The sequence below is a fragment of the Bacillus sp. GbtcB14 genome, from assembly GCF_019091205.1.
Lineage (GTDB): Bacteria > Bacillota > Bacilli > Bacillales > Bacillaceae_G > Bacillus_A > Bacillus_A cereus_AG.
In genome coordinates, this window is the sequence record NZ_JAGXJT010000001.1 from 479,805 (window position 1) to 537,475 (window position 57,671).

The window sequence follows — 57,671 nt, forward strand, 5'->3', positions numbered from 1 at the left end:
TAGCATGGAGTCGTGGGAATATTGATTCTATTTCGTCCTTATTCGGTTATACAGTATCCATGTCAAAAGCAAAACCTCGAATTCCGAATTCATCGCAATGGTTGCGGATAAGCTGAGACTTGAACATAAGGCTAGCTGAGAGTAAAAGTAATAAGGGATTTAAGTTTTAGTAAAGCTTAATCATCCTTTAAATTTATACTCGATATTAAATGTAAAACCAATGAATTTTTTATTTAATGACCAATGAATTTTAGAATTCGTTGGTCTTTTTATTTTGTTGAGAAAAAGAGATCATTTGATATCATGGAAGATAAATCCTGTTTTTAGTAATATTACATATAAGTGAGTTTTTTTATAAGATAATTAAATAGGTATAGATAGGGAGAAGGGGAATGTAAAATAAAATATTAACTTGGCTAGGAATAGTAGCAGCTATGGGAGTTCTTGCTGTTGCAGTTACATTTGGAATGTTAGAACTTGCCGATAATCCAGTAGATAAAGAAGTGAATGCTCAAATAGATAAAAAAGAAGATCCAATGATAGTAGGTAGAGAGGTAGATGGAGTCTTTGTTGATGTGTATGTTACTGAAAATTCTACTGAAAGCGAAGTCATTACAGTGATGCATCACATGACTCATCAAAAAGTAGTGGCAGAACGAAAATCAGAACCCATTCCAATGATTCAAAAAATGCTGGAAAATTAAAAAATCATAAATAAGAGTGGCTTTGCGAAAAAAATGAGCTTTTAGAGATTGCTGATAGATGGGCGAAAAAAGATTTTAGTCAAATTGTAGAAGATCATAATTATTTCTCGGATGCCCAAGAAGGTAGCGCTTGTAAAGCCACTAGAGCGATGGATGCGGTAGAAGAGCAACATTATATTTTAACTACATTCGGGGAGGAAAAAGCGAAAGAACTATACGATTCAGGAGATGCGCCACATGTGCAATAAAATGAACCTTTAATTAGTAGGGGCTCCCATTCCGCACCTAACGCCTTCTTCAAATGGTGTGCCGGGATTCTTACTGCCTGTAAATAGTGAGATAAACTATAGATTATGAAGAAGCTTCCTTTTAGGGAGTTTTTTTATTTCCTTCGATTTAAGGGTTTTGAGGGGATATATGTAAATTTATGCAGAAAATGCAGTGAAAAGAAGGGTATGTACAGGGAATACGTGGGTTTGACATCATAATCTCTATAACGTATCATTGATTGGGAAAAGTTAGAGATATAGGAGAATGGATGAATGACTTTAAAGAAAATAGTGAATCGAGCTTACCCAATCATTGTTATGACGGTGTTTTTATCTATATTTTCAATGATAGTAAGTAAATTTTTTATCCCGAAAACAATTTTGATGAGTGGTGAATTTCCTTATCCGACTGAGGAGTATACTCCCAAAAAAGTCGGTGCTGTTATAGTGGCGACGTTGCTTTTATTTGCGCTCTTCTTTATGTATTATAAATGGGTTATTAATAAAATGAAAAAAACGTACACAAATATTATGATTGCTTTAGGCATTATAATCATTTTGACGATGGAAATAATGATTACTTCCATAGCATTTAACCCTGTTGTAGGAGATTATGCCATCCTTAAAGAAGGAATGGTCTCTGTGTTTAAGGGAGATAAACAATTTTTAGAAATGGGACAGCTTCTATTTTATCCATATAATACACATATTGTATTATTAGGAGGATATTTTGCTAAATTGGTAGGAAGTGTAGATCTAGCAATAAAAATATTACCAATAGTATGCATAACAGGTAGTATCATTTTAAATGTATTGATTGTAAAGAAAATTACAAACTTTAAAGCTGCTCACATATCGATTGTGTTATCTGTGCTAAACATTTTTATATATTGGCAGGCGCCAGTTTTCTATACGCATACGTTAGTAATATTTTTTATTTCAGCAACGATGTATACATATTTATGTTTGAAAACAGCGGAAACAAAAAGAATGAAGATTATTTTATGGATTTTATTAGGAGTTTTCGCAGCTTGTACTTATATTATAAGACCGACGGCATTGGCGGTAGCGTTAGCAATTTTAATTGAAAATATTTTTAAGTTTCGTAAGGAGTACTCCGTAAAGGTATTAAGTAGTGTTTTATTTTGTTTAATCCTTATTGTAAGTTTTAAAGGTATAACGACAAAGTTAAATCTGAGCACCGATAATGAAATTGAAAAAATTCCATATACCCATTGGGTACAAATGGGTTTGAATAAAGATACGTATGGTGTTTGGAATCAGGCGGATACAGATTATATTAATGATGAAAACATAAAAAATACAAAGGATTTGGATGAACATAATAAAAAAGTTATAGTACAGCGCTTTAATGAATTTGGCGTAATGGGTTATGTACGACATTTAAATGAAAAAATAACTAGAGAATGGGTATCGAGCCAGTTCTCCATGTACCGTATTGGAGAATGGTTTGAGCAGAAGAACGACACGATAACTAATTACGTATCGAACTATAGTACAACGAATTATAAAATCGTTACTGTATATTCGTATGTTATCAAATTATTTGTTTATGTAGCTGTATTGGCGGCTGTTATACTTTATAAAAAGAAAGATGAAAATGAATCGGAAGTTATACGGATTGCGATGATTAGTACGTTAGGGGTGTTTACTTTCTTATTACTATGGGAAACAGCTCCTCATTATACTTATGAAGCATTTGCATTTATGAATATTCCAGCTTCTTTAGGGTTATATAAATTGTTTATGATTTTTAACAAGGAAAAGAAAAATGCATAATTTGAGTAATTAAAACGAGTAGTAAGAACCCCCTCTTTTATTAAAAGAGGGGGTTTCATTTAATTGACTATAAATATTTGAAAAAAAGATTAAATGGAATCATAGTATATCCGTTAAGGGATTTTAGCAGGGGAGTCATCCATGATATAATAGAAAATAATAAAAAGCCCTGCAAAACAGGACTGTATTATTCTTCGTCTTTATTTTGTTTTTCTAATTCAACTAACTTTTGAATTAAAATGTGCTGCGGCATATGCATAAGTTGTTCGAGCGGAACACCTAATGCTTTTGATAGGCGGACTGCAGTGTCTGGAGAAATTTGTAATGGTCTCATAGAGGTACCTCCTTTTTCGTATAGTATAGCATAAGATTGGGGGAGTGAGGATGACTCTTATATTTGCACATCGTGGTGCAGCGGGAACGTACCCAGAAAATACAATGATTTCATTTGAAGCAGCTGAATCTTTTAGAGCAGATGGAATTGAACTTGATGTTCAATTAACGAAAGACGGAAAAGTTGTCGTCATTCATGATGAAACAGTGAATAGGACAACAAATGGAAAAGGTGCGATTCGAAATTATGTATATGAGGATTTATGTAAATTAGATGCGAGCTATACATTCAGTGATAAAGTAGGATTTTGTAAAATACCTCTTTTGGAAGAGGTGTTAGAATGGATTGAAAAAACAGAGTTGCTACTTAATATTGAACTTAAAAATAATAAAATCCCATACAGAGGTTTGGAAGAAGAAGTTATAACGCTTGTACGGAAATGTAATCTAGAAGATCGCGTTATATTTTCTTCATTTAATCACTACAGTATGAAAAGATGTCATATGATGGCTCCTGATATTCAAACAGCGATTTTATATCGCGAAGGTTTGCATAGTCCGTGGGCGTATGCGAAAAAAATGGGCGCTACAGCAGTGCACCCTAATTATCGTTATCTTCAAGATGCCGTTGCCGAACTAACGATGGAGAGTGGTGTAGAGGTTCGGCCCTATACAATTAATGAAGAAACACTTATGCGTAAATATTTCGATATGAATATTTCGGCGATTATTACTGATTACCCTGAAACGGCAAGAATGTTAATGCCAATAAAAAAATGAGACCGCGTGTAACGGTCTCATTTTTTTATTTATAAATAGTGGGGCTTTCCTATCTTCTAAAGCGAGCTTGTACTTTATTTCGTTTGCGGTCTCGGTGTAAGACGAAGCCGCCAAAGATATAAAACCCGAGCCCGAAGCAAAGGGCACCAATTAAAAATTGTAACGAGAGTATAGAGAGTGGGGGAAATAGAATCCCGAATACAGTATCTCTCATTAACTTAATGCCAAACACAGCTAATGAAATAGGGATGAGTGCTAATAATAGAGCAAGGTAACGCTGCATATAAACTCTCCTTTTCAGATTATTTCGTTTATTTTAATGATGTTATATGAAAAGGGGGTTTGTCAAGAGGGGGCTGAACGAGTAAGATAAGGGTGTGAAAAATTTTGCAGAGATACTTCGAGAGGAAGTGTAATATATGAAACAAAAAGTTTTAATTGTTGGTGCAGGTGAAGGTGGCAGTACACTGCTGAATCTGTTACAAAGTTCGAATATATTTCAAATTATAGGGATTATTGATATAAATCCGATAGCAAAAGGATTACAAATGGCTAAGGAATACGGGGTTACGATAGGAGAGAGTGTAACACCGTTTCTTTCTCTGCATATTGATGTAATGTTTGATATGACAGGTGACGCTGATTTACATAAAGATTTATTAAAGAAGAAGCATAAAGATACGCTGCTTATACCAGGTGATATTGCGAAAATTGTTACGAGATTAGCACATGAGAAGGAAGATTTAATTGGAAAGTTAGAAGAACAGACGCAGCAAGGAGATTTAATTTTAAATTCTACGCATGACGGTATGATTGTAATCGATCGAGAGGGACAAGTTCGCCTATTTAATAAAAGTGCAGAGCGTATTATCGGGTATAAAAAAGAAGATGCGATAGGGAAATATATTTTAGAAGTTATTCCGACTAGTAAGTTGCTTCGTATTATACGTACGAAACAAATAGAAGTAAATTATGAACTGACATTAGAGAATGAAAAGAAAATTATTACAACCCGTATTCCGATATTAAAAGAGGGAGGAGAGGTACAAGGGGCATTTGCGATTTTTAAAGATATAACAGAAGTTGTAGATCTTGCGGAAGAAGTTACGGATTTAAAGGAGATTCAAACGTTACTTGAGGCGATTATCAACTCGTCTGAGGAAGCAATTTCGGTCGTGGATGAAAAAGGAAGAGGGTTAGTAATTAACCCTGCGTATACGAAATTAACAGGTTTAACAGAAGAGGACATTATTGGGAAACCGGCTACAACCGATATTGTAGAAGGTGAAAGTATGCATATGAAAGTACTTCGAACGCGTAGGGCGGTACGCGGAATACATATGAAGATTGGACAAAAGAAGCGTGATGTAATTGTTAACGTAGCGCCAGTTATAGTGGATGGGATATTGAAAGGAAGCGTTGGTGTAATTCGTGATGTATCAGAAATTCAAAAGTTAACAAATGAATTGAATAGGGCAAGGCAAATTATTCGAACGTTAGAAGCGAAATATTCATTTGATGACATTGTCGGAAATTCAGATGAAACAACGGCTGCTATTGAGCAGGCGAAACTTGGGGCGAATACACCAGCAACAGTATTACTACGCGGAGAATCTGGAACGGGTAAAGAATTGTTTGCGCATGCAATTCATAATGGAAGTAATCGGAAATATAATAAATTCGTTCGTGTAAACTGCGCTGCTATTTCCGAGACTTTATTAGAAAGTGAATTATTCGGTTATGAGGAAGGTGCATTCTCAGGAGCAAAAAGAGGCGGAAAACGAGGTTTTTTTGAGGAAGCGAATAACGGTAGTATCTTTTTAGATGAAATAGGAGAATTGTCTGCAAATACGCAAGCGAAACTCCTTCGCGTGTTGCAAGAAAAAGAAATTGTAAAAGTTGGTGGAACGAAAGCGATACCTATCAATGTCCGGGTAATTGCAGCGACACATGTGAATTTAGAAAAGGGCATTCTAGAAGGAGAGTTTAGAGAGGATTTATATTATCGATTAAATAAAATTCCAATTCAAATCCCGTCTCTTCGTCAACGTAAGGGGGACATACCATCGATTGCAGAAAGGTTAATTCAAAAAATTAACCAAGATTATGGTCGAAATGTAGAAGGGCTTACTGATTCAGCGGTTTCATATTTACAATCATATGAATGGCCAGGAAATGTAAGGGAACTTGAGAATATTTTAGGACGAGCTATTATCTTTATGAATTATAACGAAATATATATTGATGTACATCATTTACCACCTTTACATAAAGAAGAGCAGACGGAGTTAAAACAAAATAACTTATTACCGGAATTAGAAGAAAAGCCACTTGAACATTTAGTGACAGAGTTTGAAGGGAATATCATTCATGAATATTTAGAGAGATTTGATGGAAATAAAACAAAAACCGCAAGAGCATTAGGAATTTCAGTTCGAAATTTATATTACAAGCTAGAAAAGTATGACTGTGCAAAAAATAGCATGCAATAAATTGCGTACCGTGCAATTTATTGCATGGTATACAAAATACGACAAATAAAGACAGAATGTTTTGTTATTTTCCAAAGTATTGATTTTACTGCATTTTGAATGCGTTTTCATTATTGGTAAGACCACTTTTAAAAGTTGGCACGGTATTTGCTTTATAAATAGACGAGGGACGACGGAAAGGGTTGATTACAAAATATGAAGTTAGAACACTTAATTGATCAAGCAGCAGGACAGCCTAAAAAAACTGTGGCTGTAGCAGTAGCTGAAGATCATGAAGTAATTGAAGCTGTAGCGAAAGCAATTAAATTACAGCTAGCTCAATTTCGTCTATATGGAAATCAAGAAAAAATAATGGGGATGTTACAAGAACATGGTTTACAAACTTCAGAACATATTGAATTGATTGCAGTACAGTCAAGTGCTGAGGCTGCAGAACTTTCTGTTAAAGCTGTAAGAAATGGCGAAGCAGATGTGCTTATGAAGGGGAACATCCCAACAGCAAATATTTTGAAAGCTGTATTAAATAAAGAGTGGGGACTTCGTAAAGGTAGCGTACTTTCACACGTTGCAGCATTTGAAGTTCCAAATTACGATCGTCTGATTTTTGTTACAGATGCAGCGATGAACATTGCACCTGATGTAACACAAAAAGCTGCTATTATACAGAATACTGTAGAAGTTGCCCAGGCAATAGGAATAGATTTGCCAAAGGTAGCACCAATTGCAGCGGTAGAGGTTGTGAATCCTGCGATGCAAGCGACAATTGATGCAGCGATGTTAACTCAAATGAATCGCCGCGGACAAATTAAAAATTGTGTCGTTGATGGACCACTTGCTTTAGATAATGCAGTATCACAAATTGCAGCAGAACATAAAGGCATAGTAAGTGATGTAGCAGGTAAGGCAGACATTTTACTCGTCCCAACGATTGAAGCTGGAAATGTGCTATATAAATCACTCGTATACTTTGCGGATGCAAAAGTAGGAGCAATGATTGCTGGCGCAAAAGCACCGATTGTTTTAACATCTCGTGCTGATTCAGCAGAAACAAAAGTATATTCATTAGCATTGGCAGTTGCGACTGCTTCAAAATAAACCAAATAGGGTAAAACACTAGGGGGAAACGACAATGACATTAGAAATCTTCGAATACTTAGAAAAATATGATTATGAGCAAGTAGTATTTTGTCAAGATAAAGAATCTGGTTTAAAAGCAATCATTGCAATTCATGATACAACACTTGGACCGGCTCTTGGTGGAACAAGAATGTGGACATATGATTCTGAAGAAGCGGCGATTGAAGATGCATTGCGTCTTGCAAAAGGGATGACATACAAAAACGCAGCAGCTGGCTTAAACTTAGGTGGTGCGAAAACAGTAATTATCGGTGATCCACGTAAAGATAAGAGCGAAGCGATGTTCCGTGCATTAGGACGCTACATTCAAGGACTAAACGGACGTTACATTACAGCTGAAGATGTTGGTACAACAGTAGATGATATGGATATTATCCATGAAGAAACTGACTTTGTAACAGGTATTTCACCATCATTCGGTTCTTCTGGTAACCCATCTCCAGTAACTGCATACGGTGTGTACCGTGGTATGAAAGCAGCTGCGAAAGAGGCTTTCGGTACTGATAATTTAGAAGGAAAAGTAATTGCTGTTCAAGGCGTTGGTAACGTAGCATATCACCTATGCAAACATTTACATGCAGAAGGAGCAAAATTAATCGTTACAGACATTAATAAAGAAGCTGTACAACGCGCGGTAGAAGAATTCGGTGCATCAGCAGTTGAGCCAAATGAAATTTACGGTGTTGAATGTGATATTTACGCACCATGTGCATTAGGCGCAACAGTTAATGACGAAACTATTCCACAACTTAAAGCAAAAGTAATCGCAGGTTCTGCAAATAACCAATTAAAAGAAGATCGTCACGGCGACATGATTCATGAAATGGGTATTGTATACGCACCAGACTATGTTATTAATGCTGGTGGTGTAATTAACGTAGCAGACGAGTTATATGGATACAATAGAGAACGTGCACTAAAACGTGTTGAGTCTATTTATGACACAATTGCAAAAGTAATCGAAATTTCAAAACGTGATGGCATAGCAACTTATGTAGCAGCAGATCGTCTAGCTGAAGAGCGCATTGCAAGCTTGAAAAACTCTCGTAGCACATACTTACGCAACGGTCACGATATTATTAGCCGTCGCTAATCATTCATATATAACTTTTACAAAAGGTGTGGTTACCTCTTATGAGGTCTCCACTTCCTTTTAAATTTATTAGTGGAGGTAGCAACATTGTCTGTAAATCGAATTCTTGTTATTAACCCAGGTAGTACATCCACAAAAATTGGTGTTTTTGATAATGAAAGACCTGTTCTAGAAGAAACGATTCGTCATGACGTAGAACAGATTGGAAAATATAAGCGAATTATCGACCAATATGAGTTTCGTAAAGAAACGATTTTAGAAGTTCTACATTCTCATGGTATTAACATTTCAAAATTAAACGCTGTTTGTGGGCGTGGTGGATTACTTCGTCCAATCGAAGGCGGTACGTATACAGTAAACGATGCAATGTTAGAAGATTTGAAAAATGGGTTTAGTGGTCATCACGCTTCAAATCTCGGAGGCATTTTAGCTTATGAAATTGCTTCGGGATTAAATATTCCTGCATTCATTGTGGATCCTGTCGTTGTAGATGAAATGGAGCCGATTGCTCGTATAAGCGGTATTGCTGGCATGGAACGCAAAAGTATCTTCCATGCATTAAATCAAAAAGCAGTTGCTCGTAAAGTAGCTGACCAATTAAATCACAAATACGAGGATTTAAATTTATTAGTTACACATATGGGCGGCGGTATTACAGTTGGTGCTCATAAAAAAGGAAAAGTTATCGATGTAAATAATGGCTTAAACGGAGAAGGACCATTCAGCCCAGAGCGTGCTGGTACAGTACCAGTAGGACAGCTAGTTGAAATGTGTTTCTCTGGTGAGTATTACCGAGACGAAATGGTGAAACAGCTTGTCGGACAAGGTGGACTTGTAAGTCTAATCGGTACAAATGATGCAATTAAAGTAGAGCAAATGGTTGAAAAAGGTGATCCTGAAGCAACTCTTATTTATAAAGCAATGGCATATCAAGTTGCAAAAGAAATTGGCGGAGCTAGCGCTGTGCTTCACGGGAAAATCGATGCAATCGTATTAACTGGTGGACTTGCGTACAGTAAAATTCTTGTTGATGAAATAAAAGAACGAGTGGACTGGATTGCAGATGTTATCGTACATCCAGGGGAAGATGAGTTAGAAGCGTTAGCAGAAGGAGCACTTCGTGTATTACGTGAAGAAGAAGCGGCGAAAGAGTATGTTGTAAGAGAAAAACAAACAGTAGCTAGGGGTTGAGATAATGGCAAGAGAATATGATTTAGTCATCGTTGGCGGCGGTACTGGTGGATATGTTGCTGCTATTCGCGCATCACAACTAGGTTTAAAAACTGCACTTGTTGAAAAAGAAAATCTTGGTGGTACTTGTTTACACAAAGGATGTATTCCTAGTAAAGCCCTTTTACGTAGTGCGGAAGTATACGCAACTGCTAAAAAAAGTGAAGAGTTTGGGGTTATTGCAAGTAATGTAGAACTAAACTTTGCAAAAGTGCAAGAGCGTAAAGAGAAGATTGTAACGCAACTTCATAAAGGTGTTCAACACTTAATGAAACAAGGTAAAATTGATGTGTTTGAAGGTATTGGCCGTATTCTTGGCCCATCTATTTTCTCTCCGATGCCAGGTACAATTTCAGTTGAACTTGCAAGTGGAGAAGAGAATGAAATGTTAATTCCAAAAAATGTACTTGTTGCAACAGGTTCTCGTCCGAATTCATTACCAGGTTTAGAATTAGACGGAGAGTATGTAATGTCTTCCGATCATGCTCTGAAAATGGAAACGCTTCCTAGCTCGATTATTATCGTTGGTGGCGGTGTAATCGGTATTGAGTGGGCATCTATGCTTGCTGACTTCGGTGTAGAAGTTACAGTATTAGAGTATGCGAAAACGATACTACCACTAGAAGATCAGGACGTTTCAAAAGAAATGCAACGTCTATTCAAGAAAAAAGGTATTAAAGTCGTAACGGGTGCAAAAGTATTACCAGAAACATTGGTAAAAGATAATGGAGTAACAATTCAAGCTGAACATAACGGTGAGAATAAAGAATTTAAAGCAGAAAAAATGCTTGTATCTGTAGGAAGACAAGCCAATACGCAAAATATTGGTTTAGAGAATACGGATATCGTTGTGGAAAAAGGATACATTCAAACAAATGAGTTTTATCAAACGAAAGAATCTCATATTTACGCAATTGGAGATGTAATCGGTGGCTTACAACTTGCTCACGTTGCTTCTCATGAAGGAATTGTTGCAGTAGAACATATTGCGGGTAAAGAAGTTACACCAATTGATTATTCTATGGTATCAAAATGCGTATATAGCAGTCCGGAAGTTGCTTCTGTCGGTTTAACAGAACAAGAAGCGAAAGAAAAAGGCTATAAGTTAAAAGTAGGTAAGTTCTCATTCCGTGCGATCGGAAAAGCACTTGTATACGGCGAATCAGATGGCTTCGTAAAACTTGTAGTTGATGAAGAAACAAATGACATTCTTGGTGTTCACATGATTGGACCACATGTAACAGATATGATTTCTGAAGCTGGTCTTGCAAGAGTACTTGATGCAACACCGTGGGAAGTAGCACATACAATTCATCCGCATCCATCATTATCTGAGGCGATTGGTGAAGCAGCATTAGCTGTAGATGGAAAAGCGTTACACGCATAAAAATGTGGATTTAGGAGGTTATGAAAAATGGCAGAAGTAAAAGAAAAGCGCCATGAAGAGCTTGGCTTAAGTGATGAGCAAGTATTAGAAATGTTCCGTACGATGTTACTTGCACGTAAAATCGACGAACGTATGTGGTTATTAAACCGCGCTGGTAAAATTCCATTCGTAATTTCTTGTCAAGGACAAGAGGCGGCGCAAGTTGGAGCAGCATTCGCTCTTGATAGAGAGAAAGATTATGCATTACCATACTACCGTGATATGGGTGTTGTACTAGCGTTTGGTATGACAGCAAAAGAACTTATGTTGTCTGCTTTCGCGAAAGCTGGAGATCCAAACTCTGGTGGTCGTCAAATGCCTGGTCACTTCGGTCAAAAGAAAAACCGTATTGTGACAGGATCATCTCCAGTAACAACGCAAGTACCACATGCAGTTGGTATTGCATTAGCTGGGAAAATGGAAAAGAAAGATTTAGTAACGTTTGTTACATTCGGGGAAGGTTCTTCTAACCAAGGTGATTTCCATGAGGGTGCAAACTTTGCTGGCGTACACAAACTACCTGTTATTTTCATGTGTGAAAATAATAAATACGCAATCTCTATTCCAGTTGAAAAACAATTAGCATGTAAAAATGTATCAGATCGTGCAATTGGTTACGGTATGCCTGGATATACAATAGACGGAAATGATCCACTTGCAGTATATAAAGCTGTAAAAGAAGCTGCAGACCGCGGCCGTCGTGGTGAAGGCCCAACTTTAATTGAAACAGTATCATATCGTTTAACAGCACATTCTAGTGACGACGATGATCGTGTTTATCGTGATAAAGAAGAAGTAGAAGAAGCAAAGAAAAAAGATTCAATTATAACATTTGCTGCTTATTTAAAAGAAGCTGGTGTGTTAACTGAGGAATCTGAAAAACAAATGTTAGACGAAATTATGCATATCGTAAATGAAGCAACAGAATATGCAGAAAATGCTCCGTATGCAGCACCTGAAGATGCATTGAAGCACGTATACGCAGAATAGGGGGGAACGTTTCATGGCTGTAATGTCTTATATTGATGCTATTACATTAGCAATGCGCGAAGAAATGGAACGCGATGAGAAAGTATTCGTTTTAGGTGAAGATGTTGGTAAAAAAGGTGGCGTATTTAAAGCGACACACGGTTTGTATGATCAATTTGGCGAAGATCGTGCGCTTGATGCACCGCTTGCAGAATCTGCGATTGCTGGGGTAGCAATTGGTGCGGCAATGTATGGTATGCGTCCAATCGCTGAAATGCAGTTTGCTGATTTCATCATGCCAGCAGTAAACCAAATTGTTTCTGAGGCAGCAAAAATTCGTTATCGTTCTAATAACGATTGGACTTGTCCAGTTACAATTCGTGCGCCATTTGGTGGGGGTGTCCACGGTGCATTGTATCATTCACAATCTGTGGAAGCGATGTTTGCAAACCAACCAGGTTTAAAAATTGTTATTCCTTCTACACCATATGATGCAAAAGGCTTATTAAAAGCAGCAATTCGTGATGAAGATCCAGTATTATTCTTTGAGCATAAGCGTGCATATCGCTTAATTAAGGGTGAAGTGCCAGAGGATGATTACGTATTACCAATCGGAAAAGCAGATGTAAAACGCGAAGGTGATGATATTACTGTTATCACGTACGGATTATGTGTTCACTTTGCTCTTCAAGCAGCTGAAAAGTTAGCGCAAGATGGCATCTCTGCACATGTTCTTGATTTACGTACTGTATATCCACTAGATAAAGAAGCAATCATTGAAGCAGCTTCTAAAACAGGTAAAGTTCTTCTCGTAACAGAAGACAATAAAGAAGGAAGTATTATAAGTGAAGTGGCAGCAATTATTGCTGAAAACTGTCTGTTTGATTTAGATGCGCCAATCGCACGTCTTGCAGGTCCAGACGTTCCAGCAATGCCATATGCACCAACAATGGAAAAATTCTTTATGGTAAATCCAGATAAAGTTGAAAAAGCAATGCGTGAACTTGCGGAATTTTAATCGGGGGGACTATACATGGCTGTAGAAAATATCACAATGCCTCAGCTCGGGGAGAGCGTTACAGAGGGTACAATTAGTAAATGGCTCGTTAATGTTGGCGATCACGTAAACAAGTATGATCCGCTTGCAGAAGTAATGACTGATAAAGTAAATGCTGAAGTACCATCTTCTTTCACCGGTATTGTGAAAGAATTAATCGCTGGTGAAGGTGAGACGTTAGCTGTAGGTGAAGTAGTTTGTGTTATTCAAGTAGAAGGCGCAGACGAAGTAGCAGCGACAGCTGTTGAGGAAAAAACAAAAGAAGAACCAAAGGCAGAAGTAGCTACGCCTGAAAAAGCACCGAAAGCAAAACAACCAACTGATGGAAAACCACGTTTTTCACCAGCTGTTTTAAAACTTGCAGGTGAGCATAATGTTGATTTAGATTTAGTAGAAGGTACGGGAGCAAATGGCCGTATCACTCGTAAAGATATTTTAAAGCTAGTGGAATCTGGAAATATTCCGCAAGCAGGTGCGAAGAAAGAGGAAGCGGTAGCAGCAGTAGTAGAAGCGCGTCCAGAAGCACCAAAAGCAGCGCCAGTAGCACAAAAAGTAGAAGCTGCAAAACCAGTTTCTGTACCAACAATGCCTGGCGATATCGAAATTCCAGTAACAGGTGTGCGTAAAGCAATTGCAGCGAACATGTTACGTAGTAAACACGAAGCGCCACATGCTTGGATGATGATTGAAGTAGATGTGACAAACCTTGTGTCATACCGTAATTCAATTAAAGGTGATTTCAAAAAGCGCGAAGGCTTTAATTTAACGTTCTTTGCTTTCTTCGTAAAAGCAGTAGCGCAAGCGTTAAAAGAGTATCCTCAAATCAATTCAATGTGGGCTGGCGATAAGATCGTTCAGAAGAAAGATATTAACCTTTCTATCGCTGTTGCAACAGAGGACGAACTATTTGTACCAGTAATTAAACACGCGGATGAGAAGACGATTAAAGGTATCGCTCGTGAAATTACAGAGCTTGCAGGAAAAGTACGTACGAAATCGTTAAAAGCGGACGAAATGCAAGGTGGAACATTTACAATTAATAACACAGGATCATTTGGTTCTGTTCAATCTATGGGTATTATTAATTATCCACAAGCGGCTATTTTACAAGTTGAATCAATTGTAAAACGCCCAGTAATTATGGATAATGGTATGTTCGGTGCTCGCGACATGGTTAACTTATGTTTATCACTTGATCACCGTGTACTAGATGGCTTAATTTGTGGTAAGTTCTTAGGACGTGTAAAAGAAATTTTAGAAAATACGTCAGAAAATAATACATCTGTATATTAATAAAAAGCTCGCTTACGCGAGCTTTTTATCATCTTATTTCTTCATCTACATCCTACTATATGTATAATATCTTCCCCAGTAATCTTACAATGAAAGAGAATGTATTAGGAATTTATGAAAATACATTGCTGATATATGGTATATGGATATAAAATAAGAAAAGAATAATTTTTTTGGCAAATCTTACTGACGAAACTGTAGTATAATATATTGTATTGTATGAAAAAGAGAGTTATTCTATATAAGTGTTTTATAGATAATGTGTAATCAGTCGTCAAAACATGAAGAATGTTGACTCCTGGTTTTTTATTTTGCTGTAACAATGTTTCAGGAGGATGTCATGAAAAGAAGTACCGAGTTTCTAAAAAGTTTAGATGTAAAATTAATATTAATTTTGTTAGCATTATGTGTTACAAGTATAACTGCTATATATAGCAGTCAGCAAACCGGGCAATATGGGGCTGAGAATTTTGCTCTGAAACAAGGTGTTAACTACATAATTGGGATTGTAATGTTACTTCTTGTTGCAAGTGTTGATTCAGATCAGCTACAAAAACTATCTTGGCCATTGTATATTGCTACATTTGCTTCGATTATTTTGTTGAAGATATTACCAGTTTCAAACTTTACACCTGAAATACTTGGGGCGAAAAGATGGTTTAGGTTTCCGGTAATTGGATCTATTCAACCGTCGGAGTTTTTCAAAATTGCACTGGTTATGTTAGTAGCAAATTTAGCAGTAAAGCATAATGCACAGTATATGGTTCGAACATTTAAAACAGACCTAATATTAATAGGAAAGGTAATGTTAGTAGCTATTCCTCCTACGGCTGTTGTATATAGCCAACCGGATACAGGTATGGTGTTCTTATATGCTGCTGCAATTGCATGTATTTTATTTATGTCAGGTATTCAGAAGAAATTGATAGCGTTATGTACAATTATTCCGGTGACCATAGTATCTGCGTTAATATTTATTTACGTAAGGTATGAGGATTTCTTCTTTAATAATTTAGTTACTTTACTAAAACCTCACCAACAATCACGTATTTTAGGTTGGCTAGATCCATTTGAACATACAGATCAAGGTTATCAAACACAGCAATCGATTTTAGCAGTAGGTAGTGGCGGTATGGAAGGGAAAGGATTTGGCGAAGGGAACGTCTATATCCCTGAGAAGCATACTGACTTTATTTTTGCTACAATTGCCGAAGAAGGTGGATTTATCGTAGCAGCATTAGTTGTATTCTTGTTCCTATTACTACTATATAGAACAATTATTATCGGTTATTCTGCTGATAATTTATTCGGTACATTATTATGTGCTGGATCAATTGGGATATTAACGGTTCAAATATTCCAAAACATCGGTATGATTGTTGGATTAATGCCTGTAAAAGGGATCGCATTACCTTTCTTATCATACGGGGGAAGTTCCTTATTCTCGAATATGATTATGATGGGGCTCATATTATCGGTACGGAAAACGTATAAAAAGTATATGTTTTCTGTTAAGTAAAAAAAGCTGGTTCGTGCAAATACGAACCAGCTTTTTTACATATATACTCATAAACGTTGCAAACTAAAACAGACTAGCAGTTTGGGATGTAAGGAGTGCAAAATGATGCATATGCATATTTTTGAAGGAGCACGGCATCTTTCTAATAGTGAATGGGTTATTAGGGCTATCATAGCATACATATTTTTAATATTAGTTGCGAAAGCGATGGGGCAAAGGTCCATCGCACAACTTCGTTTTTTAGATGTCGTATTAGTGTTATTGCTTGGCGGGAATATTTCTAACGCATTATCTGATGAAAAAGTGGGATTACTCGGCTCGATGATTACAACGTTCATACTCGTTGTACTTCACATTATAAGCTCAGTCTTAATGTTGAAATGGGATAGATGGAGACGCTTTTTAGAGCCAGCACCTATTATTCTTATACATAATGGTTCCATTGATTTTAGCAATTTGAAAAAAGCGAGAATTACGGTGGAATATTTATTTTCGGAACTTCGTATGCGAAATGTGAGTGATATTCAAACGATCAAATTAGCATTGTGGGAAGCGAATGGCGTTGTTTCGATATTTCAGTATCCAGAATATGAAGCTGTTTCGCGGCTTGATCTGAAAGTAGCGGGAAAAAAATCTCCAGTTTCTTTTGTATTAGTAAAGGATGGGAGCATTCAGCAAGATGTTCTAGCTTTAGTAGGAAAAACAGAAGAGTGGGCGAGAGCAGTTCTAGAGAAGAGTGCAGAAGTCGAATCCATTATGTTAGCTACAGTAGATGAAGCTCATAAAATAAATATTTTGTTAAAAAAATGAAAAATATACGCATTTTGTCGTTTCGTACATATGATACAATAGTGTGGACAACGAAAAAGGAGGGATACGATGGGATATGTAGAAGAATTACGGAAAATAGTTGGTCATCGCCCTTTAATTTTAGTTGGTGCTGTTGTACTCGTTATAAATGAACATGGATATGTATTATTACAACAAAGAACAGAGCCTTACGGAAAATGGGGGCTGCCTGGGGGGCTCATGGAGCTTGGTGAATCACCAGAAGAAACAGCTTGCCGTGAAGTATACGAAGAGACGGGAATAGAAGTGAAGAACCTGCGATTAATCAATGTATTTTCTGGAGCGAACTATTTTACAAAATTAGCAAACGGTGATGAATTTCAATCTGTAACGACCGCTTATTATACGGATGAATACGATGGAGATTTTGTTATGAACAAAGAAGAAGCGGTTCAGCTTAAATTTTTTCAAGTAACGGAACTACCTGACTATATTGTAGGATCGCATAAAAAAATGATTGTTGAATATATGAAAATTATGGAAAAAAATATATAATAATAGTGAAAGAAATACAAAAACACAGTTCTGGTTGGTAGTCCAGACGCATGATTTCATGTCAGTAACCTTCCCCTCCGGGATGTCCCGTATTTCTAATTTTTTTAAAGGAGGGGCTGTCAATGGAGTTGACAGTATATCACGATGGCCAATTTTTTGTTGGAATCATTACATGTAAAGAAAAAGGGAAATTGTATGGAGCAAGGTATATTTTTGGAACGGAGCCATCAGACGAAGAGATACTTATATTTGTGAATGGTCCAATGTTAGCTTATTTTCAGCATTTTGCAAAATGTGGCGTGGAAGTGAAAGAAAAAACGCGTCCCAAAAATATAAAGCGTATCATACGACAAGTAGCAAAAGAAGTAAATGTAAACCGTTTTACTAAGGCGCAAGAGGCAATTAGCTTATCTTATGAACTGCATAAACAAGAAAAGAAAGTGCAATCTAAGGAGAAGCGAGAAGCTGAAAAACAAAGAAGACGTTTAATTAAAGTACAAAAAGCGAAGCAAAAACATCGTGGTCATTAAGAAAAGGTGTTAGAGCCCTGCTCTAACACCTTTTCTATGCCTAAATACAAGTAAACTTACTTGTATTTCATAAACATTAACTGGTAAGATACAAATAGGTAGTTTTAGAGGAGGGAAAAGATTGATTAATTTTAACTTTTTTATGAATGATGTTGTCCGCCAAGCGCGTGAAGAGATTGTCTCTGCTGGATATACAGAATTGACGACGCCGGAAGCAGTAGAAGAAGCGTTTAAAAGAAATGGAACAACACTTGTAATGGTAAACTCTGTATGTGGTTGTGCAGGTGGTATTGCTCGTCCTGCTGCTGCGCATTCCGTACATTATGATAAACGTCCTAACCATCTTGTAACGGTGTTTGCAGGTCAAGATAAGGAAGCAACAGCAAGAGCTCGTGAATATTTCGAAGGGTATCCACCTTCTTCTCCATCATTCGCTTTATTAAAAGATGGAAAAATTGTAACGATGGTAGAACGTCATGAAATTGAAGGTCATGAACCAATGCAAGTTATTGCAAAACTACAATCTTATTTCGAAGAGAATTGTGAAGAACTATAAATATAAGCGAAAAGGCGGTACGTCCACGATGAAGTGGATGTACCGCCTTTTTATTTAATATTAAAATTTATGGGACATGCATAGTTATGTTGTTTTATGCATCATTTTATACATGATAAACGGTGTTAATATTGTTATTTTATTTATTTTTATTTTATATATTGCATAAAAATAAAAGTGCTGATACAATACAAACATCGAATAAATATTCTATTAAACTTTTAAATATACATTATTAGGGGGAAGAAAGATGAAGAAGTTATTATCAATATCGTTTGCACTTATTTTAATTGTAAGTATGTTCAGCGCTTGTAGTAATGGGGAAGAAAAGGCTAGTGAAAAAAATAAAAAAGTACTGGTTATGGGGACTTCAGCAGATTATAAACCATATGAATACGTGGAAGCTTCAAAAAGTGATGAAATTATCGGCTTTGATGTTGATGTTGCTAAATATATCGGAAAAGAACTTGGTTATGAAGTGAAAGTGAAAGATATGGATTTTGGTGGTTTATTAGCATCTCTTAGCTCAGGAAAAGTTGATTTCGTAATGGCAGGTATGACGCCGACTGCAGAGCGTAAAAATAATGTTGATTTCACAGATATTTATTTTGTTGCGAAAAACATGGTTGTTTCTAAAAAGGATTCTAACATTCAATCTGTAGAGGATTTAAAAGGGAAAAAAGTAGGGGTACAAACAGGATCTATTCAAGAAGAGAAAGCAGCAGAATTTAAAAAACAAGTAGATTTCAAAGTTGAGGGACGTGACCGTATACCAGAAATCGTACAAGAAATTAAAGCTGGTCGTTTTGACGCTGCAATTATAGAAGACACCGTTGCTAAAAATTATTTAGAAAAAATGAAAGAATTACAAGGAATTGAAATTCAAGAAGCACCAGAAGAAGTAGGAGCAGCGATTGCCCTTCCGAAAAACAGTGATAAAACAGCTGAATTTAATAAAGTAATTAAAAAAATGCAAGAAAATGGAGAAATGGATAAATTAGTGAAGAAATGGTTTGGCAGCGAAAAATAAGCTGCCTTTCACTTTTCTCTGAGGGGAATGAAAAGAATGAACTTAGATTTTTCGGCGATTACGCCTTCGATACCATATATACTAAAAGGTCTAGAAGTTACTTTGAAAATTGTAGCAGTATCAGCGTTAGTTGGGTTTATTTTAGGAACGTTATTAGCGCTTTGCAAAATTGCTAGAATACGAGCATTAAATATAGCGGCAGATTTTTATACATCAATTTTCCGTGGTACACCACTTGTATTGCAATTAATGATTATTTATTTCGGTGTCCCGCAAATAATTGGTTATGAAATACCAGCATTCGTAGCAGCTGTATTAGCATTTAGCTTAAATTCAGGTGCATATATGTCAGAGGTAATTCGTGCCGGCATTCAAGCGGTTGATAAAGGACAAACAGAAGCAGCGATGGCTTTAGGGATTCCTTACGGGAAAATGATGCGAAATATTATTTTCCCTCAAGCATTAAAAAATATATTACCAGCGCTTGTGAACGAGTTTGCGACACTTACGAAAGAATCGGCTGTAGTAACAGTAATAGGAGCGACCGATTTAATGCGCCGTGCTTACATTGTAGGCGGTGAGACGTTTAAATATCTAGAACCATTACTTTTTGTTGGACTCATTTATTATATGCTAGTCATTATTCTTACATTAGTCGGGAAGGCAATTGAAGGGAGAATGAAGAAAAGTGATTAAAATTGAAAACCTTCATAAATCATTTGGAAAAAACGAAGTATTAAAAGGGATTACAACAACGATTGAAAAAGGGGAAGTAGTAGCAATTATTGGACCGTCTGGATCAGGGAAATCAACATTTTTACGTTGTATGAATGTGCTAGAAGCACCGACAAATGGTCACATTTGGATTGGAACGGAAGAAGTAACGAATCCGAAAACGAATATTATGCACGTTCGTGAAAATGTCGGAATGGTATTTCAGCATTTTCACCTATTTCCTCATATGACAGTATTAGAAAATATTACGTATGCTCCTATCAATGTAAAAGGAGTAACGAAACAAGAAGCTGACAAAAAAGCCGAGAAACTTTTAGAAAAGGTCGGTTTATTAGATAAAAAAGATACGTATCCCAATCGTCTTTCGGGAGGACAAAAGCAACGTGTAGCAATTGCGAGAGCGTTAGCGATGGAACCAGAAGTTATGTTATTTGATGAACCAACATCAGCACTAGATCCAGAGATGGTAAAAGAAGTGTTAGAAGTTATGAAATCATTAGTTACGACAGGAATGACAATGGTGATTGTTACACATGAAATGGGATTTGCAAAAGAAGTAGCAGATCGTGTTCTCTTTTTAGATGGTGGAAAGCTTGTAGAAGATAGTGCGCCAGCAGAATTTTTTGTAGCACCGAAAAGTGAACGTGCGCAACAATTTTTACAAAAAATATTGTAATATGTAAAGGTTGCGTGAATAATAAGTAGAAAAGGATGATATTGTGTCATCCTTTTTTTATACTAACTGTAAATACGTTTATACATATAGGAGCAGTGCTATGTTCAAAATTGGATACCGTACAGTAAAAACAGCAATAGGGACAGGCGCAGCAGTTTTTATTGCGCAGTTATTAGGATTAGAATTTTATAGTTCAGCGGGCATTTTAGTTATATTATGTGTACAAAATACGAAACGTAAATCACTTCAAGTGTCGTTACATCGTTTTTTAGCTTGTGTATTATCAATGGTATTCGCGTTTTGTATTTTTGAAACAATGGGATATACACCACTTGCAATTAGTATATTATTACTTACATTTATTCCGACTGCAGTTATGCTTAAAATTCAAGAAGGTATTGTCACGAGTTCAGTTATTGTGATGCATCTATATTCATTGAAACAAATTACATGGCTTATTGTTGGGAATGAAATTGCGATATTAACGATAGGAATTAGCGTGGCTTTATTAGTGAATATGTATATGCCAAGTAGTGAAAATAAGCTAAAAGAGTATCAGGATACAATAGAAAGTAATTTTAAAACAATTTTGTTTGAAATGGTGGTGTATTTACGAAACAGAGAAAGTAGCTGGAGCGGGGCAGAACTTATTGAAACTGAAAATATGCTAAATGAAGCAAGGGATTTATCGTTTAAGAAACTTGAGAATGCATTTATGCGAGAAGATGGCTATTACTATCGTTATTTCAATATGCGCATGCAACAATTCGAAATTTTAGAGCGGATGATACCATTAGCAGCTTCATTATCATGGACATATGAACAAGCTGATATGATTGCGGATGTGGTTGAAAACATTGGGAATGCTATTAGCCCTGAGAGTACTGGGGTTATTTCCTTAAGACAGCTGCAAGAAATGAGAGAATTATTTAGAGATATGCCATTGCCAGTTACACGTGAGGAATTTGAGATACGTGCGAAGCTTGTACAACTTGTGTATGAAATGGAACAATATTTACTCATTAAAAGCCGTTTTAAGGGAAAGGATAATATAAAAGAACTTATATAGAAGGTAGGAATTATTTATGCCGTATCTTCTCTCTTTCATATTATGTCTTTCTTTATCACCTATTTGGCCTCTTGGTGATAATCCACGTGCCGGAGATCCTTTCATTATTGTAAATAAAGCGACGAATAAACTAGCTTATATTGACGATGGAAAGATTCAAAAGGTTTTTCCAGTAGCGACAGGGAAAACAAATGAATTAACTCCAGAGGGAACTTTTGATGTTGTAATGAAAGCGAAGGATCCGTATTATATTGCGAAGGATATTCCAGGTGGATCACCGAAAAATCCACTTGGGTCAAGGTGGATTGGATTTAATGCAAGAGGAACTGATGGGAGTAAATATGGAATACATGGAACAAACCAACCTAGTTCAATTGGAAAGTATATTTCACAAGGATGTATAAGAATGAAGAAAAATGATGTGGAGTATTTATTTGATCGCATTCCAATTGGAACGAAAGTATGGATTGTGAAGTCGAAAAAATCATTTCAGCAATTGGCAAAACAAAAAGGAGCCATTGCATATGAAAAAGCCAACGAAAAGGTTGGCTTTTTCTATTGTAATAAGTTGTCTTGACATGTGTACATAACCATGAGTTAATGAGAGTATAGAAAGATAAAGTGAAACTTTAATCAGTGAGAGGTTTTTTACCCGCTGATTATCAGCCCGCACCAATCGGGGGAAAAATTAGATAAAGGGGTTGCTCATATGTACTTGAATCCAAAAATTTCGTATATGCAATTTTTTATGGGATTTCTATTTGTTATTACATTCATATTGGCAACTTTTAATATATGCTCTTATCTTGTAGCAATTATATGTATGGCATTACTCAATCTTACTTTTGTTATTGGAGCATTTCAGCAGAAACAATATACAAGTTTTATTACAGCACTTGTAATGTCATTTTCCTTTAGTATTGTAGCGATTGTGCTTTATATAAAATAAACCATCTCGATATCGAGATGGTTTATTTTGTTATGTATAAAAAGTAAAAAAAGGACGAAAGCATCGTCCTTTTTACCAAAACATACTTGCGCCAGCAAGTAATGTTGTTACAAGCATAGAAATTAGCATTACATAAACCATAACTTTTTGAGCTTTTTTATGCATCGTTAAACCTCCTTGCAAATCAGTACAATATCATTGTAACGAGAAATGATATTGTGGACAAGGGGAGAGAAGTGACAAAATTCGAGAAGTGTGTGTAAAGTATAACAGGAAATTTGTATGTATGTAGAGAATATATAATAATGATAGAGTATAAGTTTTTTGTTATGCAAGCTGAAGAATGGAGATACGATGATGAAAATATATGAAACAAATCGTTTACATTTAAGGGAAATTGATGAGTCGTATGCTGAAAAAGTTCTTCAATATTACGACAGAAATCGTGAATTTTTAAAAGCTTGGGAAGAGTATAGACCGGATGATTTTTTTACGTTAGATTATCAGAAGAAAAAGTTACAAAAGGATAGAAAAGAGTTTGCAGAGGGTAAAATCATCAGACTTTGGATTTTTAAAAAGGGTGATGATACAAAAATTATTGGGTGTATCTCATTTAATCTAATCGTTCGCGGTATTTATCAATCTTGTGTGCTCAGCTATAAATTAGATAAGGCAGAATTGAATAAAGGTTACACGACAGAAGCGCTTAGGAAAGCTATTCAAGTTACTTTCGAAGAATTTCAGTTACATCGTATAGAAGCACCGATTATGCCACGAAATTTAGCATCTATACAAGTAGTGACGAAGATAGGCTTTCAATATGAGGGCGTGTCTAGGAAGATGTTAATGGTAAATGGAGTATGGGAAGATCATATGCGCTGGGTATTGTTAAATGAGTAATAGAAAGCAGATGGTTATCTAGACATATAAACCGTCTGTTTTTTGTCTTGTATTTCGAAACTTTTGCGAAATTCTGTTATAATTAATAGTGTTACATACATAATGGTAGTGCAGGAGGCGCAGTCTTATGATTAATCAAGAACGTTTAGTAAATGAATTTATGGAATTAGTACAAGTAGATTCTGAAACGAAATTTGAAGCAGAAATTTGCAAAGTATTAACAAAGAAATTTACAGATTTAGGTGTAGAAGTATTTGAAGATGACACAATGGCTGTTACTGGGCATGGTGCAGGTAATTTAATTTGTACATTACCAGCAACAAAAGATGGTGTTGATACAATTTACTTTACTTCTCATATGGATACAGTAGTTCCTGGTAATGGAATTAAGCCTTCTATTAAAGATGGATATATCGTGTCAGATGGTACTACGATTTTAGGTGCGGATGATAAAGCAGGATTAGCATCAATGTTTGAAGCAATTCGTGTTTTAAAAGAGAAAAACATCCCTCATGGTAAAATTGAATTTATTATTACAGTTGGAGAAGAATCTGGTCTTGTTGGTGCAAAAGCATTAGATCGTGAGCGCATTACAGCGAAATACGGTTATGCATTAGATAGCGATGGAAAAGTTGGTGAAATTGTTGTTGCAGCTCCAACACAAGCGAAAGTGAATGCAATTATTCGTGGGAAAACAGCTCACGCTGGTGTAGCACCAGAAAAAGGTGTATCTGCAATTACTATCGCAGCGAAGGCAATTGCGAAGATGCCACTTGGTCGTATTGATTCTGAAACAACTGCAAATATTGGACGTTTTGAAGGTGGTACACAAACAAATATCGTTTGCGATCATGTACAAATCTTTGCAGAAGCGCGTTCTTTAATCAATGAGAAAATGGAAGTACAAGTTGCGAAAATGAAAGAAGCATTTGAAACAACTGCAAAAGAAATGGGCGGTCAAGCAGACGTTGAAGTAAACGTTATGTATCCAGGATTTAAATTTGCTGATGGCGATCACGTTGTAGAAGTTGCAAAACGTGCAGCTGAAAACATTGGTCGTACACCTTCTCTTCACCAAAGTGGTGGCGGAAGTGATGCAAACGTAATTGCAGGACACGGTATTCCGACAGTTAACTTAGCGGTTGGTTATGAAGAAATTCATACAACAAACGAAAAGATTCCTGTTGAAGAATTAGCAAAAACAGCAGAATTAGTTGTTGCAATTATTGAAGAAGTAGCGAAGTAATGTAAAATAAAAAGCGTGTAAATCATAATTGATTTACACGCTTTTTATTTTGATTCGATTGCTTTTACAAGGCGGATTAGCCAATACAAGAAAATCCATGGCAATATATAAGTTGTTGCTACATGTACTAGGCGAGGGAAGAATCCAAACGTATTAATATTGAAAATAGGAAGCAGTAAATAATTAAGGGTTATGATTAATATAATCACAAGGAACGTATAGTTGAGTTTATTAGTTGATTTCATCATAATCACCCCTTTCCACATTTTATGTAAATTATATCAAATATATAAAAGGAAAAGACCAAGTAATTATTATAACTATTATGCAAAATTTGATATAATGAAGGAACAAATGTTCTTTGGAGGGGTGAGTAATATGCGAGAAATGTATCCGAAAAATGGTCGTGTTATTTTGCATGTAGATATGAATTGTTTTTTCGCATCTGTTGAAATTGCTCATGACCCATCATTACAAGGGAAGCCGTTAGCAGTTGCTGGAAATGAAAAAGAAAGAAAAGGAATTATCATAACATGTAGTTATGAGGCGAGAGACTATGGAATACGTACAACGATGCCTCTTTGGGAAGCAAAAAGGTTATGTCCACAATTAGTTGTAATGCGTCCTAATTTTACATTATATCGTGAAGCTTCATTTCAAATGTTTCAAATTCTTTCCCGTTTTACGGAAAAAATACAACCAGTCTCAATAGATGAAGGATATTTAGATATTACAGATTGCTACGCACTCGGTTCGCCTCTTGAAATAGCAAAGATGATTCAGCAGGCGTTATTAACAGAGTTACAGCTTCCGTGTAGCATCGGAATTGCTCCTAACCTTTTCCTAGCAAAAACAGCTTCTGATATGAAAAAGCCTCTCGGTATTACCGTGCTTCGAAAACGAGATATTTCAGAAATGATTTGGCCACTCCCAGTTGAAGCGATGCATGGAATTGGAGAAAAAACAGCTGAAAAATTAAATGATATTCATATACAAACAATTGAACAGTTAGCAAAAGGAAACGAACATATCATTCGCGCTAAAATTGGAAAGCATGGTGTTGATTTACAAAGGCGGGCAAAAGGTATGGATGATAGGGAAGTTGACCCGAGTCAAATGGGACAACATAAAAGTATCGGTAATTCGATGACTTTTTCAAAGGATATGGATGAAGAGAAAGAATTACTTGATATGTTAGAACGGCTATCAAAATCAGTGAGTAAAAGATTACAAAAACGAACTCTTGTCAGCTATAATATTCAAATTATGATTAAATATCATGATAGGCGGACAGTAACGCGGAGTAAGCAATTGAAAAATGCGATTTGGGAAGAACGAGATATTTTTCAGGCAGCATCTCGTTTATGGAAGCAACATTGGGACGGTGATTCCGTTCGTTTACTAGGTGTTACAGCTACTGAAATAGAGTGGAAGACAGAATCGGTGAAACAATTAGATTTGTTTTCATTTGAAGAAGATGCGAAAGAAGAGCCGCTACTTGCTGTCATCGATCAAATTAATGATAAGTATGGAATGCCACTTTTACAACGAGGTAGTCAATTATTACGTAAGCAGGAAAAGTCTTTTCAGCAAAAATTAGAAAATAAGTTTATGTAGAAGGTGTCATGAAGCTGTAAATATCATGACACCTTCCATTTCTAACTGGCTTCTAAATCTAATGAAGTTTTCCACCCAGCTGCAGTAACGCCAGCTTCTAATAGCATTCTACTCACTATTTTTTCAATTAAGACTGCTGCATTTGTACTGCAATGTAATGTAGCTTGTATACACACTTTTTGCTTAGAATCTACGTCTTCACTATACAATTCTTTTAAACCGATGCCTTCAGAACTTACCATGTGCATAAGTAAAAACCGAATATGGGCTTCATGTTCTTCTGAACAAGTAAGAGAAAGGAAGTAGTTCGTTTGTTCAGGTGACTCTTCTTTTGATTTTTGATTCATAAAGAGAGCGATTGGGCGGAGTAGTATATTTGCCAGTAAAACGCCGGTTGCACCTAACATAGCTGCAACGAGGAAACCAGCGCCTGTAAGAGTACCAACAGCAGCTGCGCACCATAGAGTAGCCGCTGTATTAAGCCCTCTAATACTAAAACCATCGCGGATAATAACGCCGCCTCCTAAAAAACCAATCCCACTAACGACTTGAGCGGCAATACGTGAGGGGCTAGCATCGTGATCAAGCATGACGGATAATAAAACAAATATACAGGCACCAAGTGATACGAGAGCATTTGTCCGTAATCCAGCCATCCTGTGTCTCCATTGCCGTTCCATTCCGATGCAAGCACCTACAATAATTGCGATAAATAATCTTAATACAATGTCATACCATACCATCATGGTCACCTCCATACATATAAGTCCATGTTATGTTGTTGAGAATGAGTGGGGGGTACCCGCTCATTCTCATTTTTATCTCGCTATTTGCGGGCAGATGAAAGCTTCACTTTATCCCGCTTTAATGGGCAGTAAGACCCCCACCTCAAAATTCAGCGAAAGCAAAGAGGTTAGGTGGGGGATCAACTGCCCATAAAAGTCCGATTGGTTCAACTAATAATCAGTGGGGGATGAAGAAAACCCCCACTGATTAAAGTTTCACTTTATAACCAGCTATGAAACTTTTTAATATAAACTTTTTTTAGGAACTGTGTTAAGAAAGCATAGCCTAATAGTATTCCTATTAACCAAGGGAAATAGCTAAGTGGTAATGCTTGTAATCCAACAGCTGCTCCAAGTGGCGAGAATGGAATATAAATTCCGATTGCCATAATACAAGCGGTCAATAAAAGAATCGGTATTGATGCAGTACTTTGAATGAACGGAATCTTCTGTGTTCTTATCATGTGAACAATTAAAGTTTGTGTTAGTAATCCAACGACAAACCAACCAGATTGGAATAATGATTGTTCGCTAGCTGTATTTGCACCGAAGACGTTCCACATGACTACATATGTGATGATATCAAATATGGAACTAATGGGACCGATACAAATAATGAAGTTCCGTAAGTTTGCAGTATCCCATTTTCTTGGTTTTTCTAAAAACTCTTTATCCATTTTGTCCCATGGAATAGACAGTTGTGAAATATCATAAAGCAAGTTTTGAATTAAAAGGTGAATGGCAAGCATCGGCAAGAAGGGGATGAAAGCACTTGCTACTAACACACTAAATACATTTCCGAAGTTAGAGCTAGCTGTCATTTTAATATATTTTAAAATGTTTCCGAATGTAGTGCGTCCTTCTAAAATACCTGCTTCTAATATTGTTAAGCTTTTTTCAAGTAAAATAATGTCGGAAGACTCTTTTGCAATATCGGTAGCAGTATCAACAGATATGCCAACATCAGCTTCACGTAACGCTACGGCATCGTTAATACCATCTCCCATATAACCTACAGTGTGTCCGTTTCCTTGTAATACTCGTATAATGCGAGATTTTTGCATTGGATTTAGTTTAGCAAATACAGTTGTTTCTTCGGCTAATTTTGCTAATGCTTTATCAGGTAAAGATTCGATTTCGTAACCAAGGACAGGCTCACCGATATTTAATCCAACTTCTTTGCAAACTTTTCTTGTCACGATTTCGTTATCGCCAGTTAAAATTTTTACTTGTACACCATGTTTCTGTAATGCTTGAATGGCAGTAGCTGCAGATGGTTTCGGTGGATCTAAAAAGCCGATATATCCAGCGAGAATCATATTATTTTCATCTTGTACCGTGTACTCTATATCATTTATTGGTCTATCTTTTTTATAAGCTACAGCAATAACACGCATACCTTCACTATTTAATGTCTCACTTAGTTGTTTTACATTTGAGCGCATGTCATCGGTAAGAGAAACAACTTTTCCAGCTACTTCAGTGTAGTTACAAATAGATAAAATTTCTTCTACTGCCCCTTTACAAACCATTGTATGCTCACCTGAAATATCTTTCACGATGACAGACATACGCCGGCGAGCAAAATCAAATGGAATTTCATCTAGTTTTTGAAAAATGGATGGATTAAACTTCTGGTTTTCTTCTGTATGTTTCATAACGGCTTTATCTATTAAATTTTTCAATCCTGTTTGATAGAAGCTATTTAAATAGGCGAAGTGTAATACACGATTACATGTATTACCGTTTGGATCTAAATGCCGGACAAGTACAACTTTATCTTCTGTTAAAGTACCTGTTTTATCGGTACAAAGAATGTTCATAGCACCTAAGTTTTGAATAGAATTCAGTTGTTTTACAATTACTTTCTGTTTAGACATGTTAACGGCACCTTTTGCTAAATTAGCAGTTACAATCATTGGTAACATTTCAGGTGTGAGACCAACAGCAATTGCGATAGCGAAGAAGAAAGCCTCTTGCCAATCCCCTTTTGTGAATCCGTTAATGAGAAGAACGATAGGCGCCATAATAAGCATGAATGTAATTAAGAGCCAGCTTACTTTGTTTACACCTTTATCAAAGCTTGTTTCTACTCGTTTGCCGATTACCTTTTTTGCTAAAGAGCCGAAATACGTATCAGTACTTGTGGAGATGACAACAGCTTTTGCACTACCACTTACAATATTTGTACCCATAAAACAAAGGTTTTCCATATCGAGTGGATTGTAATTTTTTTTCATGTTTTTCGGTAAGATATGTTTATTCTCTGTATGGTAGCAGTTTTCATACTTTTCCACAGGAAGTGCTTCCCCAGTTAAAGAAGACTGATTCACAAATAAATCTTTAGCTGATAAAATACGCACATCAGCTGGAACGATATCACCGGCTGAAAGTGAAATAATATCGCCAGGTACAAGTTCTTCAATTGGAATTTCCGTTGAATCATTTTGCTTCAAATTCATTACGTTTTTTGTTTCGTGTACAAATCCATCTATTCTAAAGACGCTCGCCGTTGTTCGAACCATAGCTTTTAACTGATCCGCAGCTTTTTGAGAACGAAATTCTTGTAGAAAGCGAATCGTTGCACTTAGCATTACCATTACAGATACGACAATGGTTCCTTGTATGTCATCTGTGAAAAAAGAGAGTGCGCCGAGAGCTAATAAAACAAAAATAAATGGATTTTTAAATGCCAGTAGAAATTGAATGTACCACGGTGATGTTTTATTATGAGCGATTTCATTCGGACCATATAAAGTAAGTCTACGAGTCGCTTCTTGTTTAGAGAGTCCATCTTCTGTTGTTTCTAAAAGTTGTAACGCCTTGTTTGCACCTTGTGTTGCGACTTCCACCAATAATTCGTTATTTGTTTTCATACGATCTTGATCGTAAGAATGTTTTGTTTCTTGTCTTTGTAAATTTAACATCGGTAGTTCCTCCTTTTTCATGAAGGAGGAAACAATCTGTTACTCGACTATTTAAAATTAGGAGGAACAGCTTCTTTCCTACCTACATGATGAAATATTAATGTAAAACATATGGGTATCTGGGCCGAATCATCAATTGCCAACTGTTCCTCACCTCCGTACAATTTAGTAGTTTCTGAATATGCTATGTTTGTTTCATAGTAAGGTGCATATATAAAAAGACCTTTACTCAAAACGAGTAAAGGTCTGAATTCGCAGTTAAAAGAGTCCACAACAAAGACTGTTAGTAAACATAGATAAAAACAGTTTTTGTGTATGACAAAAATACATGCACCTCTCCCTCGTTGAGTTTTAGCACTGTATAGCATAGGTACTGAAACCAGCTACGTTAAGAAAGGCCTTCATTCCGACCTTTCCTGTTGACCCATTGGCGTCTCTCGACATTTTTGGGCAGCAGCGTTTCTCTATACAGGAGCCTCACCTAACAGAGACCATATTCAATTACAATTTGAATGTTAGCACTGTAAATTTATAGTGTCAATATCTTTTTTTGAAAAATCAAATAGGTTTATGATAGCTATATAGTAGGAAATAAGCGGAGTTTTTTTGAAATAACGTTGGAAAATAAATATTGTAATGAACATAAATAAAAAGCACTGATCACAGTGCTTTTTATTATAGATTATGAGATTGTAGCATTTTCAAAAATAACAATTTCTGAACTGTTTGTTGTTGAAACGCGTTGTGCGTAATAGGTTAAAGTTGAAGAAATATATGTTGGTAACGAATCATTTGTATGTGTTGTTGTATATTCATGGATTAATTCTTTCAAAGTCGTCCATTCTAATTGTGCTGGGTGATCAGACACGAAAGAACTTACCCAGCGATCAAATGAAGATGAAAAATCAGTTTGTAAACGAAATGCTTCTTTCATAATAAAACGCTCCCTTAAAATGTAGTATAATCATTTTAACATAAAACACGAACAATTGCTAAGTTTTTCGAGTATAACGTTCGTGTTATATAGTTGTCTAGATGATTGGTTATGTAAATTCGATTTGCCATTTGAAATAACATTCCGTAAGATAAAAGGTAGATTATATAAAGAGCTGGAGGAAAGAAAGTGGAATTTGTATTTTTAGGAACTGGTGCAGGTGTTCCTTCGAAAGGAAGGAACGTTTCGGCAATTGCTTTGCAATTGTTAGAAGAACGAGGACAGACTTGGTTATTTGATTGTGGCGAGGCGACGCAACATCAAATATTACATACATCAGTACGCCCACGCCGCATTGAAAAAATATTTATTACGCATTTACACGGTGATCATATTTTTGGCTTGCCTGGTTTATTGGGAAGCCGTTCATTTCAAGGAGGGACTACACCTCTAACAGTGTATGGACCAAAAGGAATTAAACAATTTATTGAAGTGGCATTATCAGTAAGTACGACACATGTAAAATATCCACTTGAAATTGTTGAGATAACAGAAGAAGGTACTGTATTTGAAGATAATGAATTTCACGTGGAAACGAAAAGATTGTCACATGGCATTGAATGTTTTGGGTATCGCATCGTAGAGAAGGATATACAAGGAGCCCTTTTAGTCGATAAATTGCTGGAGATGGGTGTGAAACCTGGCCCGCTCTTTAAACGTTTAAAAGATGGAGAAGTAGTTGAATTAAAAAATGGTACGATACTAAATGGAAAAGACTTTATTGGTCCGCCTCAAAAGGGAAGAATTATTACCATTTTAGGTGATACAAGATATTGTGAAGCGAGTAGAGAGCTGGCACAAGACGCTGATGTACTTGTTCATGAGGCAACTTTTGCGGCAGAAGATGAACAACAAGCGTATGATTATTTTCATTCTACATCTAAGCAAGCTGCGAGTATTGCACTTCAGGCAAATGCAAAACGATTAATATTGACTCATATTAGTTCTCGTTATCAAGGAGATACATATAAGGAATTATGGAAAGAGGCAAGAGAGCTATTTTCTAATACAGAAATAGCTACGGATTTGAAATCATTTCCAGTAGATAGATAATAATGGTGTGAAAAAATGGTGACGAAAGGTTGCCATTTTTTTATTTCTAAAAAAAATTTAAAATAAATCTGTTATCATTTTATGTTTATATTGGATGAAACAGAAAATTTTTATGATGTGAAGATATAGGACAAAAATACATAGTACCGATTATTTAGAGAAACTGTTATATAAGTCAGACGACATACGAGTGGTACAAATACCAAAAACGGATTGTTATTCAGAACTTTTAAAATTCATTAAAAGTAAGCGTTTTATTAAAAACAAGCTATAATGAGGGCAGATTATAATTTATTGTAGGCTACATGCGTTTTAGCCATTTGTCGTAACAAGTGGAGTTAACTAAATCGTGAGAGGGAAACATGGGAATTATAAATAAGAAGGATATTACTATTATTTGTACTATGTCTTTTTTCACTTTTTATTTTTAAAGCACGAAAAGGTATGAAAGCAATGGGAGTTTCACTTGTTTATGCTATCCTTGTAAGGGGTTCTGTGTTAAACTTTGGATTGCTACCAGACTTTATTCTGGATTAGCCTATATTATTTTTAAATGAAGGTAATGCTAAGTTTCTTATTTATTATGATAGCTGGTATTATTTCAGGATATATTGTTTCACTGTTATTCAAAAACGATCCAATTCGTACAGCGGAACAAATTCGTCGTACAACTGGAAAAGCAACCGATTCGGTAGCTTAATAGAATAGTAAAATTTTTTTCATAGAGGTTTAGGGGGAGTTATGATGAAGTATCGCTCAGTATTTGATATTATTGGTCCAGTTATGATTGGTCCATCAAGTTCACATACAGCAGGCGCAGCAAGAATGGGGCAAGTTGCTCGCCAGCTGTTTCGTCATGAACCAGAAAGAGTAAGCATTTCATTATATGGATCATTTGCAAAGACGTATCGAGGGCATGGTACGGATGTAGCACTGATCGGTGGAATATTAGGCTTTGAAACAGATGACCTACGTATTCCAGAGGCGCTAGACATAGCAAAAGAGCGCAAAATCGAAGTAGAATTCATTGAAGAAGATGCAAATGCACCTCACCCAAATACAGCGAGAATTCGTTTGTATAAAGGTGAAGAAGAAATTGAAGTTGTTGCTTGCTCAATTGGTGGCGGTAAAATTGAAGTTGTAGAATTAAACGGATTCGATCTTCAATTAACAGGCACGAGTCCAGCACTACTTATTGTAAATAACGATCGCTTCGGTGCTATTGCAGCAGTAGCTTCAATCCTTGCGAAACATGAAATTAACATTAGTACAATGAGTGTTTCTCGTAAAGAAAAAGGAAGAAGAGCGCTTATGGTTATCGAAACAGATGAATTATTAGCAGATGAAGTGATTGAAGAAATAAACGCGCAACAAAATATTTGTCAAGTAACTATTATGGAATAATTGCAGGGGGGACACACCATGTTTCGGAACGCAGCGGAACTAGTGGCGCAAGCTAAAGAACAAAATGTAAAAATCGCAGAAATTATGATTCAATGTGAAATGGAAACAAGAAATATTTCACGTGAAGAAGTAATTGCTGGTATGGAAAAGAACTTAGTCGTAATGGAGCAAGCAGTAGAACGTGGTATTCGCGGAGTGAAATCACCAACTGGTTTAACCGGCGGAGATGCTGTAAAAGTTCAGACGTATATGAATAGCGGAAAAGGCTTATCTGGAGATACGATTTTGGACGCAGTGAGTAAAGCTGTTGCAACAAATGAAGTAAACGCAGCGATGGGAATTATTTGTGCAACACCAACAGCAGGGTCTGCTGGAACAGTGCCGGGTGTACTATTTGCACTAAGAGAAAAATTGCAGCCGACACGTGAAGAAATGATTGAATTCTTATTTACAGCAGGAGCTTTCGGTATGGTTGTTGCGAATAACGCTTGCATTTCTGGTGCAGCGGGAGGATGCCAAGCTGAAGTTGGTTCAGCAAGTGGAATGGCAGCTGCAGCTGCAGTTGAAATGGCTGGTGGAACACAAGATCAAGCAGCTACAGCGATGGCAATTTCATTAAAGAACATGCTTGGTTTAGTATGCGATCCTGTTGCAGGACTTGTAGAAGTACCTTGCGTAAAACGTAATGCAGCAGGAGCTGCAAATGCGATGATTTCAGCTGATTTAGCATTAGCTGGCGTAACGAGTACAATTCCATGTGATGAAGTAATTGAGGCAATGTTTAGAATCGGACAAACGATGCCAGTAGCACTTCGTGAAACAGCTGAAGGTGGACTTGCAGCAACACCGACTGGTCGTCGTCTGCAAGAAGAGATTTTTGGGAAGACTAATAACTAAACGATATATGTTTATAAAAAAATGGAGCTCAAGTAAGATTGAGCTCCATTTTTTATTTTTCTTTTGTTAGTTGTTCTAATGTTTTCCCAAGATTATGTGATCGTTTTGTAGCCTGTGTAATACAAGAAATAAGCGCTTGTTGAAATTTATGTTCTTGTAATACTTCAATGCCTGCTTCGGTCGTTCCACCAGGAGAAGTAATTTCCTTTCGCAAAACAGAAGGGTGTTTTTCACTTGCTTTTAGCATTTCAGCAGCACCAATCATCGTCTGGAGAATAAGTGACTTTGCAACATCTTCTTTTAAACCAATTGTTTTTGCGGCTTCTTCCATCGCTTCCACTACGTAATAAATATAAGCAGGTCCACTTCCAGATAATGCAGTGACAGCATGCATATCTTCTTCCTCTACAACAGAGACGAGACCGATTGTTTCAAATAAAGCTATAGCAGTGCGAATATGTTCCGCCGTTGCATCTTTTGAAGGCGAGATAGCAGTAGCTGATTTTAAAATAGCTGCAGATGTATTTGGCATCGCACGAATAATCGGAACATCTTTTTGAAGTAGGTTTCTAATTGAGTGAGTAGAAACACCTGCTAATAGGGAAATAATAAGCAGGTTATTATGTATATCTTCTTTAAAAGGAGTAAGCGCTTCTGTAACATCCTTCGGTTTCATTGCTAGAAAAAGAATAGTTGTATCAGTAAGTAGCTCTTTTTTATTATGCGTACCTTTGACGCCGTATTTTTTATGTAGCTCCTGCAATCTTGTTTCGTTAGAACGATTACTTACGGTAATTTGTTCGCCTTTCACAACATTTGCATGTAACAAGCCACCAATAATAGCTTCAGCAATAGAGCCTGCACCGAGAAAGGAAATGTTTTGAATAGACATGATGTTCCTCCTTTAAATTTGGTTAGAAATTCTTATAAATGTACATACATTCGTTTTTTTATAGAAAACACCTCTTTTTATCTGAAAATAATGACAAATATATGTGGAAGTTGTAAACTGAAGAAGTATTCATTTTTGAACCGGAAAGAGACAGGGGGGCTAAGCATGACGGCGATTCACCGAATGGAGATTCCTGTGCCATTTGCAGTTGAGACTGTGAATGTGTTTTTAGTTGAGGGGGAGACATTAACATTAATTGATACAGGGACGAATACAGAAGAGGCAAGAAATGCGTTAGAAAGTCAATTAGGTGCATTAGGATATACGATAGAAGATATTGAAACAGTAATCATTACGCACCATCATGCGGATCATTGTGGGCTTTTAAATATATTTTCTGAGAAAACGAACATTATTGGACATCCCTGGAATGAGCCTTGGATCACGCAAAACCCAAAATTTTTAAAGTGGTATCATGAGTTTTTTAGAGAGACAGCTTTGCAATTTGGTGTTCCAGCAGCATTTTTGAAAGACGAGGCGTTATTGACGACAAGGACACTGAAATATTCTTGTAATAGATCGTTAACGCATACTGTGAGAGAAGGAGATCGTATTGATTCTCTGCCTGGATTTACAGTACTTGAAACACCAGGTCATGCTTCTACTCATATTTCTTTATATAGAGAATCTGATGGAATATTAATTGGTGGAGATGCTCTCATTAGTCATATTTCTTCGAATCCAATACTAGAACCACCATATGAGGGGCAAACAGAACGGGCACGCCCATTACTACAATATAATCAAACATTACAGCGTTTAAGCGAAATGAATATTTCACGCATTTTATCAGGGCATGGGGAAGATGTTCTAAATGTGAAACAACTTATTGAAACGAGATTACAAAAGCAAGAAACACGTGCGTTTAAAGTACTTGAGTTATTAAAGGAAAAACCAATGACAGCATTTGAAGTATGTGTAAAACTATTTCCGGTATTATATAAAGAACAATTACCACTTACTATTTCAGAAACGGTTGGACAATTGGACTATTTAGCATATAATCAACAAGTGATGATTGATGAGTCATCGCAACAATTGATTTATTATGCAAAGTAGGTGACAGCAATGACAGGACGTTTACAAAATAAAGTAATCGTCATTACAGGTGCTTCTAGTGGGATTGGTGAGCAAGTTGCAATGCAAGTTGCAGCACAGGGAGCGACTCCAGTATTAATGGCTCGAACAGAAGAAAAACTACAAGCGCTAGTAGACAAAATTAAAGAAACTTATAATACGCCTTGCTATTATTATGTATTAGATGTAAGTGAAGAGATGGAAGTACAGTCTGTTTTTTCAAAGGTATTACAAGAAGTGGGACGTATTGATATATTAGTAAACAATGCGGGATTTGGTATTTTTAAAACGTTTGAAGATGCGTCAATGGGTGAAGTAAAAGATATGTTCCAAGTAAATGTATTTGGATTAGTAGCATGTACGAAAGCGGTACTACCTTATATGGTAAACAAGAATGAAGGACATATTATTAATATTGCTTCACTTGCTGGAAAAATTGCAACTCCGAAATCGAGTGCTTATGCAGCAACGAAACATGCCGTATTAGGATTTACGAATAGTTTACGTATGGAATTAGCGAATACAGATATTTATGTTACAGCGATTAATCCAGGTCCAATAGATACAAACTTTTTTGAAATAGCTGATCAATCCGGTACATATGTGAAAAATATGGGACGATACATGTTAAAACCAACATATGTAGCAGAACAAATCGTGCAATCAATGAAAACGAAAAAGCGTGAAGTAAACTTACCGAAGTGGATGGGCATTGGTCCGAAACTTTATGCTCTATTCCCAGGTTTATTTGAGCGTGTTGCAGGCAAATCATTAAGTAAAAAATAGGAGATTTCCATATGGAAATCTCCTATTTTTTATTTTCCAGTCACATAATCGTAAACGATATCCTCAACTGCCTCGTAGACATCAATTTCAGTATTTGAATGAATTATCGTTTGAATATGTTTAATTAGCATTTCCTGATCCTCATTTGACATAGGATTACATTGATATTGCTGAAAACTTTTTATAATCATTTTCTCAATTAATTTCTCATTCATGTTTTCCCCCGCCTGTATGTATACATGTATTGTTTTATTGTACTTGAAGTGAAATGAAAAAACTACCATGCACTATTTATGTATAAAAATCCGGTTGTGTATATTGTTTTTCTAGTAAAATTAAGTTATTTAAGTTTTAAAAATTTATAAATATTTAATTGACTCTATAAATATACAATATTATAATCATACTTAATTTAAAGAATCGATATGAGGAGGAGCCTATGAAAGTCGCGATTATTGGAGCAACTGGGTATGGGGGTATTGAGTTAATTCGGTTATTAGAGCAACATCCATATTTTTCGATAGCATCTCTTCATTCTTTTTCGCAAGTTGGCGAGTGTATAACAAATGTATATCCGCATTTTCAAAATGTTTTTGTTCATACGTTACAAGAAATTGATGCGGAGGAAATAGTGAAGGAAGCAGAAATTGTATTTTTAGCAACCCCAGCAGGAGTATCAGCAGAGTTAACTCCAAAACTATTAGCAGTAGGTCTAAAAGTAATTGACCTATCCGGAGACTTTCGTATGAAAGATCCTTTGATATATGAACAGTGGTATAAAAGGACAGCTGCAAAAGAAGAAGTTCTTAGGGAAGCTGTATATGGGTTAAGTGAATGGAAAAGGTCCGAGATTCAAAATGCAAATTTAATTGCAAACCCAGGATGTTTTGCTACAGCTGCATTATTAGCGATATTGCCGTTAGTATGTAGCGGCATAATTGAAGAAGATTCAATTATTATAGATGCGAAATCAGGAGTATCTGGAGCAGGCAAAACGCCAACAACGATGACTCACTTTCCTGAGTTATACGATAACTTACGTATTTATAAAGTAAATGAGCATCAACACGTTCCTGAGATTGAGCAAATGCTTGCAGAGTGGAATAGGGAAACGAAGCCAATCACGTTTAGTACACATTTAATTCCGATATCACGAGGGATTATGATTACACTGTATGCGAAAGTAAAACGTGAAATGGAAAGAGAACAATTTCAAAAAATATATGAAGAAACGTATGAACAATCGGCTTTCATTCGAATTCGTACGCAAGGAGAGTTTCCAAGTCCGAAAGAAGTGAGGGGCTCAAATTATTGTGATATGGGGGTAGCTTACGATGAAAGAACAGGAAGAGTGACAGTCGTTTCTGTTATAGACAATATGATGAAAGGTGCGGCTGGGCAAGCGATTCAAAATGCAAATATAGTAGCGGGACTAGAAGAAACAACAGGTTTACAACATATGCCGCTTTATCTATAAGGGGGACATGATGATTAAAGTAGAGTCTATTACTAAACTAGAAAATGGTTCCATTGTAACGCCAAAAGGCTTTTCGGCGATCGGTACTGCAAATGGTTTGAAAAAAGAAAAAAAGGATTTAGGTGTAATCATTTGTGAAGTGCCAGCATCATGCGCTGCCGTTTATACAACGAATCAAATACAAGCAGCCCCGCTACTTGTAACGAAAGACAGTATAACTGCTGAGGGGAAATTACAAGCTATTATCGTCAATAGCGGAAATGCAAATGCTTGCACAGGAATGAAAGGATTACAAGATGCTTACGAGATGCGTGCATTAGGGGCGGAACATTTTGGAGTGAAAGAAAATTACGTTGCAGTAGCTTCAACAGGTGTAATTGGTGTTCAGCTGCCGATGGATATAATCCGAAAGGGAGTTACAACTCTTATCCCGGCGAAGGAAGTAAGTGAAGCGCGTTCTTTTTCTGAAGCGATTTTAACGACGGATCTTATAACGAAAGAAACTTGCTATGAGATGATTATTGATGGGAAGAAAGTGACGATTGCTGGTGTTGCGAAAGGTTCAGGGATGATTCATCCGAATATGGCAACGATGCTGAGTTTTATTACGACAGACGCTCATATAGAACATGACGTATTGCAAACAGCATTATCACAAATAACGAATCATACATTTAATCAAATTACGGTAGATGGGGATACTTCTACGAATGATATGGTCATCGTTATGGCAAGTGGATTATCAGAAACGAAACCAATCAATATGGAACATACGGATTGGGAAACTTTCGCATTTGCTTTACAGAAGGTATGTGAAGATTTAGCAAAAAAAATTGCACTAGATGGTGAAGGTGCTACGAAGTTAATAGAAGTAAATGTGCTAGGAGCTCGAACGAATGAAGAGGCAAAGAAAATTGCAAAGCAAATAGTCGGTTCGAGTCTTGTGAAAACAGCAATACATGGTGAAGACTCAAATTGGGGGCGAATTATTAGCAGTATTGGACAAAGTGAAGTTGCGATTAATCCGAATACAATTGATATTACTCTTCAATCTATCGCTGTGTTAAAAAATAGTGAACCTCAAATGTTTTCTGAAGAGGAAATGAAAAAGAAGTTAAAAGAACATGAAATTATGATTGATGTGTATTTACATCTAGGAGAAGAGAAGGGATCAGCTTGGGGCTGTGACTTAAGTTATGAATATGTGAAAATAAACGCTTGTTATCGTACATAAGGAGAGGGAAGATGAGCGATTATATTGTAGTGAAATGCGGCGGTAGTATGTTGGATCAATTAAATGATGTGTTTTTTGATTGTATAAAGAAATTGCAACAGAAGTATAAAGTAGTGATTGTTCATGGTGGCGGCCGAGAAATTGATGCTAAATTAAAAGATTGTAACATCAAAGTAGAAAAAAGAGATGGTTTACGAGTGACAACAAAAGAAGTTATGGATGTTGTTCAAATGGTGCTATGCGGAAGTACAAATAAAAAGTTTGTAATGAATTTACAAAAGCATAATTTACTTGCGGTAGGGCTTTCCGGGTGTGATGGTAATTTACTTCAAGTTCAACCTGTTGGCGCAGAGATAGGATATGTAGGAGAGGTAAGTTATGTAAAAACAGCCTTACTAAAAGGTTTAATAAATATGAATTATATTCCTGTTATTGCTCCGGTTGGGATCAATGATAATGAGATTTATAACATAAATGCGGATACCGCTGCAGCTGGAATTGCGGCCGCATTATCCGCAAAAGAACTCATTTTTATTACAGATGTAGATGGCATATTAAATGAAGGGAAATTAGTAAAGAAAACGGACGAATTTGAGATTGTTACTTTTATAGAAACAGGTGTTATTACAGGTGGGATGATTCCGAAAGTACAGGCGGCACTAGCATCATTAAAAATGGGAGTGCAAAAGATAACTATTGTGAATGGTACAAAAGATTTTACTGAGGTTACAGGAGAGTGTATTGGAACGACGGTAACGAAAGGCGTGAGTATTGCATGACAAGCCATCTTTTTCAAACGTATGGCAGAAGAACTATTGAGTTTGTAAAGGGAACTGGAACGAAAGTTATTGATAATAACGGTAAGCAATATTTAGACTTCACATCAGGAATTGGCGTATGTAATTTAGGACATTGTCACCCTACTGTTCTCAAAGGTGTACAAGAGCAACTTGATGATATATGGCATATATCTAACCTGTTTACAAATAGCTTACAAGAAGAAGTTGCGTCATTATTAACAGAAAATAGAGCATTAGATTATGTGTTTTTCTGTAATAGCGGGGCAGAGGCAAATGAAGCAGCTTTGAAGTTAGCACGTAAGCATACTGGAAAATCTCTCGTCGTAACATGCCAGCAGTCTTTTCACGGTAGAACATTTGGAACGATGAGTGCAACGGGCCAAGATAAGGTAAAAGAAGGATTTGGTCCATTACTTCCATCTTTTTTACATATCCCTTTTAACAATATTAAAGCATTAGAGGAAGTAATGAATGAAGAAGTTGCGGCGGTAATGGTAGAAGTAGTTCAAGGAGAGGGAGGAGTCATACCTGCTGATCTATCTTTTTTGAAAGAGATTGAAACATTATGTAATAAGTTCGGTTCCTTATTTATTATAGACGAAGTACAAACGGGGATAGGAAGAACTGGAACACTATTCGCTTATGAACAAGTGGGAATAGAGCCTGATATCGTTACCGTTGCAAAGGCACTTGGGAATGGCATTCCTGTCGGAGCGATGATTGGCCGGAAAGAGCTCGGAACGTCGTTTACTGCAGGATCACACGGTTCAACTTTTGGCGGGAATTACATCGCGATGGCTGCAGCGAAAGAAGTATTGCAAGTAAGTAAAAGACCATCGTTTTTAAAAGAAGTACAAGAAAAGGGCGAGTACGTATTACAGAAGTTGCAAGAGGAATTACAACATGTCGAATGTATTCAAAATATACGTGGTAAGGGGCTTATGGTTGGGATTGAGTGTAAGCATGAAGTTGCAAGTTTTATAGAACAACTAGAGAAAGAAGGACTTCTCGTATTACAAGCAGGGCCTAATGTTATAAGACTATTACCGCCACTCATTGTCACGAATGAAGAGTTAGAACAGGCAGTATATATAATAAAAAAAGTAGTTTGTACAAAAAACGTATCAATCATATAAGGGGGAAATTTCATGTCAACTGTACAAGTACCAAAATTAAATACGAAAGATCTTTTAACTTTAGAAGAACTGACGCAAGAAGAAATTATTTCATTAATTGAGTTCGCTATATATTTAAAAAAGAATAAGCAGGAGCCTTTATTACAAGGGAAAATATTAGGGCTTATTTTTGATAAACATTCAACTCGTACTCGCGTTTCTTTTGAAGCAGGAATGGTACAACTCGGGGGACATGGTATGTTTTTAAGTGGGAAAGAGATGCAAATGGGGAGAGGGGAAACCGTTTCAGATACTGCGAAAGTATTATCGCATTATATTGACGGGATCATGATACGTACATTCTCACACGCGGATGTAGAAGAGCTTGCAAAAGAATCGAGTATTCCTGTTATTAACGGTTTAACGGATGATCATCATCCTTGTCAAGCATTGGCAGACCTAATGACGATATATGAAGAAACAAATACATTTAAAGGAATAAAATTGGCTTACGTAGGTGACGGAAATAATGTATGTCATTCATTGTTGTTAGCGAGTGCGAAAGTCGGAATGCATATGACTGTTGCAACGCCTGTAGGGTATGAACCGAATGAAGAGATTGTAAAAAAAGCGTTAGCGATTGCCAAGGAAACAGGAGCTGAAATTGAAGTTTTGCATGATCCTGAATTAGCAGTGAGTGAAGCAGATTTCATTTATACTGACGTTTGGATGAGTATGGGGCAAGAGGGAGAAGAAGAGAAATATACTTTATTTCAACCTTACCAAATCAATAAAGAACTTGTTATGCATGCGAAGCAAACATATCGTTTCTTACACTGTTTACCTGCCCATCGTGAAGAAGAAGTAACGGGAGGAATTATAGATGGACCACAGTCTATCGTATTTGAGCAAGCTGGTAATCGATTGCACGCGCAAAAAGCATTATTAGTAAGTTTATTTAAAAATGTAGAAGAACTTTCCTAAATGATGTGCACCTCCAATTGTTAGGTACGAATAACAATTGGAGGTGTGCTTTTTTATATTGAAATGTCGTATGTATATTTGGTTAATCATCTCTATATCATTTATAATAAAAAGAGTAAACTACATTTGTTTTTCATATCATGTAAGGACATACTAGATAGAAAAAATATAGTTAAAGAGATGATGAATTTGAAAACACCTAAGAAAACATATTCGTTTTTCAAGCGGATGTGGAGAATATTAAAGTTTCAATATTATAAGTTGCTTCGATCACCAGAAGGAGCAAAGAAAGTATCGTTAGGTTTTGCAATTGGATTTGGTTTAGAGATGCTGGTCATATATACGGCATCGCTCGTATATGTAATATTTTATCCGATCGTTCGATTAGCCAAGGGATCTTTTCCTGCTGCGGTTATTGGCAATATTATTGGGAAAATATCGTTTTTACCGGTATTTTTATTTCCAGTTGCTTATGCGTTAGGGAAAATGATTTATCCATTTCATGTAGAAAAAATACATCATGAACCATTTACGATATCTGACTTGTTTTCAAGCCATATTTTCACAATGTTAAAGAGCTTATTGCAGAGTGAAGTGTATGTATTGATTGGTATGACGATAATAGGAGTTGTGTTTGGGGTAATTTCATATTTCGTTGTGCATTATTTATATGAAAAGAACCGTAAGTTACGTTTGAAGAACAGAAAGAAACGAGTGAGAGAACCACTTGTACAAATATAAAGAATGGCACATTCATTTTCTCCTTTGAATATGTTTAAGAAAAAGGGGGAGAGAATGAATGTATTATTATTACGTACCTCAAGTATACCCATATGTAAATTATTATCCGGTAAATGATATGAGGCAGCAATTTGGAGTGTATCAGCAGCAACAATTTCAGCAAATACCACAAATACCACCACAACAATCTACGCAAGAACAAAAACCATATTTAACGACATGGCCGTATTCAAATGTATACTATGGTAATTATTACGAATCATAAAGCTGCTTCTATTTAGAAGCAGCTTTATGCGTTTGTTTTCAAAATTAAATTTTGAATGGTTTGAAGAGAGTGAATGAGCTTTTCACGTTCTTCCTCAGATAATGTTTGGAAATTTTCTTTTAATTTGTCTAAAATGAATTGTTGATACTGATTTACTAACAATTTCCCTTCAGATGTTAGGGAAATTAAAATGACCCGTCGATCTTTTTCGCTATAATGACGCTCTATTAGTTCTTCTTGAATTAGTTTGTTTAATAGAGGTGTCATGTTAGGCCGTGAAATCGCTAACCGCTTGCCAATTTCGGAAACTGCTAATGTGCCATTTTCGTGCAGAAGCAGCAATACTTGTGTATGTGATGGCGGCATATGTCTTTGAGAAGAAAATTCTCCAGGAAGCATAAATTTGCGATAAAAAAGAGGCACTAGCGAAAGAAGATGATCAACAATACGTTCCCACTCGCGTGATTCCATATAAAGGCCCCCTTCCACACTATCATTGTAACAAAAAAGACATGTTATAAAAATAGAATTGTTTCATGGGAACTTTAATATTTGTAGGCCAACACTTTTTTTGTAAATGAATCGGCAATAATCGTATAGCCTTTATCATTTGGGTGTACTTGGTCAAAGAGTAATTCTTTTTTATCATTCGATATTAATTTACGAATTGGTAAAACGATAGATGGCTGATTCGCTTTTGAAATGGAATAAACGGATTCATTCCAGCCATCTAAAAACATATCTGCATAACTGGCGATGGAGTCATCGAGTTGTAATGGGTTATAGAGCTCTGAGAGAATGAGTAAAGCGTCCGGGTTTTGATCGCGAACTGTCTTTACAATAGTTTTTATATCCGCTTCAAAATGAGCTTTTTCTTTATTTAACATTTTAATACCGTCTATAACACCGACATCACGATTTAAGCGAAATAAATTATTTCCTCCAATATTAATCGTAATGATATTTGCTGCTCTAATTTTCTGTTGAACATCTTCTGATTGAACTTTTTTAGCGAGACGATCTGTTGTAAGACCGTTTATCCCGAGATTTTCTACGGTAATTGGTTTATGAATTTGTGCTTCTATTTGTCTAGAAGCTAATTCAGCAAATCCCCCTTGTGTCGATCCATATCCTTTGGCGAGTGAATCACCTAGTACGAGATGATAAAAGGAATCACTTGGTTGCTTATCAATCCAACTTGGAGTAGATGTTTTTTCTGTTTTTTCTTCGGGTTCATTTTGTTTTGTCTCATCGTTCTTTTCAAAATAAGAATAAGAAATGATTAGAAGGAGGAGACAAACAATTGTTAAGATGACTTTTTTCATAAATTAATCCTCCTTGTAATTGGTAATTGTATCATATTCAGCAGTATTAACAATGTAAGGGCATAATATATATTTATGAAAAATCCACAATAACTTTACAGAAAATTTGTAGAAGTATGTCAAAAAATATTGACGATATGAAAGTACATTATATATGATAATGTCAGATAAGGTGAAATTTTAATGAGTAGGGCTTTATTTTCTGCTAATTAAAGTTTCAACAATCAAGCGTTTAAGGGGACTACTCATTAGCGCAGGATGAAATGGAAATCTTGTCTCTAATAGAAGAAAAAAAGGTATGTGGTTAGAGACAAATAGAGATTCTTTTCATTATTTTGGGTAATTGTATAAGGGGGATTTTTTGTGAAAAAGTCAAAAAAAATGCTAGCTGGAGCAACTCTTGCTATTGGTGTAATAGCACCACAAGTGTTGCCAACAACAGCTCATGCGGATGAGAACAATGGGGAGAGTACGGTTAACTTACGAATTCTAGAAACATCAGATATTCACGTTAACTTAATGAATTACGATTATTATCAAACGAAAACAGATAATAAAGTAGGTCTCGTGCAAACTGCAACACTTGTTAATAAAGCACGTGAAGAAGCGAAGAACTCTGTCCTATTTGATGATGGGGATGCATTACAAGGGACACCGCTTGGAGATTATGTAGCGAATAAAATAAATGATCCGAAGAAGCCTGTGGATCCTAGTTATACACATCCATTATATCGTTTAATGAATTTAATGAAGTATGACGTCATCTCTCTTGGGAATCATGAATTTAACTATGGTTTAGACTATTTAAACAAAGTAATTAGTAAAACAGAGTTCCCGGTTATTAACTCGAACGTCTATAAAGATGATAAAGATAATAATGAAGAGAACGACCAAAACTACTTTAAACCATATCATGTTTTTGAAAAAGAAGTAGAAGATGAATCAGGTCAAAAACAAAAAGTGAAAATTGGCGTAATGGGATTTGTTCCACCTCAAGTTATGAACTGGGATAAAGCGAATTTAGAAGGAAAAGTGAAAGCAAAAGATATAGTTGAAACAGCGAAGAAAATGGTGCCAAAAATGAAAGCAGAAGGTGCAGATGTCATCGTTGCACTAGCGCACTCCGGTGTTGATAAGAGTGGATACAACGTTGGCATGGAAAACGCGTCGTATTATTTAACAGAGGTTTCTGGTGTAGATGCAGTATTAATGGGGCATTCACATACTGAAGTGAAGGATGTATTTAATGGAGTTCCAGTTGTAATGCCTGGTGTCTTTGGAAGTAACTTAGGTATTATTGATATGCAGTTGAAAAAGGTAAACGGAAAATGGGAAATACAAAAAGAGCAATCGAAGCCGCAACTTCGTCCGATCGCTGATAGTAAAGGGAATCCATTAGTACAATCCGATCAAAAATTAGTTAATGAAATTAAAGATGATCATCAAGCGACAATTGATTATGTGAATACAGCTGTAGGAAAAACGACAGCGCCAATTAATAGTTATTTCTCATTAGTACAAGATGATCCTTCTGTACAACTTGTGACAAATGCACAAAAATGGTATGTAGAAAAGTTGTTTGCTGAAAATGGACAGTATAGCAAATATAAAGGAATTCCAGTTTTATCTGCGGGCGCACCATTTAAAGCGGGGGGCCGAAACGGTGCTACATATTATACGGATATTCCAGCTGGAACGTTAGCAATTAAAAACGTGGCAGATTTATATGTATATCCAAATACGTTATATGCTGTAAAAGTAAATGGGGCACAAGTGAAAGAATGGCTTGAAATGTCTGCAGGTCAGTTTAATCAAATCGATCCACAGAAAACGGAAGAACAGCCGTTAGTAAATATAGGCTATCCTACATATAACTTTGATATTTTAGATGGCTTAAAATACGAAATTGATGTAACACAACCGGCGAAATACGATAAAGATGGAAAAGTTGTAAATGCAAATACGAATCGTATTATAAATATGACGTATGAAGGGAAGCAAGTAGCTGATAATCAAGAGTTCATCGTCGCTACAAATAACTATCGTGGAAGTAGCCAAACGTTCCCGGGTGTAAGTAAAGGGGAAGTTGTATATCAATCACAAGATGAAACACGTCAAATCATTGTGAAGTATATGCAAGAAACACCAGTTATTGATCCAGCAGCAGATAAAAATTGGACGTTTAAACCGATTGTTGCAGATAAATTAAATACAACATTCGATTCTTCACCAAATGCACAAAAGTATATAAAGAAAGATGGGAAAATATCATATGTTGGACCATCGGAAAATGAATTTGCTAAATATGCAATTGATATAACGAAGAAGAACGAGGGTGATAAGGAAACGGGTGGAGAGAATCCAACAACACCACCAACAGGTGAAGGAAATAATGGAGGAAATCCAACGACACCACCAACAGGTGAAGGAAACAATGGAGGAAATCCAACGACACCGCCAACAGATGAAGGAAACAATGGAGGAAATCCAACGACACCACCAACAGATGAAGGTAATAATGCAGGATCTGGACAAACTACAACGGATAATCAAAACGCAAAAGAAACGACAACTGTAACTGAAAATAAAGAAGAACGTGATTTACCGAAAACAGGTACAAGTGTTTTTTCTACAATTGGAGCAGGTTTGGCGTTTGTTGGAGCGGGGTTCCTTCTGTTATTTAGAAGAAAGAAAGCAAATAGATAGTCGAGAAATATAAAAAGGATTACCGATTCAGGTAATCCTTTTTAGTATATTATGAAATTGTTACTGCTTTTTCTTTCTTCCATGAAAGGCCAAATCCAGTGAAACCAACAATAATTGTTAAGATTGGGCAAGCTAAACAGAAAATTGCGAATGGAAGGTAATCAAATGTCGGGACGCCAAGGACGTTTGATAAGAATACACCACTTACTCCCCATGGTACGAGCGGGTTAATAACTGTACCTGCATCTTCTAATACGCGTGATAAATTACGACGTTCCAAACCGACTTCATCGTATTTATTAGCAAATGCTTGTCCTGTTAAAACGATGGATAAGTATTGCTCACCAAGTAAGAAGTTTACACCAATTGCCGTTGACGCAGTAGAAATAATTAAGCGTGTGCTATTTTTTACAAAGCTAGAGATGATGTTCATCAGCTGCGTGATAATACCCATTCCTTGTAATAAACCTCCCATACAAAGAGCTAGGAAAATAAGGGCAATCGACATCATCATACTTTGTAGACCACCGCGAGATAGTAAGCTATCAATGTCTTTTATACCAGTTTTAGAAACGTAACCGTCTTGCATAATTTTCATTAAATCAGCTAAAGACGTGCTAGGTTTAAAAATAAAGAGAATAATAATTCCTACCACAATTCCTGCAAGCAATGTTGGAACTGCTGGAACTTTTTTAAATGCAAATAGGAACAGTAATAAAATTGGAATAAGTGTTACGATAGAAATCGTTGTATTTTTTTCTAATGTGCTAATAAAGTTTGTGAAGTCAACGTCTCCACTAGTACCGCCTCCTAAAATGAAAAATGCGATAAAAGCAATAATGAAGGCTGGAACTGTTGTCCAAAGCATGTTACGAATATGCTCAAATAAATCTACACCTGTTACAGCAGGAGCTAAGTTTGTCGTATCAGATAAAGGAGACATTTTATCTCCAAAGAATGCACCAGAAATAATTGCACCAGCGATTAGAGCCGGATCGTATCCGAGAGCACTACCCATGCCCATAAAGGCAAGTCCTACAGTTGCGGCAGTTGTAAAGGCACTACCGATACTTGTTCCAACAATTGCACAAACAACAAAAACAGTTGGAACGAAAATTTTTGGAGATACAAGCTGGAAGCCGTATACCATTAAAGTTGGAATTGTTCCAGCAGCAATCCAAACACTAATTAATACGCCTACAAGCAAGAAAATAAAAATAGATGGAATACCAGCTGAAATACTACTGATCATCCCTTTTTCCATAGTAGACCAAGAGATTTTTTTCATAAATCCAAATGCTAATAAAAGGACGATACCAAATAAAATTGGGATGTGTGGTGAAACTTCTAATTGAATAACACTAAAGCCAATACAGAAAAAGATAAATAATGTTAAAAGAACAGATTCGATTTTTGAAACCATTGTTTTCCCCTCCTAAATAATTTAAAATAGCTCTTTTTTATATAAAATTCGCCAATATTGTTTATTTCCTTCTAAAATTTAGAATTTTGTGACAAATTACCGGTAATTGTTGGTCTTTCAATATGATACGGAAATGATTGGATAAAAAAACGTCCCTGCATATAATTATGCAGGGACGAAGAAATCGCGGTACCACCCTAGCTTGTGAAAGGAATGTATCACAAAATAAAGGGTCGTATGATATGCGCTAATAAAATAAAAACGCCCCTGCAATATATGCAGGGACGAAAAAATCGCGGTACCACCCTAAATTGTGAAACAGTGTCGTTTCACCACTCTTTAGATATAACGGTCTATAACCGTCTTTCACTACTCCTTACGTTTCGCAAAAGAAGCTCCAGGGGGTAATTCATAATTCGCTCTGTACTGGTTCGCACCGACCACCAGCTCTCTGAAATCAGAAATCGAAATACTACTAAATCCTATCAATGCCGATTCATATGATGTTAGTTAAATTTTTATCACATTTTCATCTTATATGTCAATAAAAATATTCAATATTTTTTTAGGGAAATAAAGGTTAAATGTTTTTAATGTTCTAAATTTGTACGTTATAATGAATTTGAAAGGGGAGGAAAGAGTGAAGAAAAAAATAATTCTTTTTACCACCTTACTAGTCATTGGCGGAAGTGCTGGAATTTACACAGCTTTTGCAGCTGAATCCGAGCAGGCGAAACAAAAGCAAATACAGCAGTCAGAAGTGAAGAAAGTGAAAGAAGCTGAAGAGAAGAAGTCGATGGAAAAAGCAGCTGAGAAACTAGGAGTTTCTATTGAAGGGAAAACGAAAGAAGAGGTTACGAAAGAAGTAAATACCGCAAGATTTGAGAAGCGCCATGATCTATTAATTGAACATGCAAAACAACTTGGAATTGATACAGAAGGAAAAAAAGATGAAGAGATTATTTTAGAAATCGGAAAAATACAACATGGAAAGTAGAACAACTTATCGTATGATAAGTTGTTCTTTTTTAAGAACTATTTGATTTAAAAATAATTGACAGTCATTTAGATTTAATGTTAACTATATTTATAAACTAGTTAACATTAGGGGTGACAATTGTGACTTTTAGTAGAAATACGACTGAAAAACCGTCTTATACATATGAAGAGTTATCGGAAAAAAATAAAGCCTATGTATGGCATCCATTTACACAAATGAAGGATTATTTAGAAGAAGATCCTGTCATTATTGAACGCGGAGAGGGAAGAAAGTTATACGATGTAAATGGAAATGAATATTGGGACGGTGTTTCGTCTATTTGGTTAAATGTTCATGGGCATCAAGTACCAGAATTAGATGAGGCAATTGGTGAGCAATTAAATAAAATTGCCCATTCTACTATGCTAGGGCTTGCTAACGTTCCATCTATTTTATTAGCAGAAAAAATAATTGAAGTTGTACCAGAAGGTTTGAAGAAAGTATTCTATTCAGATTCTGGTTCTAGCGCCGTTGAAATTGCAATTAAGATGGCCTTTCAATATTGGCAGCATAAGGGAAAACCGAAGAAACAAAGATTTGTTACATTAAAAGAAGCGTATCATGGTGATACAATTGGAGCTGTTTCAGTAGGAGCAATAGACTTGTTTCACCAAGTGTATAGTTCACTTTTATTTGAAGCAATTAAAATGCCTTATCCATATACATATCGTTCTCCTTATGGAAATAATAAGGAGGAAATTGTAAAAAAACATTTAGAAGAAATGGAAGAGCTGCTGAAAGACAAACATGAAGAAATTGCGGCGATTATTGTAGAACCTTTAATGCAAGGTGCTGGCGGTATGATTACAATGCCAAAAGGATACTTAAGAGGGCTACGTAATTTATGTACAAAATATAACGTTTTATTTATTACAGATGAGGTAGCGACTGGATTTGGGCGTACCGGAAAAATGTTTGCATGTGAACATGAAAATGTAACGCCGGACATTTTAACAGCCGGAAAAGGTTTAACAGGTGGATATTTACCCGTTGCAATCACCGTAACGACAGATGAAATTTATAATGCCTTTTTAGGCGACTATAAAGAACAAAAAACGTTTTTCCACGGTCATAGTTATACAGGGAATCCGTTAGGGTGTGCGGTAGCCATCGCGAATCTAGAGCTATACGAGAAAACAAATTTAATAGAAGAAGTGGCACGTAAAACAGAATATGTGGCGACGCAATTAGAATCGCTCTTTGCATATAAACATGTAGGGGATATTCGTCAGTGCGGGTTAATGGTCGGAATTGAACTTGTGAAGAATAAGGAAACGAAAGAAGCGTTTGAATGGACAGAGAGAGTCGGTGTTCAAGTATGTAAACGCTCAAGAGAGCTAGGCATGATCTTGCGACCGCTCGGTAATACGATTGTATTTATGCCTCCTCTTGCTTCTACAATGGATGAGATTGATGATATGTTACGTATTTTGTATAAAGCAATCTCGGATGTTACGGAGGGAGAATAATGAACGGTTTTTTTGTAACAGCAACGGATACTGAAGTGGGGAAAACTGTAGTTGCCGGTGCATTAGCGGGTGTATTTAGAGAATTGGGATATAACATAGGGGTATATAAACCGTTGCAAAGTGGACATGTTGCATCAAATCCAGAGGGAGATGCAGCAAGGTTAAAAGCATTATCGGGTGTACCGACAAAAGAAGATGAAATTTGTCCTTATTCTATTGAAGAGCCTCTTGCTCCGAGGCTTGCCATGAAAAGAGCTGGAAGAGTAGTACATGTAAAGGACATTATGGGTCACTATAATGAACAATTGAAAGAGTTTAATAGCCTATTTGTAGAAGGAGCAGGTGGACTGGCTGTTCCATATACAGAAGACGCTTTAGTAATTGATTTCGCAAAAGAATTACAGCTTCCTCTTATTATAGTCGCACGCCCTACATTAGGAACTGTAAATCATACAGTTTTAACGATTGCTTATGCGAAGGCACATGGCTTAACAGTAGCAGGTGTAATTTTATCCGGCTGCAAAGAATGTGAAATGGAAAGAGTACAAGAAAATAAAGAAATGATTGAAGAGTTAAGTGGGGTACCGGTTTTAGGTTTATTACCATTCTTTGAAGGTGAGTTTACAAAAGAAGAAGTCTTGGAATCTGCAAAAGAGTATATAATGATTTCAAAATTAGAGGAGTTCATCCGAAATGAATCAAACGTGGCGCACACATCTTCAATCTAAATTGCAACAATTAAATGAACAAGGGCAGTATCGCAATTTGTATGTCACAGAACAAGCTGAAGAGACATGGCTTATTCGAGATGAAAAAAGGATGCTAAATTTAGCTTCAAATAATTATCTAGGGTTAGCTGGAGATGAGAGATTAAAAGAAGCTGCTATAGCATGCACAAGAAAATATGGAACTGGGGCGACAGCATCGAGGCTCGTTGTAGGAAATTATTCACTGTATGAAGAGACTGAGAGAAGTATATGCGATTGGAAAGGCACCGAAAAAGCCTTAGTTGTAAATAGTGGATATACCGCAAATGTTGGAGTGATTTCTTCATTAGCCTGTCGTCACGATATTGTGTTTAGTGACAAATTAAATCATGCAAGCATCGTTGATGGAATTATATTAAGCGGAGCAGAGCATAAAAGATATCGGCATAATGATTTGGAGCATTTAGAGAAGCTGTTGAAAACAGCATCTCCTGAAAAGCGGAAATTAATTGTAACTGATACTGTTTTTAGTATGGATGGTGATACTGCGTATTTGAGGGAGTTAGTGCAACTAAAAGAGAAATACGGGGCAATCATTATAGTTGATGAAGCGCATGCGAGTGGAATATATGGAATCGGCGGAGCTGGATTATCTCATATAGAAAAAAATCTTGCTCAAAAAATTGATATACATATGGGGACGTTTAGCAAGGCTTTAGGGTGTTATGGTGCGTATTTGACAGGTGATGCAATTTATATTGAGTATTTACAAAATATGATGAGAAGCTTTATTTTTACTACTGCTTTACCACCAGGGACTTTAGGAGCGGTACAAAAAGCAATTGAGATTGTGAAAGAAGATAATGAAAGAAGAGAGAGACTTATAGAGAATGGAGCTTATTTCAGAAACCATTTACGAGAAGCTGGTTTTGATATTGGGAATAGCTCAACTCATATTGTACCGATTGTGGTCGGTTCAAATGAAACAGCTTTACGGTTTAGTAAAAGGTTACAAGAGGCAGGTATTGCAGCTATTGCAATTCGTCCGCCAACTGTACCGATCAATAGTTCTCGAATTCGCTTTGCAGTTACATCGCAACATACAATAGCTGATTTGAAATGGGCTATTGACCAAATTATCCACATTGCGAAAGAAGAGGAGCTTTTCGTATGAAAGAGCTGAAGATTATTTTTATCCCTGGATGGGGAATGGAAGAAAATATTTGGGATTTAGTACTTCCGCATTTTAAAGAATATCCTGTTCAATGCATTGATTGGCGTAACGTGAAAGAACAAAGTGAATTTGCGGGGCGAATAATAGATGTAGCAAAGGATGAAAATGTAATTTTAGTTGGATGGTCACTAGGAGCGTTAGCGGCAGTTCAAGCTCATAAAAAGATTAAGGCGAAAGGTATCGTATTAATTGGTGGCACTGCTAAATTTACAAATACGAGCGACTATACGAGTGGATGGAATGTTTTGCATGTAGAACGGCTGAAAAAGAATGTAGCGAGAAAGAAAGAAAATACGCTCAAGCGGTTTTATGAAAATATGTTTACAAAAAATGAGCTGAAAGAGAATAAAAGGTTTGAAGATATGATAAAACGCTTTAAAGGTGATTCTATTCAGTCTTTGCAATTAGGTTTGGAGTATTTAATAGAAGCAGATATGAGAGAAGAACTGAAAGAAATTAAAGTCCCTATCCTACTTATTCATGGAGAGCAGGATGTAATATGTCCATTGTCTGCAGCGCGTAGTATAGCTGAGAATGAGACTGCCACGCTCAAGGTAGTAAGTGAGGCTGGACACGCATTATGCGTAACGAATTTCGAATATTGCGGAAATGAGATAATTCAATTTGTAGAGGGGATACGACATGATCAACAAAACGTTACTACAAAAACGGTTTAACGTGGCAGCTGTATCCTACGATCAATATGCAAATGTACAAAAAAAGATGGCACATTCATTACTTTCTACATTGAATCGGCGATATAGTGCAAATTCATCGATACGTATTTTAGAACTTGGATGTGGGACAGGATATGTTACAGAGCAATTATCAAACCTATTTCCGAAAGCACATATTACAGCCATTGATTTTGCTGAAAGTATGATTGCGGTTGCGAAAACTAGACAAAATGTGAAAAATGTAATGTTTTACTGTGAGGATATCGAAAGATTACGACTAGAAGAAACATATGATGTCATTATTTCGAATGCCACATTTCAATGGCTAAATGATTTAAAACCAGTGATAAGAAATTTATTTCATCATTTGTCTATAGATGGGATATTACTCTTTTCAACGTTTGGACATGAAACATTTCAAGAATTGCATGCTTCGTTCCAGCGGGCGAAAGAAGAAAAAAATATACAAAATGAAACATCGATTGGACAACGTTTTTATTCGAAAAATCAGTTGCGCCATATATGTGAAATAGAAACAGGAGATGTGCATGTTTCTGAAACATGTTACATAGAGAGATTTACAGAAGTTAGGGAGTTTCTACACTCTATTCGAAAAGTAGGAGCGACTAATAGTAATGAAGAATCCTATTGTCAAAGTCCCTCACTCTTTCGTGCGATGCTTCGCATATACGAAAGAGACTTCACGGAAAATGAAGGGATAATGGCGACGTATCACGCTTTATTTATGCATATAACAAAAGAGGGGAAGAGATGAAATGAAACAAGTACAAACAAAAAGGGATTGGAAAAAACTTGCATATGACGTAGTAGAAGAGAAAATGATTACGAAAGAGGATGCAATAGCGATATTAGAAGCTGATGAGACAGAAGTTTTAGAAATTATGAATGCAGCTTACATCATTCGCCATCATCACTTTGGTAAGAAAGTGAAATTAAATATGATTATTAATACGAAATCTGGATTATGTCCTGAAGATTGCGGATATTGTTCGCAGTCTATTATTTCAGAGGCACCGATTGATAAATATGCATGGCTAACGCAGGAAAAGATTGTAGAAGGAGCACATGAAGCAATTCGCCGTAAAGCGGGTACATACTGTATTGTAGCATCTGGTCGTCGCCCAACGGATAAAGAGGTGAATCACGTAATTGGAGCAGTGAAGGAGATTCGTGAAACGACAGATTTGAAGATTTGTTGTTGTTTAGGTTTCTTAAACGAAGATCAAGCAGGACGTTTAGCAGAAGCGGGTGTACATCGTTATAACCACAACTTAAATACACATGCAAATAATTACGAAAGTATTTGCTCCACTCATACGTATGATGATCGTGTTGATACAGTTCAAAAAGCGAAACAAGCGGGTATTTCACCGTGCTCTGGGGCGATTTTTGGAATGGGGGAGACAATAGAAGAGCGTGCTGAAATTGCATTTGAATTACAACGTATAGATGCAGATTCAATTCCATGTAATTTCCTTGTTGCTGTAAAGGGTACACCGCTTGAAGGACAAAAAGAATTAACACCGGTAGAATGTTTAAAAGTGCTGGCGATGATGCGTTTTGTAAACCCAACGAAAGAAATTCGTATTTCAGGGGGACGTGAAATCAATTTACGTTCTGTACAGCCAATCGGTTTATTTGCAGCAAACTCTATCTTTGTCGGGGATTATTTAACAACAGCTGGGCAAGAGCCGACTGCGGACTGGGGTATGATTGAAGATTTAGGGTTTGAGATTGAAGAATGTGCATTATAAGATAGATAAAAAGCAAACTTGTAAAAGAGTTTGCTTTTTTTGTAAATAAAATGTAATAAATAGCTGTGAACGCTTGATACTATTGCTTTTCAAGCGGAAAAAAGAATTTTGGTGGACGAATTTTCCAACCCACAATTGTACATAGTAAATATGTAATTTATATTGGGTTGGAGGATTTTACATGCACAAATATATATTAGCGATTATGACTTGTCTAATTTTACTAAAAGCAATAAGTGCTGATCCAGTTAAGGCCGCCGAAAATCCTGAACAAAAAGAGATGCAACAACGAATTGAACAACATTTTCGAACGAAAGCTGAACATTTTGGATTGAAAACAGAAGGGAAAGATTTAAAGGAAGTACGAAAAGAAATTACTATTATAGAAGAAGCGAAGAAAAGAGAGAATGTATGGAGAACAGCACAAACGCTTCATATACAAACAGAAGGAAAAACAATGAATGAATTAATAAAAGACGTACGGAAAAAAATAAAAAAGTAAAAAAATAAAAAAGAGGCCGTAGCCTCTTTTTTTATGCCCATTGTTTTGATAAGTGAGCCATTTCAATCGCAGCAACAGCTGATTCATAGCCTTTATTACCAGCTTTCGTGCCCGCGCGTTCAATCGCTTGCTCGATCGTTTCAGTCGTTAATACACCGAAAATAACTGGAATGTCTGTTTGTAGTGATAAAGATGCAACACCTTTTGCTACTTCATTACAAACGTAATCGTAATGTGTTGTAGCACCACGAATTACAGTACCTAACGTAATTACAGCATCATACTTTCCGCTACTAGCCATCTTTTTAGCGATTAAAGGAATTTCGAATGCGCCAGGAACCCAAGCAACATCGATATCAGTTTCTTCTACACCGTGGCGCTTTAATCCATCTAAAGCTCCGCCTAGTAACTTACTTGTAATAAATTCATTAAAACGTCCAACAACAACCCCAACTTTTAATCCTGTACCAACTAAATGACCTTCGAATACCATAATAAATCTCTCCTTTAATTATAAGTTTAATAAATGTCCTAATTTGTTTACTTTCGTTTGTAAATACGTTTTATTC

The 57,671-nt window shown here is 36.3% G+C and carries 60 protein-coding genes, 2 pseudogenes, 1 riboswitch and 1 other annotated feature (1 of these 64 only partly in view); of the genes and pseudogenes, 48 read left to right on the plus strand and 14 right to left on the minus strand.

Features of this window, described 5'->3' with window-relative positions; translation table 11 throughout:
* From KVT31_RS02600 to KVT31_RS02610, 3 genes and pseudogenes are all read left to right on the plus strand, one after another.
* Positions 1–139, plus strand: a pseudogene (locus KVT31_RS02600) (sporulation initiation factor Spo0A C-terminal domain-containing protein); the annotation flags it as partial.
* 295 nt (positions 140–434) lie between these two features.
* Positions 435–952: pseudogene (locus KVT31_RS30170) on the plus strand (PRK06770 family protein).
* Between the two features lie 294 nt (positions 953–1,246).
* A complete protein-coding gene (locus tag KVT31_RS02610; protein WP_088097698.1) occupies positions 1,247–2,773 on the plus strand; it encodes a glycosyltransferase family protein in 1,527 nt (508 codons plus the stop codon).
* Positions 2,774–2,960: 187 nt separating this feature from the next.
* Here the strand turns inward: KVT31_RS02610 and KVT31_RS02615 are convergent, their stop codons facing one another.
* A complete protein-coding gene (locus KVT31_RS02615) occupies positions 2,961–3,107 on the minus strand; it encodes a YycC family protein (protein ID WP_001247671.1) in 147 nt (48 codons plus the stop codon).
* A gap of 50 nt (positions 3,108–3,157) precedes the next feature.
* Here KVT31_RS02615 and KVT31_RS02620 point away from each other — a divergent pair, with 50 nt between their 5' ends.
* The gene (locus KVT31_RS02620) at positions 3,158–3,886 is read left to right on the plus strand and encodes a glycerophosphodiester phosphodiesterase (protein WP_088097697.1); all 729 of its coding nucleotides are present in this window, start codon (positions 3,158–3,160) and stop codon (positions 3,884–3,886) included.
* Positions 3,887–3,935: 49 nt separating this feature from the next.
* Here KVT31_RS02620 and KVT31_RS02625 read toward each other — a convergent pair whose 3' ends face one another.
* A complete protein-coding gene (locus KVT31_RS02625) occupies positions 3,936–4,169 on the minus strand; it encodes a DUF2627 domain-containing protein (RefSeq protein ID WP_016086351.1) in 234 nt (77 codons plus the stop codon).
* 136 nt (positions 4,170–4,305) lie between these two features.
* On the opposite strand from KVT31_RS02625, the gene KVT31_RS02630 reads away from it, so the two are divergent.
* The 19 genes from KVT31_RS02630 (at position 4,306) to KVT31_RS02720 (ending at position 22,991) form a co-directional block, all read left to right on the plus strand.
* Positions 4,306–6,378, plus strand: a complete 2,073-nt coding sequence (locus KVT31_RS02630; RefSeq protein ID WP_088097696.1) for a sigma-54 interaction domain-containing protein — start codon at positions 4,306–4,308, stop codon at positions 6,376–6,378.
* Positions 6,379–6,573: 195 nt separating this feature from the next.
* The gene (gene yqiS / locus KVT31_RS02635) at positions 6,574–7,473 is read left to right on the plus strand and encodes a phosphate butyryltransferase (RefSeq protein WP_088097695.1); all 900 of its coding nucleotides are present in this window, start codon (positions 6,574–6,576) and stop codon (positions 7,471–7,473) included.
* A gap of 34 nt (positions 7,474–7,507) precedes the next feature.
* The gene (locus tag KVT31_RS02640) at positions 7,508–8,608 is read left to right on the plus strand and encodes a leucine dehydrogenase (protein WP_016086354.1); all 1,101 of its coding nucleotides are present in this window, start codon (positions 7,508–7,510) and stop codon (positions 8,606–8,608) included.
* 87 nt (positions 8,609–8,695) lie between these two features.
* Positions 8,696–9,799: a butyrate kinase gene (gene buk / locus KVT31_RS02645; protein WP_000115778.1), complete on the plus strand. Its 1,104-nt coding sequence runs from the start codon at positions 8,696–8,698 to the stop codon at positions 9,797–9,799.
* Between the two features lie 4 nt (positions 9,800–9,803).
* The gene (lpdA, locus tag KVT31_RS02650; RefSeq protein WP_000090438.1) at positions 9,804–11,225 is read left to right on the plus strand and encodes a dihydrolipoyl dehydrogenase; all 1,422 of its coding nucleotides are present in this window, start codon (positions 9,804–9,806) and stop codon (positions 11,223–11,225) included.
* A 27-nt stretch (positions 11,226–11,252) separates the two neighbouring features.
* The gene (gene bfmBAA / locus KVT31_RS02655) at positions 11,253–12,254 is read left to right on the plus strand and encodes a 3-methyl-2-oxobutanoate dehydrogenase subunit alpha (RefSeq protein WP_000852551.1); all 1,002 of its coding nucleotides are present in this window, start codon (positions 11,253–11,255) and stop codon (positions 12,252–12,254) included.
* Positions 12,255–12,267: 13 nt separating this feature from the next.
* Positions 12,268–13,251: a 3-methyl-2-oxobutanoate dehydrogenase subunit beta gene (gene bfmBAB, locus KVT31_RS02660; RefSeq protein WP_000290073.1), complete on the plus strand. Its 984-nt coding sequence runs from the start codon at positions 12,268–12,270 to the stop codon at positions 13,249–13,251.
* A gap of 15 nt (positions 13,252–13,266) precedes the next feature.
* Positions 13,267–14,583: a dihydrolipoamide acetyltransferase family protein gene (locus KVT31_RS02665; protein ID WP_000257676.1), complete on the plus strand. Its 1,317-nt coding sequence runs from the start codon at positions 13,267–13,269 to the stop codon at positions 14,581–14,583.
* A gap of 340 nt (positions 14,584–14,923) precedes the next feature.
* Positions 14,924–16,102, plus strand: a complete 1,179-nt coding sequence (locus tag KVT31_RS02670) for an FtsW/RodA/SpoVE family cell cycle protein (protein ID WP_002143095.1) — start codon at positions 14,924–14,926, stop codon at positions 16,100–16,102.
* 105 nt (positions 16,103–16,207) lie between these two features.
* Positions 16,208–16,912, plus strand: coding sequence for a DUF421 domain-containing protein (locus tag KVT31_RS02675; protein WP_088097694.1), 705 nt, complete (start codon positions 16,208–16,210; stop codon positions 16,910–16,912).
* A 69-nt stretch (positions 16,913–16,981) separates the two neighbouring features.
* Positions 16,982–17,446, plus strand: a complete 465-nt coding sequence (locus tag KVT31_RS02680; RefSeq protein ID WP_088097693.1) for an NUDIX hydrolase — start codon at positions 16,982–16,984, stop codon at positions 17,444–17,446.
* Between the two features lie 122 nt (positions 17,447–17,568).
* Positions 17,569–17,976 carry a YjdF family protein gene (locus KVT31_RS02685; protein ID WP_088097692.1) on the plus strand — a complete coding sequence of 136 codons (408 nt, stop codon included), beginning with the start codon at positions 17,569–17,571 and terminating at the stop codon, positions 17,974–17,976.
* A 142-nt stretch (positions 17,977–18,118) separates the two neighbouring features.
* A complete protein-coding gene (locus KVT31_RS02690; RefSeq protein ID WP_001979317.1) occupies positions 18,119–18,532 on the plus strand; it encodes a BrxA/BrxB family bacilliredoxin in 414 nt (137 codons plus the stop codon).
* Positions 18,533–18,782: 250 nt separating this feature from the next.
* Positions 18,783–19,562, plus strand: a complete 780-nt coding sequence (locus tag KVT31_RS02695; protein ID WP_088097691.1) for a transporter substrate-binding domain-containing protein — start codon at positions 18,783–18,785, stop codon at positions 19,560–19,562.
* A gap of 36 nt (positions 19,563–19,598) precedes the next feature.
* Entirely contained in the window at positions 19,599–20,258 is a 660-nt protein-coding gene (locus KVT31_RS02700) for an amino acid ABC transporter permease (RefSeq protein WP_001046922.1), read from the plus strand.
* Positions 20,251–20,973, plus strand: coding sequence for an amino acid ABC transporter ATP-binding protein (locus KVT31_RS02705; protein WP_000590214.1), 723 nt, complete (start codon positions 20,251–20,253; stop codon positions 20,971–20,973). Before KVT31_RS02700 ends, KVT31_RS02705 begins: the two co-directional genes overlap by 8 nt.
* 100 nt (positions 20,974–21,073) lie before the next feature.
* Positions 21,074–22,042, plus strand: coding sequence for an aromatic acid exporter family protein (locus tag KVT31_RS02710; RefSeq protein WP_088097690.1), 969 nt, complete (start codon positions 21,074–21,076; stop codon positions 22,040–22,042).
* Positions 22,043–22,058: 16 nt separating this feature from the next.
* Positions 22,059–22,619, plus strand: coding sequence for a L,D-transpeptidase (locus KVT31_RS02715; RefSeq protein ID WP_001146549.1), 561 nt, complete (start codon positions 22,059–22,061; stop codon positions 22,617–22,619).
* A 132-nt stretch (positions 22,620–22,751) separates the two neighbouring features.
* A complete protein-coding gene (locus KVT31_RS02720) occupies positions 22,752–22,991 on the plus strand; it encodes a DUF3894 domain-containing protein (protein WP_088097689.1) in 240 nt (79 codons plus the stop codon).
* Between the two features lie 72 nt (positions 22,992–23,063).
* Here KVT31_RS02720 and prli42 read toward each other — a convergent pair whose 3' ends face one another.
* Positions 23,064–23,156, minus strand: a complete 93-nt coding sequence (gene prli42, locus KVT31_RS02725) for a stressosome-associated protein Prli42 (RefSeq protein ID WP_000549040.1) — start codon at positions 23,154–23,156, stop codon at positions 23,064–23,066.
* 189 nt (positions 23,157–23,345) lie between these two features.
* On the opposite strand from prli42, the gene KVT31_RS02730 reads away from it, so the two are divergent.
* Together KVT31_RS02730 and KVT31_RS02735 are read left to right on the plus strand one after the other, a co-directional pair.
* Positions 23,346–23,891 (plus strand): GNAT family N-acetyltransferase, encoded by a 546-nt coding sequence (locus KVT31_RS02730; protein ID WP_132131111.1) that lies wholly within the window; start codon positions 23,346–23,348, stop codon positions 23,889–23,891.
* 127 nt (positions 23,892–24,018) lie between these two features.
* Positions 24,019–25,137 carry a tripeptidase T gene (locus KVT31_RS02735; RefSeq protein ID WP_088097688.1) on the plus strand — a complete coding sequence of 373 codons (1,119 nt, stop codon included), beginning with the start codon at positions 24,019–24,021 and terminating at the stop codon, positions 25,135–25,137.
* 44 nt (positions 25,138–25,181) lie between these two features.
* Here the strand turns inward: KVT31_RS02735 and KVT31_RS02740 are convergent, their stop codons facing one another.
* Positions 25,182–25,382: a hypothetical protein gene (locus KVT31_RS02740; RefSeq protein ID WP_088097687.1), complete on the minus strand. Its 201-nt coding sequence runs from the start codon at positions 25,380–25,382 to the stop codon at positions 25,182–25,184.
* Between the two features lie 133 nt (positions 25,383–25,515).
* Here KVT31_RS02740 and KVT31_RS02745 point away from each other — a divergent pair, with 133 nt between their 5' ends.
* Positions 25,516–26,754: a DNA polymerase IV gene (locus KVT31_RS02745; RefSeq protein ID WP_088097686.1), complete on the plus strand. Its 1,239-nt coding sequence runs from the start codon at positions 25,516–25,518 to the stop codon at positions 26,752–26,754.
* Between the two features lie 41 nt (positions 26,755–26,795).
* On the opposite strand, the gene KVT31_RS02750 is transcribed toward KVT31_RS02745, so the two are convergent.
* The 3 genes from KVT31_RS02750 to KVT31_RS02760 form a co-directional block, all read right to left on the minus strand.
* Positions 26,796–27,497 carry an MgtC/SapB family protein gene (locus KVT31_RS02750; RefSeq protein ID WP_140392545.1) on the minus strand — a complete coding sequence of 234 codons (702 nt, stop codon included), beginning with the start codon at positions 27,495–27,497 and terminating at the stop codon, positions 26,796–26,798.
* A gap of 263 nt (positions 27,498–27,760) precedes the next feature.
* Complete coding sequence (mgtA, locus tag KVT31_RS02755; RefSeq protein WP_140392544.1) at positions 27,761–30,466, minus strand: magnesium-translocating P-type ATPase; 2,706 nt, start codon at positions 30,464–30,466, stop codon at positions 27,761–27,763.
* A 328-nt stretch (positions 30,467–30,794) separates the two neighbouring features.
* Positions 30,795–30,962: riboswitch (M-box (ykoK) riboswitch) on the minus strand.
* Between the two features lie 186 nt (positions 30,963–31,148).
* A complete protein-coding gene (locus KVT31_RS02760) occupies positions 31,149–31,400 on the minus strand; it encodes a DUF3932 family protein (protein ID WP_088097682.1) in 252 nt (83 codons plus the stop codon).
* Between the two features lie 189 nt (positions 31,401–31,589).
* On the opposite strand from KVT31_RS02760, the gene rnz reads away from it, so the two are divergent.
* The 4 genes from rnz (at position 31,590) to sdaAA (ending at position 34,814) form a co-directional block, all read left to right on the plus strand.
* Positions 31,590–32,513: a ribonuclease Z gene (gene rnz, locus KVT31_RS02765; RefSeq protein WP_088097681.1), complete on the plus strand. Its 924-nt coding sequence runs from the start codon at positions 31,590–31,592 to the stop codon at positions 32,511–32,513.
* 562 nt (positions 32,514–33,075) lie between these two features.
* Positions 33,076–33,213 (plus strand): hypothetical protein, encoded by a 138-nt coding sequence (locus KVT31_RS02770; RefSeq protein WP_170930150.1) that lies wholly within the window; start codon positions 33,076–33,078, stop codon positions 33,211–33,213.
* Positions 33,214–33,257: 44 nt separating this feature from the next.
* Positions 33,258–33,917 carry an L-serine ammonia-lyase, iron-sulfur-dependent subunit beta gene (sdaAB, locus tag KVT31_RS02775; protein WP_000877441.1) on the plus strand — a complete coding sequence of 220 codons (660 nt, stop codon included), beginning with the start codon at positions 33,258–33,260 and terminating at the stop codon, positions 33,915–33,917.
* 18 nt (positions 33,918–33,935) lie between these two features.
* On the plus strand, positions 33,936–34,814 hold the full coding sequence (gene sdaAA, locus KVT31_RS02780) for an L-serine ammonia-lyase, iron-sulfur-dependent, subunit alpha (RefSeq protein ID WP_061678098.1): 879 nt from the start codon (positions 33,936–33,938) through the stop codon (positions 34,812–34,814).
* A 52-nt stretch (positions 34,815–34,866) separates the two neighbouring features.
* Here sdaAA and proI read toward each other — a convergent pair whose 3' ends face one another.
* Entirely contained in the window at positions 34,867–35,706 is an 840-nt protein-coding gene (gene proI / locus KVT31_RS02785) for a pyrroline-5-carboxylate reductase ProI (RefSeq protein ID WP_088097680.1), read from the minus strand.
* Between the two features lie 165 nt (positions 35,707–35,871).
* On the opposite strand from proI, the gene KVT31_RS02790 reads away from it, so the two are divergent.
* Together KVT31_RS02790 and KVT31_RS02795 are read left to right on the plus strand one after the other, a co-directional pair.
* A complete protein-coding gene (locus KVT31_RS02790; protein ID WP_088097679.1) occupies positions 35,872–36,825 on the plus strand; it encodes an MBL fold metallo-hydrolase in 954 nt (317 codons plus the stop codon).
* Between the two features lie 9 nt (positions 36,826–36,834).
* Positions 36,835–37,629 (plus strand): SDR family NAD(P)-dependent oxidoreductase, encoded by a 795-nt coding sequence (locus tag KVT31_RS02795; protein ID WP_088097678.1) that lies wholly within the window; start codon positions 36,835–36,837, stop codon positions 37,627–37,629.
* A 29-nt stretch (positions 37,630–37,658) separates the two neighbouring features.
* On the opposite strand, the gene KVT31_RS02800 is transcribed toward KVT31_RS02795, so the two are convergent.
* Entirely contained in the window at positions 37,659–37,844 is a 186-nt protein-coding gene (locus tag KVT31_RS02800) for a YqzH family protein (RefSeq protein WP_001003210.1), read from the minus strand.
* A 224-nt stretch (positions 37,845–38,068) separates the two neighbouring features.
* Between KVT31_RS02800 and argC the strand changes: the two genes are divergently transcribed.
* From argC to KVT31_RS02835, 7 genes are all read left to right on the plus strand, one after another.
* A complete protein-coding gene (gene argC, locus KVT31_RS02805) occupies positions 38,069–39,106 on the plus strand; it encodes an N-acetyl-gamma-glutamyl-phosphate reductase (protein ID WP_088097677.1) in 1,038 nt (345 codons plus the stop codon).
* Between the two features lie 10 nt (positions 39,107–39,116).
* On the plus strand, positions 39,117–40,340 hold the full coding sequence (gene argJ / locus KVT31_RS02810) for a bifunctional glutamate N-acetyltransferase/amino-acid acetyltransferase ArgJ (protein WP_140392543.1): 1,224 nt from the start codon (positions 39,117–39,119) through the stop codon (positions 40,338–40,340).
* A gap of 11 nt (positions 40,341–40,351) precedes the next feature.
* Positions 40,352–41,119, plus strand: coding sequence for an acetylglutamate kinase (gene argB, locus KVT31_RS02815; RefSeq protein WP_088097675.1), 768 nt, complete (start codon positions 40,352–40,354; stop codon positions 41,117–41,119).
* Positions 41,116–42,276: an acetylornithine transaminase gene (gene argD / locus KVT31_RS02820; RefSeq protein WP_088097674.1), complete on the plus strand. Its 1,161-nt coding sequence runs from the start codon at positions 41,116–41,118 to the stop codon at positions 42,274–42,276. Before argB ends, argD begins: the two co-directional genes overlap by 4 nt.
* Before the next feature lie 12 nt (positions 42,277–42,288).
* Positions 42,289–43,239 (plus strand): ornithine carbamoyltransferase, encoded by a 951-nt coding sequence (gene argF, locus KVT31_RS02825; protein ID WP_088097673.1) that lies wholly within the window; start codon positions 42,289–42,291, stop codon positions 43,237–43,239.
* 180 nt (positions 43,240–43,419) lie between these two features.
* Positions 43,420–43,980: a DUF2062 domain-containing protein gene (locus tag KVT31_RS02830; protein WP_088098189.1), complete on the plus strand. Its 561-nt coding sequence runs from the start codon at positions 43,420–43,422 to the stop codon at positions 43,978–43,980.
* A 58-nt stretch (positions 43,981–44,038) separates the two neighbouring features.
* Positions 44,039–44,245 carry a hypothetical protein gene (locus tag KVT31_RS02835; protein ID WP_088097672.1) on the plus strand — a complete coding sequence of 69 codons (207 nt, stop codon included), beginning with the start codon at positions 44,039–44,041 and terminating at the stop codon, positions 44,243–44,245.
* Positions 44,246–44,269: 24 nt separating this feature from the next.
* On the opposite strand, the gene KVT31_RS02840 is transcribed toward KVT31_RS02835, so the two are convergent.
* Together KVT31_RS02840 and KVT31_RS02845 are read right to left on the minus strand one after the other, a co-directional pair.
* Positions 44,270–44,716, minus strand: coding sequence for a MarR family winged helix-turn-helix transcriptional regulator (locus KVT31_RS02840; RefSeq protein WP_060632191.1), 447 nt, complete (start codon positions 44,714–44,716; stop codon positions 44,270–44,272).
* A gap of 74 nt (positions 44,717–44,790) precedes the next feature.
* Positions 44,791–45,570 carry a GDSL-type esterase/lipase family protein gene (locus KVT31_RS02845; RefSeq protein ID WP_088097671.1) on the minus strand — a complete coding sequence of 260 codons (780 nt, stop codon included), beginning with the start codon at positions 45,568–45,570 and terminating at the stop codon, positions 44,791–44,793.
* Positions 45,571–45,933: 363 nt separating this feature from the next.
* Here KVT31_RS02845 and cpdB point away from each other — a divergent pair, with 363 nt between their 5' ends.
* Positions 45,934–48,276 carry a bifunctional 2',3'-cyclic-nucleotide 2'-phosphodiesterase/3'-nucleotidase gene (gene cpdB / locus KVT31_RS02850; RefSeq protein ID WP_217613513.1) on the plus strand — a complete coding sequence of 781 codons (2,343 nt, stop codon included), beginning with the start codon at positions 45,934–45,936 and terminating at the stop codon, positions 48,274–48,276.
* Between the two features lie 49 nt (positions 48,277–48,325).
* Here cpdB and nhaC read toward each other — a convergent pair whose 3' ends face one another.
* Complete coding sequence (gene nhaC, locus KVT31_RS02855; protein WP_088097670.1) at positions 48,326–49,699, minus strand: Na+/H+ antiporter NhaC; 1,374 nt, start codon at positions 49,697–49,699, stop codon at positions 48,326–48,328.
* Positions 49,700–49,976: 277 nt separating this feature from the next.
* Positions 49,977–50,197, minus strand: a binding site (T-box leader).
* Positions 50,198–50,339: 142 nt separating this feature from the next.
* On the opposite strand from nhaC, the gene KVT31_RS02860 reads away from it, so the two are divergent.
* From KVT31_RS02860 to KVT31_RS02895, 8 genes are all read left to right on the plus strand, one after another.
* On the plus strand, positions 50,340–50,696 hold the full coding sequence (locus KVT31_RS02860; protein WP_140392542.1) for a hypothetical protein: 357 nt from the start codon (positions 50,340–50,342) through the stop codon (positions 50,694–50,696).
* Between the two features lie 122 nt (positions 50,697–50,818).
* Positions 50,819–52,207 carry an adenosylmethionine--8-amino-7-oxononanoate transaminase gene (bioA, locus tag KVT31_RS02865; RefSeq protein ID WP_088097667.1) on the plus strand — a complete coding sequence of 463 codons (1,389 nt, stop codon included), beginning with the start codon at positions 50,819–50,821 and terminating at the stop codon, positions 52,205–52,207.
* Positions 52,207–52,935: an ATP-dependent dethiobiotin synthetase BioD gene (gene bioD / locus KVT31_RS02870; protein WP_088097666.1), complete on the plus strand. Its 729-nt coding sequence runs from the start codon at positions 52,207–52,209 to the stop codon at positions 52,933–52,935. Before bioA ends, bioD begins: the two co-directional genes overlap by 1 nt.
* On the plus strand, positions 52,901–54,088 hold the full coding sequence (gene bioF / locus KVT31_RS02875) for an 8-amino-7-oxononanoate synthase (RefSeq protein ID WP_088097665.1): 1,188 nt from the start codon (positions 52,901–52,903) through the stop codon (positions 54,086–54,088). Before bioD ends, bioF begins: the two co-directional genes overlap by 35 nt.
* Complete coding sequence (locus KVT31_RS02880; protein ID WP_088097664.1) at positions 54,085–54,825, plus strand: alpha/beta fold hydrolase; 741 nt, start codon at positions 54,085–54,087, stop codon at positions 54,823–54,825. The genes bioF and KVT31_RS02880 overlap by 4 nt, the downstream gene beginning before the upstream one ends.
* Positions 54,791–55,600 carry a malonyl-ACP O-methyltransferase BioC gene (gene bioC, locus KVT31_RS02885; RefSeq protein ID WP_088097663.1) on the plus strand — a complete coding sequence of 270 codons (810 nt, stop codon included), beginning with the start codon at positions 54,791–54,793 and terminating at the stop codon, positions 55,598–55,600. The genes KVT31_RS02880 and bioC overlap by 35 nt, the downstream gene beginning before the upstream one ends.
* 1 nt (position 55,601) lies before the next feature.
* The gene (gene bioB / locus KVT31_RS02890) at positions 55,602–56,600 is read left to right on the plus strand and encodes a biotin synthase (protein WP_000815865.1); all 999 of its coding nucleotides are present in this window, start codon (positions 55,602–55,604) and stop codon (positions 56,598–56,600) included.
* 181 nt (positions 56,601–56,781) lie between these two features.
* Positions 56,782–57,102 carry a hypothetical protein gene (locus KVT31_RS02895; protein WP_088097662.1) on the plus strand — a complete coding sequence of 107 codons (321 nt, stop codon included), beginning with the start codon at positions 56,782–56,784 and terminating at the stop codon, positions 57,100–57,102.
* Positions 57,103–57,133: 31 nt separating this feature from the next.
* Here KVT31_RS02895 and ribH read toward each other — a convergent pair whose 3' ends face one another.
* Both ribH and ribBA read right to left on the minus strand, forming a co-directional pair.
* Positions 57,134–57,595, minus strand: a complete 462-nt coding sequence (gene ribH / locus KVT31_RS02900; protein WP_000230901.1) for a 6,7-dimethyl-8-ribityllumazine synthase — start codon at positions 57,593–57,595, stop codon at positions 57,134–57,136.
* Positions 57,596–57,613: 18 nt separating this feature from the next.
* Positions 57,614–57,671: the final stretch of a bifunctional 3,4-dihydroxy-2-butanone 4-phosphate synthase/GTP cyclohydrolase II gene (gene ribBA, locus KVT31_RS02905; RefSeq protein ID WP_088097661.1), read on the minus strand. It continues 1,136 nt past the right edge of the window; only the last 58 of its 1,194 coding nucleotides appear in the window; the start codon falls outside the window, past its right edge — the gene reads right to left on this strand; it ends in the stop codon at positions 57,614–57,616.

Excerpts from the sequence above, each read along its gene's own strand:
- KVT31_RS02880 (WP_088097664.1), top strand. The coding sequence starts at position 54,085 with ATGAAAGAGCTGAAGATTATTTTTATCCCTGGATGGGGAATGGAAGAA.
- KVT31_RS02695 (WP_088097691.1), top strand. The coding sequence starts at position 18,783 with ATGAAGAAGTTATTATCAATATCGTTTGCACTTATTTTAATTGTAAGT.
- argF (WP_088097673.1), top strand. The coding sequence starts at position 42,289 with ATGTCAACTGTACAAGTACCAAAATTAAATACGAAAGATCTTTTAACT.
- KVT31_RS02795 (WP_088097678.1), top strand. The coding sequence starts at position 36,835 with ATGACAGGACGTTTACAAAATAAAGTAATCGTCATTACAGGTGCTTCT.
- bioD (WP_088097666.1), top strand. The coding sequence starts at position 52,207 with ATGAACGGTTTTTTTGTAACAGCAACGGATACTGAAGTGGGGAAAACT.
- argB (WP_088097675.1), top strand. The coding sequence starts at position 40,352 with ATGAGCGATTATATTGTAGTGAAATGCGGCGGTAGTATGTTGGATCAA.
- KVT31_RS02630 (WP_088097696.1), top strand. The coding sequence starts at position 4,306 with ATGAAACAAAAAGTTTTAATTGTTGGTGCAGGTGAAGGTGGCAGTACA.
- KVT31_RS02615 (WP_001247671.1), bottom strand. The coding sequence starts at position 3,107 with ATGAGACCATTACAAATTTCTCCAGACACTGCAGTCCGCCTATCAAAA.
- KVT31_RS02840 (WP_060632191.1), bottom strand. The coding sequence starts at position 44,716 with ATGGAATCACGCGAGTGGGAACGTATTGTTGATCATCTTCTTTCGCTA.
- sdaAA (WP_061678098.1), top strand. The coding sequence starts at position 33,936 with ATGTTTCGGAACGCAGCGGAACTAGTGGCGCAAGCTAAAGAACAAAAT.
- KVT31_RS02710 (WP_088097690.1), top strand. The coding sequence starts at position 21,074 with ATGTTCAAAATTGGATACCGTACAGTAAAAACAGCAATAGGGACAGGC.
- KVT31_RS02690 (WP_001979317.1), top strand. The coding sequence starts at position 18,119 with ATGAATGATGTTGTCCGCCAAGCGCGTGAAGAGATTGTCTCTGCTGGA.
- KVT31_RS02800 (WP_001003210.1), bottom strand. The coding sequence starts at position 37,844 with ATGAATGAGAAATTAATTGAGAAAATGATTATAAAAAGTTTTCAGCAA.
- yqiS (WP_088097695.1), top strand. The coding sequence starts at position 6,574 with ATGAAGTTAGAACACTTAATTGATCAAGCAGCAGGACAGCCTAAAAAA.
- KVT31_RS02670 (WP_002143095.1), top strand. The coding sequence starts at position 14,924 with ATGAAAAGAAGTACCGAGTTTCTAAAAAGTTTAGATGTAAAATTAATA.
- KVT31_RS02640 (WP_016086354.1), top strand. The coding sequence starts at position 7,508 with ATGACATTAGAAATCTTCGAATACTTAGAAAAATATGATTATGAGCAA.
- KVT31_RS02745 (WP_088097686.1), top strand. The coding sequence starts at position 25,516 with ATGCGAGAAATGTATCCGAAAAATGGTCGTGTTATTTTGCATGTAGAT.
- proI (WP_088097680.1), bottom strand. The coding sequence starts at position 35,706 with ATGTCTATTCAAAACATTTCCTTTCTCGGTGCAGGCTCTATTGCTGAA.
- KVT31_RS02680 (WP_088097693.1), top strand. The coding sequence starts at position 16,982 with ATGGGATATGTAGAAGAATTACGGAAAATAGTTGGTCATCGCCCTTTA.
- bioF (WP_088097665.1), top strand. The coding sequence starts at position 52,901 with ATGAATCAAACGTGGCGCACACATCTTCAATCTAAATTGCAACAATTA.
- KVT31_RS02610 (WP_088097698.1), top strand. The coding sequence starts at position 1,247 with ATGACTTTAAAGAAAATAGTGAATCGAGCTTACCCAATCATTGTTATG.
- KVT31_RS02750 (WP_140392545.1), bottom strand. The coding sequence starts at position 27,497 with ATGGTATGGTATGACATTGTATTAAGATTATTTATCGCAATTATTGTA.
- KVT31_RS02770 (WP_170930150.1), top strand. The coding sequence starts at position 33,076 with ATGCTAAGTTTCTTATTTATTATGATAGCTGGTATTATTTCAGGATAT.
- prli42 (WP_000549040.1), bottom strand. The coding sequence starts at position 23,156 with ATGCATAAAAAAGCTCAAAAAGTTATGGTTTATGTAATGCTAATTTCT.
- KVT31_RS02625 (WP_016086351.1), bottom strand. The coding sequence starts at position 4,169 with ATGCAGCGTTACCTTGCTCTATTATTAGCACTCATCCCTATTTCATTA.
- bioC (WP_088097663.1), top strand. The coding sequence starts at position 54,791 with ATGATCAACAAAACGTTACTACAAAAACGGTTTAACGTGGCAGCTGTA.
- lpdA (WP_000090438.1), top strand. The coding sequence starts at position 9,804 with ATGGCAAGAGAATATGATTTAGTCATCGTTGGCGGCGGTACTGGTGGA.
- KVT31_RS02740 (WP_088097687.1), bottom strand. The coding sequence starts at position 25,382 with ATGAAATCAACTAATAAACTCAACTATACGTTCCTTGTGATTATATTA.
- KVT31_RS02790 (WP_088097679.1), top strand. The coding sequence starts at position 35,872 with ATGACGGCGATTCACCGAATGGAGATTCCTGTGCCATTTGCAGTTGAG.
- KVT31_RS02720 (WP_088097689.1), top strand. The coding sequence starts at position 22,752 with ATGTACTTGAATCCAAAAATTTCGTATATGCAATTTTTTATGGGATTT.
- KVT31_RS02730 (WP_132131111.1), top strand. The coding sequence starts at position 23,346 with ATGATGAAAATATATGAAACAAATCGTTTACATTTAAGGGAAATTGAT.
- KVT31_RS02675 (WP_088097694.1), top strand. The coding sequence starts at position 16,208 with ATGCATATGCATATTTTTGAAGGAGCACGGCATCTTTCTAATAGTGAA.
- KVT31_RS02830 (WP_088098189.1), top strand. The coding sequence starts at position 43,420 with ATGATGAATTTGAAAACACCTAAGAAAACATATTCGTTTTTCAAGCGG.
- KVT31_RS02665 (WP_000257676.1), top strand. The coding sequence starts at position 13,267 with ATGGCTGTAGAAAATATCACAATGCCTCAGCTCGGGGAGAGCGTTACA.
- ribH (WP_000230901.1), bottom strand. The coding sequence starts at position 57,595 with ATGGTATTCGAAGGTCATTTAGTTGGTACAGGATTAAAAGTTGGGGTT.
- argJ (WP_140392543.1), top strand. The coding sequence starts at position 39,117 with ATGATTAAAGTAGAGTCTATTACTAAACTAGAAAATGGTTCCATTGTA.
- argC (WP_088097677.1), top strand. The coding sequence starts at position 38,069 with ATGAAAGTCGCGATTATTGGAGCAACTGGGTATGGGGGTATTGAGTTA.
- KVT31_RS02845 (WP_088097671.1), bottom strand. The coding sequence starts at position 45,570 with ATGAAAAAAGTCATCTTAACAATTGTTTGTCTCCTCCTTCTAATCATT.
- KVT31_RS02760 (WP_088097682.1), bottom strand. The coding sequence starts at position 31,400 with ATGAAAGAAGCATTTCGTTTACAAACTGATTTTTCATCTTCATTTGAT.
- KVT31_RS02895 (WP_088097662.1), top strand. The coding sequence starts at position 56,782 with ATGCACAAATATATATTAGCGATTATGACTTGTCTAATTTTACTAAAA.
- KVT31_RS02715 (WP_001146549.1), top strand. The coding sequence starts at position 22,059 with ATGCCGTATCTTCTCTCTTTCATATTATGTCTTTCTTTATCACCTATT.
- KVT31_RS02735 (WP_088097688.1), top strand. The coding sequence starts at position 24,019 with ATGATTAATCAAGAACGTTTAGTAAATGAATTTATGGAATTAGTACAA.
- KVT31_RS02685 (WP_088097692.1), top strand. The coding sequence starts at position 17,569 with ATGGAGTTGACAGTATATCACGATGGCCAATTTTTTGTTGGAATCATT.
- bioB (WP_000815865.1), top strand. The coding sequence starts at position 55,602 with ATGAAACAAGTACAAACAAAAAGGGATTGGAAAAAACTTGCATATGAC.
- KVT31_RS02700 (WP_001046922.1), top strand. The coding sequence starts at position 19,599 with ATGAACTTAGATTTTTCGGCGATTACGCCTTCGATACCATATATACTA.
- KVT31_RS02835 (WP_088097672.1), top strand. The coding sequence starts at position 44,039 with ATGTATTATTATTACGTACCTCAAGTATACCCATATGTAAATTATTAT.
- bfmBAB (WP_000290073.1), top strand. The coding sequence starts at position 12,268 with ATGGCTGTAATGTCTTATATTGATGCTATTACATTAGCAATGCGCGAA.
- bfmBAA (WP_000852551.1), top strand. The coding sequence starts at position 11,253 with ATGGCAGAAGTAAAAGAAAAGCGCCATGAAGAGCTTGGCTTAAGTGAT.
- KVT31_RS02620 (WP_088097697.1), top strand. The coding sequence starts at position 3,158 with ATGACTCTTATATTTGCACATCGTGGTGCAGCGGGAACGTACCCAGAA.
- sdaAB (WP_000877441.1), top strand. The coding sequence starts at position 33,258 with ATGAAGTATCGCTCAGTATTTGATATTATTGGTCCAGTTATGATTGGT.
- argD (WP_088097674.1), top strand. The coding sequence starts at position 41,116 with ATGACAAGCCATCTTTTTCAAACGTATGGCAGAAGAACTATTGAGTTT.
- nhaC (WP_088097670.1), bottom strand. The coding sequence starts at position 49,699 with ATGGTTTCAAAAATCGAATCTGTTCTTTTAACATTATTTATCTTTTTC.
- mgtA (WP_140392544.1), bottom strand. The coding sequence starts at position 30,466 with ATGTTAAATTTACAAAGACAAGAAACAAAACATTCTTACGATCAAGAT.